This window comes from Ramlibacter lithotrophicus, assembly GCF_012184415.1.
Lineage (GTDB): Bacteria > Pseudomonadota > Gammaproteobacteria > Burkholderiales > Burkholderiaceae_C > Ramlibacter > Ramlibacter lithotrophicus.
This window is the reverse complement of the sequence record NZ_VTOX01000013.1, coordinates 1-55,267: the sequence shown is the minus strand read 5'-3', so window position 1 is coordinate 55,267 and position 55,267 is coordinate 1. Positions and strand designations below refer to the sequence as shown.

56 protein-coding genes, 6 pseudogenes and 1 other annotated feature (1 of these 63 cut by a window edge) are annotated in these 55,267 nt (G+C 62.0%); of the genes and pseudogenes, 28 read left to right on the top strand and 34 right to left on the bottom strand.

Annotated elements, in window-relative coordinates; genetic code table 11:
* The 10 genes in view from RAMLITH_RS24165 to RAMLITH_RS24120 are tightly spaced (at most 57 nt apart) and all read left to right on the top strand, a layout consistent with a single transcriptional unit that may run on beyond the window.
* Positions 1-318 carry the 3' portion of an acyl-CoA dehydrogenase family protein gene (locus tag RAMLITH_RS24165; protein ID WP_238344376.1) on the top strand. 828 nt of this gene lie to the left of the window's left edge, so the window shows 318 of its 1,146 coding nt (coding positions 829-1,146); the start codon falls outside the window, past its left edge; the stop codon is at positions 316-318.
* 39 nt (positions 319-357) lie between these two features.
* Positions 358-831 (top strand): MaoC/PaaZ C-terminal domain-containing protein, encoded by a 474-nt coding sequence (locus tag RAMLITH_RS24160; protein ID WP_168110028.1) that lies wholly within the window; start codon positions 358-360, stop codon positions 829-831.
* Between the two features lie 14 nt (positions 832-845).
* Positions 846-2,024 carry an acyl-CoA dehydrogenase family protein gene (locus RAMLITH_RS24155; RefSeq protein ID WP_168110027.1) on the top strand — a complete coding sequence of 393 codons (1,179 nt, stop codon included), beginning with the start codon at positions 846-848 and terminating at the stop codon, positions 2,022-2,024.
* A gap of 4 nt (positions 2,025-2,028) precedes the next feature.
* Complete coding sequence (locus RAMLITH_RS24150; RefSeq protein ID WP_168110026.1) at positions 2,029-3,102, top strand: acyl-CoA dehydrogenase family protein; 1,074 nt, start codon at positions 2,029-2,031, stop codon at positions 3,100-3,102.
* 30 nt (positions 3,103-3,132) lie between these two features.
* Complete coding sequence (locus RAMLITH_RS24145) at positions 3,133-4,407, top strand: ABC transporter substrate-binding protein (protein WP_168110025.1); 1,275 nt, start codon at positions 3,133-3,135, stop codon at positions 4,405-4,407.
* A gap of 57 nt (positions 4,408-4,464) precedes the next feature.
* Positions 4,465-5,187 carry an ATP-binding cassette domain-containing protein gene (locus RAMLITH_RS26245; protein WP_168110106.1) on the top strand — a complete coding sequence of 241 codons (723 nt, stop codon included), beginning with the start codon at positions 4,465-4,467 and terminating at the stop codon, positions 5,185-5,187.
* The gene (locus RAMLITH_RS24135; protein WP_168110024.1) at positions 5,180-5,884 is read left to right on the top strand and encodes an ABC transporter ATP-binding protein; all 705 of its coding nucleotides are present in this window, start codon (positions 5,180-5,182) and stop codon (positions 5,882-5,884) included. Before RAMLITH_RS26245 ends, RAMLITH_RS24135 begins: the two co-directional genes overlap by 8 nt.
* A 7-nt stretch (positions 5,885-5,891) precedes the next feature.
* Complete coding sequence (locus RAMLITH_RS24130) at positions 5,892-6,758, top strand: branched-chain amino acid ABC transporter permease (RefSeq protein WP_168110023.1); 867 nt, start codon at positions 5,892-5,894, stop codon at positions 6,756-6,758.
* Complete coding sequence (locus tag RAMLITH_RS24125; RefSeq protein WP_168110022.1) at positions 6,755-7,741, top strand: branched-chain amino acid ABC transporter permease; 987 nt, start codon at positions 6,755-6,757, stop codon at positions 7,739-7,741. Before RAMLITH_RS24130 ends, RAMLITH_RS24125 begins: the two co-directional genes overlap by 4 nt.
* A 38-nt stretch (positions 7,742-7,779) precedes the next feature.
* On the top strand, positions 7,780-8,484 hold the full coding sequence (locus RAMLITH_RS24120) for a TetR/AcrR family transcriptional regulator (protein ID WP_168110021.1): 705 nt from the start codon (positions 7,780-7,782) through the stop codon (positions 8,482-8,484).
* A gap of 9 nt (positions 8,485-8,493) precedes the next feature.
* Here RAMLITH_RS24120 and RAMLITH_RS24115 read toward each other — a convergent pair whose 3' ends face one another.
* Positions 8,494-9,171 (bottom strand): TetR/AcrR family transcriptional regulator, encoded by a 678-nt coding sequence (locus RAMLITH_RS24115; protein ID WP_168110020.1) that lies wholly within the window; start codon positions 9,169-9,171, stop codon positions 8,494-8,496.
* A gap of 162 nt (positions 9,172-9,333) precedes the next feature.
* Between RAMLITH_RS24115 and RAMLITH_RS24110 the strand changes: the two genes are divergently transcribed.
* The 3 genes from RAMLITH_RS24110 (at position 9,334) to RAMLITH_RS24100 (ending at position 11,525) form a co-directional block, all read left to right on the top strand.
* The gene (locus tag RAMLITH_RS24110) at positions 9,334-10,134 is read left to right on the top strand and encodes an enoyl-CoA hydratase/isomerase family protein (RefSeq protein ID WP_168110019.1); all 801 of its coding nucleotides are present in this window, start codon (positions 9,334-9,336) and stop codon (positions 10,132-10,134) included.
* 63 nt (positions 10,135-10,197) lie between these two features.
* The gene (locus RAMLITH_RS24105) at positions 10,198-10,926 is read left to right on the top strand and encodes a transposase family protein (protein ID WP_272954219.1); all 729 of its coding nucleotides are present in this window, start codon (positions 10,198-10,200) and stop codon (positions 10,924-10,926) included.
* Positions 10,866-11,525, top strand: coding sequence for a transposase (locus tag RAMLITH_RS24100; RefSeq protein WP_168110018.1), 660 nt, complete (start codon positions 10,866-10,868; stop codon positions 11,523-11,525). Before RAMLITH_RS24105 ends, RAMLITH_RS24100 begins: the two co-directional genes overlap by 61 nt.
* Positions 11,526-11,846: 321 nt before the next feature.
* On the opposite strand, the gene RAMLITH_RS24095 is transcribed toward RAMLITH_RS24100, so the two are convergent.
* The 13 genes and pseudogenes from RAMLITH_RS24095 to RAMLITH_RS24035 form a co-directional block, all read right to left on the bottom strand.
* The gene (locus RAMLITH_RS24095; RefSeq protein ID WP_181017815.1) at positions 11,847-12,041 is read right to left on the bottom strand and encodes a hypothetical protein; all 195 of its coding nucleotides are present in this window, start codon (positions 12,039-12,041) and stop codon (positions 11,847-11,849) included.
* 202 nt (positions 12,042-12,243) lie between these two features.
* A pseudogene (locus RAMLITH_RS24090) lies at positions 12,244-13,439 on the bottom strand (IS3 family transposase); the annotation flags it as partial.
* Positions 13,045-13,161: a sequence feature (AL1L pseudoknot), on the bottom strand. Its footprint overlaps the pseudogene before it by 117 nt.
* Positions 13,440-13,588: 149 nt before the next feature.
* A pseudogene (locus tag RAMLITH_RS24085) lies at positions 13,589-13,812 on the bottom strand (IS3 family transposase); the annotation flags it as partial.
* A gap of 30 nt (positions 13,813-13,842) precedes the next feature.
* Positions 13,843-14,346: a hypothetical protein gene (locus tag RAMLITH_RS24080; RefSeq protein WP_168110017.1), complete on the bottom strand. Its 504-nt coding sequence runs from the start codon at positions 14,344-14,346 to the stop codon at positions 13,843-13,845.
* 23 nt (positions 14,347-14,369) lie between these two features.
* Positions 14,370-15,650 (bottom strand): annotated as a pseudogene (gene tnpC / locus RAMLITH_RS24075) (IS66 family transposase); the annotation flags it as partial.
* Positions 15,651-16,002: 352 nt separating this feature from the next.
* Positions 16,003-16,350, bottom strand: coding sequence for an IS66 family insertion sequence element accessory protein TnpB (tnpB, locus tag RAMLITH_RS24070; protein ID WP_168110015.1), 348 nt, complete (start codon positions 16,348-16,350; stop codon positions 16,003-16,005).
* On the bottom strand, positions 16,347-16,739 hold the full coding sequence (gene tnpA / locus RAMLITH_RS24065; protein ID WP_168110014.1) for an IS66-like element accessory protein TnpA: 393 nt from the start codon (positions 16,737-16,739) through the stop codon (positions 16,347-16,349). Before tnpA ends, tnpB (RAMLITH_RS24070) begins: the two co-directional genes overlap by 4 nt.
* Positions 16,740-16,848: 109 nt before the next feature.
* Positions 16,849-17,085 (bottom strand): annotated as a pseudogene (locus tag RAMLITH_RS24060) (transposase); the annotation flags it as partial.
* A 133-nt stretch (positions 17,086-17,218) separates the two neighbouring features.
* Complete coding sequence (locus RAMLITH_RS24055; protein WP_168110012.1) at positions 17,219-18,358, bottom strand: CaiB/BaiF CoA transferase family protein; 1,140 nt, start codon at positions 18,356-18,358, stop codon at positions 17,219-17,221.
* Positions 18,359-18,367: 9 nt separating this feature from the next.
* A complete protein-coding gene (locus tag RAMLITH_RS24050) occupies positions 18,368-18,793 on the bottom strand; it encodes a Zn-ribbon domain-containing OB-fold protein (protein ID WP_168110011.1) in 426 nt (141 codons plus the stop codon).
* The gene (locus tag RAMLITH_RS24045) at positions 18,790-19,983 is read right to left on the bottom strand and encodes a thiolase family protein (protein WP_168110010.1); all 1,194 of its coding nucleotides are present in this window, start codon (positions 19,981-19,983) and stop codon (positions 18,790-18,792) included. The genes RAMLITH_RS24050 and RAMLITH_RS24045 overlap by 4 nt, the downstream gene beginning before the upstream one ends.
* A gap of 16 nt (positions 19,984-19,999) precedes the next feature.
* The gene (locus RAMLITH_RS24040; RefSeq protein WP_337786203.1) at positions 20,000-20,704 is read right to left on the bottom strand and encodes a nitroreductase; all 705 of its coding nucleotides are present in this window, start codon (positions 20,702-20,704) and stop codon (positions 20,000-20,002) included.
* Positions 20,701-21,957 carry a CaiB/BaiF CoA transferase family protein gene (locus RAMLITH_RS24035; protein ID WP_168110009.1) on the bottom strand — a complete coding sequence of 419 codons (1,257 nt, stop codon included), beginning with the start codon at positions 21,955-21,957 and terminating at the stop codon, positions 20,701-20,703. Before RAMLITH_RS24035 ends, RAMLITH_RS24040 begins: the two co-directional genes overlap by 4 nt.
* Positions 21,958-22,086: 129 nt before the next feature.
* Between RAMLITH_RS24035 and RAMLITH_RS24030 the strand changes: the two genes are divergently transcribed.
* The 8 genes and pseudogenes from RAMLITH_RS24030 to tnpC (RAMLITH_RS25945) form a co-directional block, all read left to right on the top strand.
* Positions 22,087-23,088 carry a Bug family tripartite tricarboxylate transporter substrate binding protein gene (locus tag RAMLITH_RS24030; RefSeq protein ID WP_168110008.1) on the top strand — a complete coding sequence of 334 codons (1,002 nt, stop codon included), beginning with the start codon at positions 22,087-22,089 and terminating at the stop codon, positions 23,086-23,088.
* 43 nt (positions 23,089-23,131) lie between these two features.
* The gene (locus RAMLITH_RS24025) at positions 23,132-23,899 is read left to right on the top strand and encodes an enoyl-CoA hydratase-related protein (protein ID WP_168110007.1); all 768 of its coding nucleotides are present in this window, start codon (positions 23,132-23,134) and stop codon (positions 23,897-23,899) included.
* 62 nt (positions 23,900-23,961) lie between these two features.
* Positions 23,962-24,711, top strand: a complete 750-nt coding sequence (locus RAMLITH_RS24020; RefSeq protein WP_168110006.1) for an electron transfer flavoprotein subunit beta/FixA family protein — start codon at positions 23,962-23,964, stop codon at positions 24,709-24,711.
* A gap of 1 nt (position 24,712) precedes the next feature.
* Positions 24,713-25,645: an electron transfer flavoprotein subunit alpha/FixB family protein gene (locus RAMLITH_RS24015; RefSeq protein WP_168110005.1), complete on the top strand. Its 933-nt coding sequence runs from the start codon at positions 24,713-24,715 to the stop codon at positions 25,643-25,645.
* Between the two features lie 7 nt (positions 25,646-25,652).
* A complete protein-coding gene (locus RAMLITH_RS24010) occupies positions 25,653-25,856 on the top strand; it encodes a hypothetical protein (RefSeq protein ID WP_168110004.1) in 204 nt (67 codons plus the stop codon).
* A 261-nt stretch (positions 25,857-26,117) separates the two neighbouring features.
* Positions 26,118-26,477, top strand: coding sequence for a transposase (locus tag RAMLITH_RS24005; protein ID WP_168110003.1), 360 nt, complete (start codon positions 26,118-26,120; stop codon positions 26,475-26,477).
* A 17-nt stretch (positions 26,478-26,494) separates the two neighbouring features.
* Positions 26,495-26,827 (top strand): IS66 family insertion sequence element accessory protein TnpB, encoded by a 333-nt coding sequence (gene tnpB / locus RAMLITH_RS24000; protein WP_168110002.1) that lies wholly within the window; start codon positions 26,495-26,497, stop codon positions 26,825-26,827.
* Between the two features lie 64 nt (positions 26,828-26,891).
* Positions 26,892-27,940, top strand: a pseudogene (gene tnpC / locus RAMLITH_RS25945) (IS66 family transposase); the annotation flags it as partial.
* 47 nt (positions 27,941-27,987) lie between these two features.
* On the opposite strand, the gene RAMLITH_RS23990 reads toward tnpC (RAMLITH_RS25945), so the two are convergent.
* The 3 genes from RAMLITH_RS23990 to RAMLITH_RS23980 all read right to left on the bottom strand — a co-directional run bounded on the left by RAMLITH_RS23990 (position 27,988) and on the right by RAMLITH_RS23980 (position 30,508).
* Positions 27,988-28,983 carry a tyrosine-type recombinase/integrase gene (locus RAMLITH_RS23990; RefSeq protein WP_168110000.1) on the bottom strand — a complete coding sequence of 332 codons (996 nt, stop codon included), beginning with the start codon at positions 28,981-28,983 and terminating at the stop codon, positions 27,988-27,990.
* Positions 28,976-29,533 (bottom strand): tyrosine-type recombinase/integrase, encoded by a 558-nt coding sequence (locus RAMLITH_RS25580; protein WP_202883328.1) that lies wholly within the window; start codon positions 29,531-29,533, stop codon positions 28,976-28,978. The genes RAMLITH_RS23990 and RAMLITH_RS25580 overlap by 8 nt, the downstream gene beginning before the upstream one ends.
* Positions 29,534-29,932: 399 nt before the next feature.
* A complete protein-coding gene (locus RAMLITH_RS23980; protein WP_168109999.1) occupies positions 29,933-30,508 on the bottom strand; it encodes a tyrosine-type recombinase/integrase in 576 nt (191 codons plus the stop codon).
* Between the two features lie 143 nt (positions 30,509-30,651).
* On the opposite strand from RAMLITH_RS23980, the gene RAMLITH_RS23975 reads away from it, so the two are divergent.
* Positions 30,652-31,793 (top strand): IS3 family transposase gene (locus tag RAMLITH_RS23975; RefSeq protein WP_475493631.1). Its coding sequence is split into 2 segments (ribosomal slippage): positions 30,652-30,922 and positions 30,922-31,793, totalling 1,143 coding nucleotides; the frame shifts between segments, so codons are not numbered across the junction.
* 168 nt (positions 31,794-31,961) lie between these two features.
* Here RAMLITH_RS23975 and RAMLITH_RS25940 read toward each other — a convergent pair.
* From RAMLITH_RS25940 to fabG, 15 genes and pseudogenes are all read right to left on the bottom strand, one after another.
* Positions 31,962-32,137 (bottom strand): annotated as a pseudogene (locus RAMLITH_RS25940) (IS110 family transposase); the annotation flags it as partial.
* 27 nt (positions 32,138-32,164) lie between these two features.
* Complete coding sequence (locus tag RAMLITH_RS23970; protein WP_168109997.1) at positions 32,165-32,602, bottom strand: Zn-ribbon domain-containing OB-fold protein; 438 nt, start codon at positions 32,600-32,602, stop codon at positions 32,165-32,167.
* On the bottom strand, positions 32,599-33,792 hold the full coding sequence (locus RAMLITH_RS23965) for a thiolase family protein (RefSeq protein WP_168109996.1): 1,194 nt from the start codon (positions 33,790-33,792) through the stop codon (positions 32,599-32,601). Before RAMLITH_RS23965 ends, RAMLITH_RS23970 begins: the two co-directional genes overlap by 4 nt.
* Before the next feature lie 37 nt (positions 33,793-33,829).
* Positions 33,830-34,984: an acyl-CoA dehydrogenase family protein gene (locus RAMLITH_RS23960; protein WP_238344375.1), complete on the bottom strand. Its 1,155-nt coding sequence runs from the start codon at positions 34,982-34,984 to the stop codon at positions 33,830-33,832.
* A 56-nt stretch (positions 34,985-35,040) separates the two neighbouring features.
* On the bottom strand, positions 35,041-35,439 hold the full coding sequence (locus tag RAMLITH_RS26300) for a Bug family tripartite tricarboxylate transporter substrate binding protein (RefSeq protein ID WP_168109995.1): 399 nt from the start codon (positions 35,437-35,439) through the stop codon (positions 35,041-35,043).
* Positions 35,440-35,444: 5 nt separating this feature from the next.
* Complete coding sequence (locus RAMLITH_RS26295; RefSeq protein ID WP_168109994.1) at positions 35,445-36,089, bottom strand: Bug family tripartite tricarboxylate transporter substrate binding protein; 645 nt, start codon at positions 36,087-36,089, stop codon at positions 35,445-35,447.
* Positions 36,086-37,234 (bottom strand): acyl-CoA dehydrogenase family protein, encoded by a 1,149-nt coding sequence (locus RAMLITH_RS23945; RefSeq protein ID WP_168110102.1) that lies wholly within the window; start codon positions 37,232-37,234, stop codon positions 36,086-36,088. The genes RAMLITH_RS26295 and RAMLITH_RS23945 overlap by 4 nt, the downstream gene beginning before the upstream one ends.
* Positions 37,235-37,269: 35 nt before the next feature.
* Entirely contained in the window at positions 37,270-38,094 is an 825-nt protein-coding gene (locus tag RAMLITH_RS23940) for an enoyl-CoA hydratase/isomerase family protein (protein WP_168109993.1), read from the bottom strand.
* On the bottom strand, positions 38,087-38,536 hold the full coding sequence (locus RAMLITH_RS23935) for a MaoC/PaaZ C-terminal domain-containing protein (protein ID WP_168109992.1): 450 nt from the start codon (positions 38,534-38,536) through the stop codon (positions 38,087-38,089). The genes RAMLITH_RS23940 and RAMLITH_RS23935 overlap by 8 nt, the downstream gene beginning before the upstream one ends.
* Positions 38,537-38,543: 7 nt before the next feature.
* Positions 38,544-40,679 (bottom strand): acetate--CoA ligase family protein, encoded by a 2,136-nt coding sequence (locus tag RAMLITH_RS23930; RefSeq protein ID WP_168109991.1) that lies wholly within the window; start codon positions 40,677-40,679, stop codon positions 38,544-38,546.
* 65 nt (positions 40,680-40,744) lie between these two features.
* Entirely contained in the window at positions 40,745-41,701 is a 957-nt protein-coding gene (locus RAMLITH_RS23925; RefSeq protein WP_168109990.1) for a Bug family tripartite tricarboxylate transporter substrate binding protein, read from the bottom strand.
* 203 nt (positions 41,702-41,904) lie between these two features.
* On the bottom strand, positions 41,905-43,089 hold the full coding sequence (locus RAMLITH_RS23920; RefSeq protein ID WP_168109989.1) for an acetyl-CoA C-acyltransferase: 1,185 nt from the start codon (positions 43,087-43,089) through the stop codon (positions 41,905-41,907).
* A 46-nt stretch (positions 43,090-43,135) separates the two neighbouring features.
* Positions 43,136-44,488 (bottom strand): 3-hydroxyacyl-CoA dehydrogenase, encoded by a 1,353-nt coding sequence (locus tag RAMLITH_RS23915; RefSeq protein WP_168109988.1) that lies wholly within the window; start codon positions 44,486-44,488, stop codon positions 43,136-43,138.
* A gap of 51 nt (positions 44,489-44,539) precedes the next feature.
* Positions 44,540-46,396 carry an acyl-CoA dehydrogenase family protein gene (locus tag RAMLITH_RS23910; RefSeq protein WP_168109987.1) on the bottom strand — a complete coding sequence of 619 codons (1,857 nt, stop codon included), beginning with the start codon at positions 46,394-46,396 and terminating at the stop codon, positions 44,540-44,542.
* A 4-nt stretch (positions 46,397-46,400) separates the two neighbouring features.
* On the bottom strand, positions 46,401-47,144 hold the full coding sequence (fabG, locus tag RAMLITH_RS23905) for a 3-oxoacyl-ACP reductase FabG (protein ID WP_168109986.1): 744 nt from the start codon (positions 47,142-47,144) through the stop codon (positions 46,401-46,403).
* A gap of 149 nt (positions 47,145-47,293) precedes the next feature.
* Here fabG and RAMLITH_RS23900 point away from each other — a divergent pair, with 149 nt between their 5' ends.
* Genes RAMLITH_RS23900 through RAMLITH_RS23880 form a run of 5 tightly spaced genes read left to right on the top strand, consistent with a single transcriptional unit; the run spans position 47,294 to position 51,452 of the window.
* The gene (locus RAMLITH_RS23900) at positions 47,294-48,094 is read left to right on the top strand and encodes an ABC transporter ATP-binding protein (RefSeq protein ID WP_168109985.1); all 801 of its coding nucleotides are present in this window, start codon (positions 47,294-47,296) and stop codon (positions 48,092-48,094) included.
* The gene (locus RAMLITH_RS23895) at positions 48,091-48,804 is read left to right on the top strand and encodes an ABC transporter ATP-binding protein (protein WP_168109984.1); all 714 of its coding nucleotides are present in this window, start codon (positions 48,091-48,093) and stop codon (positions 48,802-48,804) included. Before RAMLITH_RS23900 ends, RAMLITH_RS23895 begins: the two co-directional genes overlap by 4 nt.
* A gap of 3 nt (positions 48,805-48,807) precedes the next feature.
* A complete protein-coding gene (locus RAMLITH_RS23890; protein ID WP_168109983.1) occupies positions 48,808-49,698 on the top strand; it encodes a branched-chain amino acid ABC transporter permease in 891 nt (296 codons plus the stop codon).
* On the top strand, positions 49,695-50,651 hold the full coding sequence (locus RAMLITH_RS23885) for a branched-chain amino acid ABC transporter permease (protein WP_168109982.1): 957 nt from the start codon (positions 49,695-49,697) through the stop codon (positions 50,649-50,651). Before RAMLITH_RS23890 ends, RAMLITH_RS23885 begins: the two co-directional genes overlap by 4 nt.
* 45 nt (positions 50,652-50,696) lie before the next feature.
* Positions 50,697-51,452, top strand: coding sequence for a TetR/AcrR family transcriptional regulator (locus RAMLITH_RS23880; RefSeq protein WP_168109981.1), 756 nt, complete (start codon positions 50,697-50,699; stop codon positions 51,450-51,452).
* Here the strand turns inward: RAMLITH_RS23880 and RAMLITH_RS23875 are convergent.
* Together RAMLITH_RS23875 and RAMLITH_RS23870 are read right to left on the bottom strand one after the other, a co-directional pair.
* Positions 51,419-52,951: a long-chain-fatty-acid--CoA ligase gene (locus tag RAMLITH_RS23875; RefSeq protein WP_168109980.1), complete on the bottom strand. Its 1,533-nt coding sequence runs from the start codon at positions 52,949-52,951 to the stop codon at positions 51,419-51,421. The genes RAMLITH_RS23880 and RAMLITH_RS23875 overlap by 34 nt on opposite strands.
* Positions 52,952-52,989: 38 nt before the next feature.
* Positions 52,990-54,135: an acyl-CoA dehydrogenase family protein gene (locus tag RAMLITH_RS23870; RefSeq protein WP_168109979.1), complete on the bottom strand. Its 1,146-nt coding sequence runs from the start codon at positions 54,133-54,135 to the stop codon at positions 52,990-52,992.
* A gap of 202 nt (positions 54,136-54,337) precedes the next feature.
* On the opposite strand from RAMLITH_RS23870, the gene RAMLITH_RS23865 reads away from it, so the two are divergent.
* Positions 54,338-55,114, top strand: coding sequence for an enoyl-CoA hydratase/isomerase family protein (locus tag RAMLITH_RS23865; RefSeq protein WP_168109978.1), 777 nt, complete (start codon positions 54,338-54,340; stop codon positions 55,112-55,114).
* Positions 55,115-55,267: the final 153 nt, after the last annotated feature.

Sequence of the window (55,267 nt, the reverse complement as noted above, 5' to 3'; positions counted from 1 at the left end):
ACCATCACTGAGTACCAGGCGATTGCGCACAAGTTTGCCGAGATGCAGATGATGACCGAAACGGCGAGGCTGCACACATACCAGGCTGCCCAGATGCTTGACGAGGGCATAGATGCGGTGCTCGAGGCATCGATGGCGAAGGTCATCGCCACCGAGAACAACTTCAAGGTCGCCGATCTCGGAGTGCAGATCATGGGGGGCGCGGGTTACATGGAAGGCCCGATGAGCCGCCTCTTTCGTGACGCCCGTGTAGGACCCATCGGAGGCGGCTCCAGCGAAATCATGCGCAACGTCATCGCGCGACTGATGGGGTTGTGACCCCCGTCCCCCATTCGACCAACCAGCCAAGGAGACTCCATGAGCATCGAAACTGAAGCGCCCGCGCGCGGCCTCTACTACGAAGACTTTGAGATCGGCAAGCGCTACGCTACGCCACGTCGCACGATCACCCACACCGACATCGTCAACTACTGTGGCGTCTCGGGCGACTTCAATGCCCCGCACGTCGATTTCGAGTTCTGCAAAAAGCAGCCGTACGGCGAGCCACTCGCGCACGGACCGCTGGTCTTCGCGATCGCTACTGGTCTGCAGTGCCAGAGCGGAATCAACGACGGCACCATCGTTGCCTTCTTGGGCATGGATGCATGGCGAATCCACAAGCCGGTAAAGCATGGCGACACTATCCACATGGTCGTTACGCCGCGCGAAAAGCGCCTGACCAGCAAGGGCGATAAGGGCATCGTCACTTTTGACCGGGAGATCATTAATCAGCGCGGCGACGTCGTCCAGACGATGCAGACCAGCTCGATGTACCTCTGCCGTCCGCGTTGACCGCAGACTCCGCCATGCGATTGAGCGACCATCCCCATGAAGCAGCATTGCGTGCGTCGGTTCGGGACTGGCTGGCCTCACGGCTCGACGACGCTCGGCGGCAGTCGATCGAAGCCGCGATCATGCGCGGCGAGTCGGGACCGGCCCGCGCGTGGCAGCGCGAGCTCTTCGCCGCTGGATATGCGGTGCGTTCCTGGCCACGCGTCTACGGCGGGGGAGACGGTGCGCTAGCCGAAGACCTCATTCTTTTCGAGGAGCTCGCTCGGGCCGAGGCGCCCGACGACATCTTTCGCGTTGGCATCCGCAACGTGGGTCCCGTATTGATGAGGCTTGGAAGCGCTTTCCAAAAGGAGCAGTTGCTGCGCGGGACCGCCGACGGGACCATCTTGTGGTCGCAGGGTTTTTCGGAGCCGGGAGCCGGCAGCGACCTTGCCTCACTCCAGAGCCGGGCCAGGTTGGTAGGCGGGCGCTGGGTTCTCCGCGGCCAGAAGGTGTGGAACACGTTCGGGCATATGGCCGACTGGTGCCTGTTCCTGATGCGCACCGGGGTGGCCATTAGTCGTCACCGCGGGCTTTCCGCGTTCGTCGTGCCCATGAACACGCCGGGTATCAGTGTGCGGCCTATACCTCAGATGAGCGGTCGCACTGATTTTAACGAAGTGTTTCTCGATGACGTGGAGGTTGACAGCTCGTCGCTGGTGGGTGAGGAAGGGGACGGCTGGAAAGTCGCGGTGGCCATGTTGGATTTCGAGCGGCGCGGATTGGCCGCGATCGGTTTCGATTGCCTTCGCACATATCGGCGTTTGGTGCGGCTGGCGACGACATTGCGGACGGCCGGAGGTGGTTCGCTGTCAAAGGATCCGCAGCTGCGCCGCCGGCTTGCCGAACTGGGCGTGCAAGTGCGCATCGCCGTACTGAACAATCATCGTTTCGCGGCCATGGTGCCTCCGGGCCAGCCGCCTGGCCCGGAGGCTTCAGTCCAGAAGCTGCACGCGACCGAGCTGAACAAGAGCCTGCACGGTTTCGCGATGGAACTGCTGATGGAGAACACGCCTCACCAGCCTGAGCATCGCGCGAATCTACCGAAAGTTAGTGAGGCTTGGTTGGGTTCTTTCGGTTTCACGATCGGTGGCGGCACGGCCCAAGTGCAGCGCAACATTATTGCCGAGCGAGTGCTCGATCTACCTCGCTGAGACTATGGACTTTGCGTTCAACGAAGAACAGCGCCTGTTGCGGCAGGCCGTGGAGGATCTCCTGGCGCCTATGCGCCCGCAACCTGGGGACGAGGATTCTGGGCCAAACTTCGAGCAGATCTGGCGTGCCCTGACTTCGGCCGGATTGACCGGGGTGCTCGTCCCGTCAAACGCCGGGGGCGTTGGCCTTGGCTTGGTGGAAGCTGGCTGCATTTTAGAGGGGCTCGGCGCCTCCCTTGCCGGGGGCAGTTTTATCTCCACCGCCGTACTTGGCGCGGTGCTCCTGGGCCAAGCGACGTCACGGGGAGTGCGAGAGGAGTGGCTCGCCCGTATTGCGGATGGCACCCTGCGCCTTTGTGTTCTACCGCAAGAAGTGGCGACACGGAGTGTCGCGGTAATAGCTTCGGCGGCAGCATGGACTTGGCCCGTCATAGGCTTCCCCGAGGCCCATTCATTCTTGTTTCTCAGGGAGAGCCCGGACGGCGACGGCCTGCTGCTCGGCGCTTGCGAGCGGGCGAGCTCCGGATGGACGGCCGAGCTACTACCGTGGCCGGACCGCAGCCGGCAGGTGCACGCACTGCAGGTGCCGTCTGAGTTCGAGTTGCAGGCGTCTTGGCCCGTCCCACATGCGGCAGCGTCGACGTTGGGACACACGGCGGCAGCTGCCTTGTCCGCCGAAATGCTCGGCGGGGCCACGAGGGCGCTTTCCTTAGCTTGCGACTATGCGCGCGAGCGACAGCAGTTCGGACAGCCCATCGGCGCCTTCCAGTCCATTAAACACCTGCTCGCCGATGATCGCGTCCTGCTAGACGGGTTGAGGTCGTTGACCTACGCGGCGCTCTGGCAATTGCAGGTCGGTGATCCTGCTGGACCGGCCACGGCACACGCCGCCAAGGCTTGGGCGGGCGAGGTTTATCCGCGCATCGCGGCCGACGCGATCCAGGTATTTGGCGCCATGGGCGTTGCTGCGGAATCTCTGCCGCACCGCTATTTGAAGCGGGCACAGAGCGATCGAGTGGTTTTCGGCACGCCAGCGTGGCACCTGCACGCTCTGCAAGTGTACGAGGCTGCGCTTTAAGCAGCGATATTCAAGAAATGGAGACAAATCATGCGCAACTCTTCTAGCATCAATCGCCGGGCAATCATGCGGGCCTCAGCCGCCCTCGGCGCCGGCCTGCTCATCGGCCCCACCTTGGCGCAGGCGTCCCGGGGTGCTCCGCTCAAGCTGGGCATGGTTGTACCTGTGACAGGGCGCTTCGCGTCGTACGGCGGTTCCGCAGTTCCCGGCGCGCGGCTCGCAACGCGCTTGATCAATGAGAAGGGCGGGGTCGCCGCGCTCGGTAACGCCCCTCTGGAGCTTGTGCTCGCTGATTCGAAAGGCGAAGCCAAAGTAACGGTCGCTGAGATCGAGCGCTTGATCAACGATCAAAAGGTTGCCGGCATCATCGGGCCGTTTTCCAGCCTCGATGCGCTGGCGGCCAATCCGCTGTCGGATCAATATAAGGTGCCTTTCGTGTCGCCCTTCTGGTCCAGCGAGAAGGCATTCACTCTGAATTCGCGGTACTCACGTACTTTGAACCTCACCAGCGGCTCTTACGCCGCTGCGGCAGTGAACTTGCTGAAGGTGCTCCGCAACAAGCACGGTGTCGCCGCCAGTAAGGTAGCGGTCGTGTATGACAACAGCGAATATGGCCGAGCGGCCGCGGATGCTGTTAAGCGCCTCCTGGTTCAGGGCGGCACCCCTGCAGCCCTGGATCTACCGGTAACGCCGGGGTCCAGCGACTACGGCCCCACCATCCTACGTGTCCGCGACAGTGGTGCCGACGTGGTGCTTGCCGGGTTCTACTTCCAGGAAACGGTGTTGCTGCTGCGCGCGGCGGATGCGCTGAATTTCAGGGTGCCAATTATCGGTTTCGGATCAGGGTTCGCGGACGCTCGCCTGCCCGGCGCCCTCGGTCCCGAGGTCGCTGCTCGCGCGCTGAAGGCACCTGTTTTCGGCACCACGACCGGCATGCGCGAGAGCACAAAGTATGGGCCGTTGCAGGCCCTTCTCAAAGCGGCCGAGAAGGAACCGGTGCGTCCTGGCATTACCCCCGGGGTCGAACTCGAGTGGTATGGTCTGGGCGCGCAGGCGGTATATGTATTCAAAGTGGCCTTTGAGCAGGCAGCAACCACTGCCGGACCCAAGGTGAACGATGCCATTCTGGCCATGAACATGCCTCGTGGCGCCGATAGCTTGGTCGTGCCGTTCTACGATCCGTCGTTGTCCTGGGAACGTAACGGGCAGCCACGCAATCAGGCGCCGTCCGTCGCGCAGTGGCAGGACGGCAAGTCTGTCATTGTCTTTCCGGAAGATGCCGCCGCCGCGGCACCCCGTCTCTGACCAGTCGCACCCACCAGCGCCGGCCGCGGTCGTTACCCGACGCATGGAGTCGAATCCGTGATACCTATACTTCGTCTCCAGCACGTCACGCAGCGCTTCGGCGGTGTCGTCGCCCTCGACGACGTCTCTTTTGACGTGCTGCCAGGACAAATCACCGGCCTGATCGGTCCAAACGGCTCGGGGAAGACGACCGCGTTCGCGGTTGTGAGCGGCTTCCTTCGCCCCACCGAGGGCCGCGTTTTCTTTGAAGGTCGCGACATCACGGGCGTCCAGCCGCACGAGATGACGCGTCTGGGGATTGCCCGTACTTTTCAGACGCCTCAGCTGTTCACATCACTCACCGTTCGCGAGACGCTCGAGGTGGCGGCCAGCGCAGCTGGAAACGAAAAGGGGTTCGAGGGGGCACTACGCACGGCCTCGGATATCGGCCTTGGTTCAAAGCTCGAGCACCTGCCGGGCGAGTTGACAACTGCCGACACGCGCTTACTGGAAATTGTCAAGGTCTTTGCGACGGGCGCCCGACTAGTGCTGCTAGACGAGGTATTCGCCGGATTGAGTTCCACCGAGATCGATCGAACAGCGCAGGTCATCCGCCGGTATGCATCAGAAAAGTCTTTTGTGGTCATCGAGCACCGCATGCGGGCCGTAATGGCCCTGTGCGAGTACATCCACGTGTTGGTCTATGGCCGCTTGGCCGCCTCAGGGGAGCCGCAGGAGATTACCTCGAATCCTGAGGTGATCGCTGCCTACCTCGGCGCGGAGGAACTGGCGCATGCTTGATGTCAAAAATGTGAGTGCTGGCTATGGCGGCGTCGAGATCATCCGGGACGTATCACTCTCGGTCGCCGGCGGCCAGATCGTCTCCCTGCTCGGCGCGAACGGTGCCGGCAAGTCGACACTGCTGCGCGTAGTGAGCGGACTGATGCGGCCCAACGCGGGTTCGGTGCGCTTTGAAGGGGAGGACATCACGGGACTGCGTCCCGATCAAGTGGCCGCGCGCGGACTCGTCCAGGTGCCACAGGGCCGGCACCTATTCACCCGGCTTCCCGTGCAGGACAACCTGCTCCTGGGGAACACGCCACGGCACGCCCGGCCACACCGTCAAGCCTTGCTGGACAAGATATTCGCCATGTTTCCTATCCTCGCGGAGCGCAAGGGACAGCTTGCCGGAACCCTTTCGGGGGGGCAGCAGCAGATGGTGGCGATAGGACGGGCGCTGATGGGCGCCCCCCGCTTGCTGGTACTGGACGAGCCATCGATCGGCCTGTCGCCCAGCGTGACGCTGGAGGTCCTCGGCCACATCAAGGCACTGAACGAGGGCGGCATGACTGTTCTGCTGGTAGAGCAGAACGTGGCCCAAGCGCTATCAGTCTCGCAGCACGGCTACATCCTGGAGAACGGCGCCATTGCGTTGGGCGGAGAGTCACAGACCCTGCGGCACGATCCAGGCGTGCGCATGGCCTATCTCGGACTGTGAAAGAACGATGGATACAGCACTCCAGATTTTCACCCAGGGCGCCGTCCTCGGCGGTGTTTACGCCCTGATAGCGCTTGCGCTCGCTATCGTCTACTCGGTGACGCACCAGCTAAATTTTGCGCACGGTGACCTTATGGCCATTGCGATGTACTTGGCCCTCCTCGGGTCCGCGTCACTCGGTGTGGACCCCTATGTGGCTGTCCTGGCGATCGCACCAATCATGTTTATCAGCGGGTTCGCGCTTTTCCGGCTGGTCTTCGCTCCGATGCTCTCTGCCCCGCACCTTGTCGTCATCCAGGTGACCCTGGCGTTGTCGTTTGTCGTACAGAGCGCGTTGCTCCTCACATTTTCTAGCAACTTTCATACGGTGCAGTCGGTGCTGAGCGGTAAGATCTTGCGGCTAGGCTCGGTTTCACTTTCCGCCGCGCCCGTGCTCGCGTTCGCTGTCTCAATCGTGCTGGCGCTGCTCGCGTTCTATGTGATTCGGCGCACCGACTTTGGGCGAAAGGTCCTCGCTGTTGCGGAAGACAGCGAGGCAGCGTCCTTGTCGGGTGTAAACGTGGGTCTGGTCCAGGCGACGGTCTTCGCCACTGCGCTTGCCGTACTGGGCATAGCCGGGCCACTGGTCGCGCCTATCCTGGTGTTGCAGCCGACGGTCGGCCTGCACCTTACGCTGATCTCTTTCATCGTGTTCATTCTCGGTGGGATGAACAACTACATCGGCACGCTCGTAGCCGGCCTCATCATCGGATTGGCCGAAGCCCTGTCTTCGCTCTACATGCGGCCTGCGGAACTCGCGCCAGCCGTGCCTTACTTGATCTTCGTCCTATTTCTGCTCGTTCGCCCTGAAGGCGTCCTGGAGCGGTCAGCATGAACTTCCCGGTACGACAATTGGTTTTGGTGGCTATCGTGCTTGCTGCCGGCATCGCTTCTGCTGAGGTGTTCTCGGGCAGCGTGATCGACGTCCTGATCGTTGCCCTGTGGTTCGCATTCCTATGTCAGACGTGGAACATCACGGGAGGCATGGCGGGTCAGTTCAGCTTCGCGCACCCGGTGTACGTCGCTTGTGGCGGCTATACGTCCACCATCCTGTTCCTGCACCTGCAGGTGAGCCCCTGGATCGGCATGTTCGCGGGCGCGGTGCTCGCCATGGGCTTCGCTGCATTACTGTGCTGGATCAATTTCCGCCAGCAATTGCCGATGCTCACCTACGCGCTGATCACCCTGGCGGTGACCTTCGTCACCGTTATCGCGCTGCAATCATTCAATTTCCTGGGCGGCCACGAAGGGTTGGTAATCCCGCGCGGCAACTCCCCCGCGACCTTCCGGTTCACCGACAAGAATGCCTACTTGTATATCGTCCTCGTCGCGGTCTGCCTCATGCTGCTGCTGTCTCTCGTGCTTCGCAACTCTAGGTTCGGGGTGCGACTGGTAGCCATTCGCGACAATCAGGACGCGGCCCGCATGTTGGGAGTTGATGTCCTAAAGGTCACGATGATCAGCAGCACGCTGTCGGCGGGCCTTGGTGCGTTGGGAGGAACCTTTTACGCGCACTACCTCAGCGTCATCGATCCGAGCATCTCGCAGGTCGACTTGGCCGTGCAGATCGTGCTGATGACCGCCGTCGGCGGCATTGGTACCGTTTGGGGGCCCTTTCTCGGACCACTGCTTCTGGTGCCTGTCGAGCGTGCGCTGAGCCGCGAGTTCGTGCAGCTGGCCGGCCTCGGCAATCTGTTCTATGGCTTGGTGATTATCGTCGTGCTGCTGGGCCTGCGAGATGGCTTGGTGACGTGGGTTTCGAAGCGATTGCGTTCGCGTAGAATGCGGCGACATACGCTGCCGGGCCAAGTTAGGTAATCGACCTGGTCCAGGCACTCCCCGGCCGTGGCAACTTCATGCGCAGAGCCAACCAAAATATCAGTGGGAACGTCGCCGACTCCGGCTTTGTCAAGAGTCAGACCGAGGATGCAGAACTGATCCGTCTGCGGCGCGGGCAGATTGTGCAGGCCGCCGTTAAGCTGTTCTCAGAGCGAGGGTTCTATAGGACAACAGTGCAGCAGGTCGCTGAGAAGGCTCACATCAGCGCGGGTCTCATCTACCACTACGCGCGGACCAAAGAGGACATCCTGCTGTTGGCGCTCGTGAGCGTGCTTGAAGGGTACAAGAATGAGCTACCCAACGCCATGGGGCAGTTCGAGGACCCTCTAGAGCGGCTCCACGCCGGCGTTCGCGCTTATTGCGGGGTGGTGGATCATCGTCGCGAGGCGACCGTGTTGGCTTACCGCTCGACGAAGTCACTACCTGGCCGGCAGCGGGAGGCCATAAAACAGTTGGAGGTGGAAACGAATCGTCTGATCGAGGCATGTTTGGAAGAGTGCATAGCGGTCGGCTACTTCCGCGACGTGAACGTCCAGTTGACTGCATATCACTTTGTGACCTTCGCCCACACCTGGGCGCTCAAGTATTGGCGCTTGGCCTCCATCACCACCCTGGACGATTATTTCCGGGAAGGTTTCGATTTCTTCGTACGGGGGCTGGTCACCCCGAAAGGGTGGCGGCGCTACCTGAAGTTGGCGGACGCGGCCAGCGCGGCGGCTTGAAACGCGCGATCAGGTTCGCTGCTTGCGTGAACGTGTGGGCGGTTTTCGCTCGAGGTTTTGGGAGCGCTCTTTTGTCCAAATACCGCTGAACGCGAGGATCGACGTTCGGATCAGCGGTTCGATAGGTCCCTTGCCGCGATCGAACCACACGACTGTACGGTTCAGCCCGCCCAAGATTAGGGCACGCAGCATTGATACGTCCAAGTCGGGGTGGAGCCAACCGTGGCGTCGGGCGCTGTCCAGCAAGGTGCGCCAGTAATCCGAGTAGTTTTCGCGTAGGGGTCGCAGGCGCTTCCCCACGTCGGGCGGCATCTGTCCATGGAAGCGCAAATTCGTTGAGGTGTACGTCAGGTTCTCGTGGATGCCGCGCAAATGACCGGCGATGGCCGCTTCCACGCGGTCGCGCGGATTCGCCTCAGGCGGCAGCACCTCCACCGCCCCGCGCGTGCATTGCAGCGTCTGCGTGAGACCAGTCCGGAGGATTTCCTCCAGGATTCGTTCCTTTGATTCGAAGTGGTGGTAAACGCTCGCTGGCCGGATGCCCACCTCGTCGGCAATCTGGCGCAGGCCGGTGCCCGCGTAGCCAAAGGTTGAGAACAGCCCCGCTGCGGCGTCCAGTATCAGAGCGCGCGAGTCCGTTGCCGGCTGTTCCCGCGAGGTGGCTTCGTGTTTTCGGGTTCTGGCCATCGGGTGTCTCTCCAGTGGTGACAAAGTGTATTCGCTCATTTGGCACGCCGAACACATCTGCTTGACGGTAATGCGCCCACATACCTTATCATCTCACGAACGTTCGACAGGGCAGCGCGGAGGGTCCGCGCTTCACTGATCAACGGCCCCGAGGAGACCGACTTGTCCGAGCAACACCTGACCTTGGAGACCAGAGGCGGCATCGCTACGCTGGCGCTCAACCGACCGGAGGCGCTGAACGCCCTCAGCCCTGCGATGACCGACGCGCTGATCGACGCAACCCAGGAGTGCGAGCGGAACCCGGAGATTCGTTGCGTGGTTCTGCGCGGCGCCGGCCGCGCCTTCATGGCAGGCGGCGACGTGAAAGGGCTCCATGCATCGCTTTCCGCCGATGCCGAGGCGCACGTTCGCCGTATGGAGATGCGCGTCATCCGGGCGCATCAGTTGATCTCGCAGTTGCGGCGTATGCCCAAGCCGGTGATCGCGGCCGTGCACGGTGCTGTGGCGGGTTTCGGTGTCGGCCTGTCGATGGCGGCCGACGTGGTTGTGGCACGCGAAGACGCCTTCTTTCTGGTCGCCTACCGGCACATCGGCCTGACGGCAGACGCTGGCGTGACGCACTTCCTTCCGCGAATCGTGGGCGAGCGCAAGGCGCTTGAGATGTCACTGTTTGGCGAGCGGTGCCCTGCCGAAGAGGCCCTTCGCCTGGGCATGGTCAATTGGGTCGTCCCCACGGCGGGCTTCGACGCCTTCGTGCGGGACAAGGCGGCCGCGCTCGCCGCGGGGCCGTCCGTGGCCCTGGGCCATGTGAAGGCCCTCATCCGCGGATCGCTGGATCGCAGCTGGGACGAGCAATCGCACCGCGAAGCTGAGGGAATCGCCGCCGCCAGCCGCAGCCACGACCATCTCGAAGGGGTCACCGCGTTCGTCGAGAAGCGGGCGGCGGTTTTCGTAGGCCGTTGAATCTGGGAACCCGTTCGACCAAGAAAACTGGGTCTTCTGGGAAGAGTGTGGGTGAAATTGGACATGAAATCGCCGCAAAGCCTTACTGGGAGCGGGTTTCAAGGGTTTGATGGCCTCGTGGAAACTGGCACGATTTTGCGATGGCTTATCCACGCAAACGAAGACGTCTTCTCGACGCGTACCGGTTTTCCGGTTTTCGACCCTTGGAGCAGATCGGCGGAGTGTTCGGCGACCCGTTCGCGCGCGTCGTCACACTCGTTCGGCGCTCAAAAAACCGTCTGCAAGGAGTGCGGTCGCACGCACATGGGCTGGTACGACCGCACGACGCGACGTGCGCGCGATCTGTCCAGCGGCAACACGCGCGTCTACCTGGAGTTCGAGGTCCGTCGGGTCCAGTGCCCCCACTGCGCCAAAGTGATGCGCGAGCAGCTGGACTTTCTTGCCGACAACCCGTTCTACACCAAACGCTTCGCGTGCTTCGTCGGGCGCCGCTGCCGCATCAGCACCATCAAAGATGTTGCCGAAGAACTGAACCTGCACTGGGAGGCGGTCAAGACCCTGGAGATGCAGTACATGCGCGCGCAGCTGGCCAAGGCCGGCACGCCCGGGCCCAAGGCCATCGGCGTCGACGAGATCTCCATCAGGAAGGGCCACACCTATCGCATCGTCGTCAGCGACCTGGTGCGCCACCGGCCGATTGGTTCGGCGGCCAGGACCGCTCCGAGGCGAGCATGGCGCAGTTCTACGAGTGGCTGGGCCACAGGAAGACGCGGGGCATTCGCCTGGCGGTGATGGACATGTGGAAGCCGTTTCGCAACGCCACTCAGAACCACGCGCCGCAGGCGGCCATCTTGTTCGACAAGTTCCACATCATGAGGCACCTGGGCGAGGCGCTGGACAAGGTGCGCAAGGCGGAGTACGCGCGCCTGTCGGGCAAGGACCGACGATTCATCAAGGGGAAGAAGTACACCCTGCTGTCCAACAGGGACAACCTCACCTTGGAAGGCCGGAAGTCGCTCAGGCTGCTGCTGGCGGCCAACAAGCGGTTGAACACGGCGTACCTGCTGAAGGAGTCGTTCGGCCAACTGTGGGACTACAGCAGCGAGGCCTGGACACGGCGGTTCTTCGAGAACTGGCGCGCCAGCCTGAAGTGGCAGCGGTTGAAGCCGTACGAGAAGTTCGCCGAGATGATCGATCGCCATTGGGATGGAATCGCCGCCTACTGCAAGCCACAGAACAAGGTGTCGCTCGGATTCGTGGAGGGTCTGAACAACAAGATCCGCGTCATGCAGCGACGGGCATACGGCTGCGCGATGAAGAGTACGCGTCGGGCACGACCTGCGCAAGGCGTTCCATCAAATCCTTGGCGGTCGCCGTCGGCTCATCGTTAAGCCAGCCCTCGACGACGGGCCAGGCGTGCGCGAAGGGGTCCGCCCGTGTTCTCCATCACCGCTCGGCAGCCGGTTGCTTTCGGTGCGTCGGGCGCACCTCGCCGTCCCTCCACGCTGTCGCCAGGCTTTCGAGGAACTTCGACACGTCCGTAGCCATAGAAACCGGCGAACGATCCTGCGGTGCGCGTGCTGCCATGTCACTCAGCACTTGCTGAGCCGCCCGGATGTCGCGCAGCAGTAGCACCTGGGTCGAGGCGATGGAATTGCTCCCTGAGCTTCGACTTGACCATTTCGCTCACGCACGGTGACGCCAGCAGGCGATCACACGGCGTTGCCGGTGCGTGGTGCCGCCCGTGATCGCGCCTGCTCGGCCTCAGCTCTAAGAACCCGGATCGCATGCTTGCGGTGGTAGCCGCTGATTGCAACGAATTCGTCCAGGATCTTGGTCCTCTCGTTCAATGCCGCCCCGCGGTACCGCGCCCCGACCCCTTCGATCAACTCCTTGCGTGTTGTCATGCTGATTCGCCTCGTCACGTTGTTTTGCTCCCGCCGGCCCCTCTGAACCACCCCGGGTTTCGTGGAGGCGGGTTGGTGTGAGTCAGACCTGCATGGTCTGCTGAATTCGGCTGTTGGATTCTCCTTTCTTCAAGCCCCCCGCAGGGGCCGCCTGAGGCCCCCCGGTTGGACCCATGTACTCATGGTTCAACCCGCGCTGCGAGCGCCAGTAGTTCGCCTCGGCTTCGGCTGGCGGGATGTAGCCGATCGGCTCAAGCAGGCGATGGTGGTTGAACCACGACACCCATTCGAGCGTGGCCAACTCGACCGCCTCGCGCGTCTTCCACGGCGCCCGGCGATGGATCAATTCGGCCTCGTACAGGCCGTTGATCGTCTCGGCCAGTGCGTTGTCGTAGCTGTCGCCCTTGCTGCCCACAGAAGGCTCGATGCCGGCCTCGGCCAGTCGCTCGGTGTAGCGGATGGACACGTATTGCGATCCTCTGTCGGAATGGTGGACCAGATCGCCCTCGCGCTCATTGCGCCGTGCGTACAGCGCCTGCTCCAGCGCATCGAGCACGAAGTCGGTCTGCATAGAGGAGCTGACCCGCCAGCCGACGATGCAGCGCGCGAACACGTCGATGACGAAGGCCACGTAGACGAAGCCCTGCCAGGTCGACACGTAGGTGAAGTCGCTCACCCACAGCTGGTTTGGCCGCTCGGCGCGGAACTCTCGATTGACGCGGTCCAGCGGGCACGCAGTCTTGGCATCGGGCACCGTCGTTCGCACGCGCTTGCCTCGCACCGCCCCGCGCAGGCCCAGCCTGCGCATCAGGCGCTCCACCGTGCAGCGCGCCACCTCGATGCGCTCGCGATTGAGCTGCTTCCAGACCTTGTCGGCGCCGTACACGCGCAGGTTGGCGTTCCACACGCGCTCGATCTCGGGCAGCAGTCGCGCGTCGCGCTGCTGCCTGGGCGGGCACAGCGCCGGCTCGCGTCGGCGGCGCGCCTCCCGCCAGTACGCCGAAGGGGCAATCTGCAACGCCTTGCAGATCGGCTCGACCCCGAAACGAGCACGATGCTCGTCAACAAGCGGCATCACGACTTCAAGCGGCGGTCGAGCTCCGCCTGGGCGAAATACGCGCCGGCCAGCCTCAGGATCTCGTTGGCGCGGCGCAGCTCGCGCACCTCGCGCTCGAGTTCCTTCACCCGCTGCTGCTCGCTCGTCGTCGGCCCTTCTCGCAGGCCGCCGTCACGCTCGCCTTGGCGCACCCAACGCCGCAGCGTCTCGGACGTGCAACCGATCTTGGCCGCGATGGATTCGATCGCCGCCCACTGCGATGGGTACTGGTCCTTGGCGTCGAAAACCATGCGCACCGCACGCTCGACCACCTCGGGGGAAAACTTCGGGGACTTCCTCATATCGGCTCAATCTTCTCAAATGAAGGAGCCTCCTCAAAATCCGGGGCGGTTCACCTCCGGCGGGTAGCAGCCTACGTGAGGCAAGGGGTCAGCGCGAGTAGCAAAACAGCTGAGTCAATGCGAGCGCTCAAAATAGTTGACGCCGGGCACTCGTCGATCCTGCGCATCAGCGCCAAGTCGGCCTCGCTCACCCGGCGCGCCAAGTAGTACACCGAGCCCCTGCTGATCGCCAGCAGCTCGGCTTGCCGCGTGATCGGGAGGTCATGATCACGGTCGATCACCGCTTTGCGCTCAGCAATCCCGCTTTGGTGAGCGCGCCGGCTAAAAAATCATTCTCCAGAGCCAGCTGTCCGATCTTGGCGGTAAGTGTCCGACCGAGGCCGTCCTTGACGGCTAGGCAGCGTCAAGCGTTCACCACATGACGCAGTAGCGGGAAGGACACGCGCCAGTTGCGGCCGTCGCACGAGACGGTGGCGGTCTGCTGGTTGATGCGAACGATCACCCCGAGGCGGTGTTGCAGGTCGGCGTCCGTGAAGCTCACGCGCTGGCCGACGCGGAAGTCTTCTCGCCGGCCGACCTCGGGTGGTGGGGCGAGGCTTTCGTCTCTTGCCGCTGGCGTCTCGGCTGCAGGTTCGAGCACGATGCCGGCGTACGACAGGCTGATGTGACGTTTGGTCTCCAGGTCGAGCACGTTGACCCGGCTGTCTTTCATCGAGACCACCTGACCCGCACGCAGCTTGCCGTCCGGCCAGTTGAAGAACTGCACCAGCTGGCCGAGGTGCATCTGGCTGCGCGCTTGCACGATGCGCCGGGGGTCAGCCAGCAACTTTTCGATGATCCAGCTGAGCTGGTACAGCTCCGAGCTGGTAGCCATCGGCAGGTCTTCGATCTTCAAGTTCAGACGCATGGGCAGCATTCTGCCCGGCGCTCTCAGGCGGCCAGGCGTTGGTCCGCGCCGGTGTCCAGGGCCGCAGCGACCGCCCACGGCAGCAACTCGTCGACCCGGTTGATGGGATGGTCGGCAACGCGCTCGAGAACGTGGCGCAGGTAGCGAAGCGGCTCCACGCCATTGAGTTTGGCCGAGCCAATGAGCGTGTAGATCACGGCGGCGCTGGCGCCGCCGCCTTCGGACCCGAGGTGCAGATAGTTCTTGCGCCCGATTGCAACGGCTCTGAGCGCACGCTCCGCGGCGTTGTTATGTGCCTCGATCCGCCCGTCGTCGACGAACCGGGTGAGCGCGCTCCAGTTGGCCATCGTGTACCCGATCGCGCCGGCCATCGGCGACTTGGCCGATACCTGAGCGAGCGTGAACTCCATCCACTGCCGCAGTTCCTGCAGCAGTGGCCGCGTTCGCAACTGGCGCTGGCGGCGCCGTTCGTCCGGCGGCTTGCCGCGGATCTCGGCCTCGATCGCGAACAACCTGCCCATTCTCACCAACGCCTGGTGGGCCAGCGTGCCCGGCAACCGGTGTTGGCGCTCATGGATGTCCCAGGCCTTACGGCGAGCGTGGCTCCAGCAAGCTGCTTCGACGACGCGGCCGCTGTCATACAGCTGGTGGAACCCGGCGAAGGCGTCGGCCTGCAATATGCCGTTGAAGTCCTTCAGGTGCCGGGTCGGGTGTTCACCGCGGCGGTTGGGCGAGAACTGGAACCACACTGCCGGCGGCGCGACGTCCGCACTGGGGCGATCGTCGCGCACGTACACCCACAGGCGCCCCGTCTTGGCGCTGCTGCCGGCACCTCCCAGGACGCGCACGGGCGTGTCGTCAGCGTGGATCTTGTCGGCAGCGCGCACATAGCGGCCGATCGCGTCGGCCACAGGCGTGAGAAGGCGCGCAGCCTGGCCGACCCAGTCGGCCAGCGTCGAGCGCGGCAGGTCCACACCCTCGCGCGCGAAGATCTGGCTTTGCCGGTACAGCGGCGTGTGATCCGAATACTTGCTCACCAGCACGTGGGCCAGCAGCCCGGCGCCCGGCAGGCCTCGCTCGATCGGCCGGCTTGGAGCCGCAGCCTGGAAGATCTTGTCGCAGCCGCCGCAGGCGAGCTTCGGGCGCACGTGGCGCACGACGTGGAAGCTGCCGGGCTCGTAATCGAGCACTTCCGAGACGTCCTGGCAGATCTCGCGCATGCCGCCGCCGCACTGCTCGCAGCTGCAGCCTGCCTCAGGCTGGTGAACCACAGTGCGCCGCGGCAAATGGTCGGGGAGCTCTCGGTAGCCGGCGCGCTTGCCGCCGGCGGCGCGCTTCTTGCGCCGTTGCTCGTCCAGGTCTGCAACGTTCGAGGCCGGCTGCTGCTCCGGTTCAGCCGTGGCGGCACGGTGCCATCGAGCAGCACTTGCTCGTGACCGAGCTGCTCGCTGGTGCTGCCGAACTTCATCCGCCGCAGGTACGCCAGCTCCGTCTTGAGCTTGTCGATCGTCAGGTGCGCGATCTTGAGCTTCTCGCGCGCGCGCAGCACCTCCCCGTTGAGGGCGGCATTGCTTGCGAGCAGCTCGGTGTATTCCACGGGGGCCGACTATGCCGCCGCGGGCGCATCGCAGCAAGAGGAGTTGCACTGTCAACCGCTCACGCAGCCATCTGCGGCTGCCACGTGCGCTCGGGCCGTCTCCAGTCGATGCCTTCCAGGAGCATCGACAGCTGCGCGTTGCTCAGCGACACGCTGCCGCCCTCGGCCTGCGGCCACACGAAGCGGCCCCGCTCGAGCCGCTTGGCCAGCAGGCACATGCCGTCGCCGTCGCTCCACAGGACCTTGACCAGGTCGCCGCGGCGGCCGCGGAAGACGAAGACGTGGCCGGAGTACGGGTCGGCGGCCAGCGCGGTCTGCACCTTGGCCGCCAGCGTGTCAAAGCCGCAGCGCATGTCGGTCACGCCCGCAGCCAGCCAGATGCGCGTTCCCGCCGGCAGGCCGATCATGCCGCCTCGCGCAGCGCGCGCAGCACCGCGCGCAGGCTGTCTTCCTGGACCGTGCCGCGCAGGCGTAGCTTGGCGCCAGCGATCTCAAGCTCGATCAGGCCGTAGCCCGTCGGAACCGCCGGCTTGGGCGTGTTCACGATCGCCGCAATCGGCTCGTGTGGTTCGACTCGGACCTGCAGCAGCCTCGTCTCTGTCGCGGCTTGGCTGGCCGCCGCAGACTCCCGCAGCCACGCCCGTCGCCACGTGAACAGCATGTTGGCGTTGATCCCGTGCTCAAGGGCGATCGCCGACACCGATGCTCTCGGCTCGAGGCACTGCTGCACCAGCTTGGCCTTGAACGCACGGTCATGATGCCGCCGCCCGCCCGAATGCCCCGACTCACTCTTCATAGTTCCCACGATCTCCTACAGGTGCACACCTGTAAGCGTGGGCACCTCAACCGAGATGCTGCGTCAGCACGCCGGCGCTGGGAAGAACGGCCTTCGTCGGACTCTTACTCTTGGCGTGCAAGGGAGCGAGGTCCACCGGCTCGAGCGACTGGGCACCGCCGCCGAAGGCCTCGGCGGCGTACTCCAGCAACTGCCGCTTCCTTTCCACGATCTGCGTCGGGTGCAGTTCAAAATGCTTGGCCAACTCCGACAGCGTCTTGTCTTCACGTAAGGCAGCCAGGGCCACATTGGCCCTGAACGCCGGCGTGTGGGTGCGGCGAGTACGCCGCGCGGATTTCTTCACCATCGAAAACCCCTGTCGCCGGCTGCCAAGAGCCGGCATCATGCCCGGAGTTTCCACTTATCGCGCTGTTCAGATTTGCGGAGCCACTTCTTGTCAATGAGTCCTGCGCGTGCAGAGGGGCCTGGTCGAGGCCGCTTCAGCCGACTGCCTTGGAGGCGTGCAGAGCTTCAATTTCCGCCGCACTAAAGCCGGCCTGCTCGAGCACCTCTAACGTGTGCGCACCCGGGAGTGCTGGCGAGGAGCGCAATTCCGAGCGCGTGCGGCCGAAACGCGGTGCCGGAGCAGGCTGAACGATTCCGGCAAACTCGACGACCGAGCCGCGCGCGCGCAGATGCGGATGCTCCCGCGCCTCGACGGGGCTGAGCACTGGAGCAAAGCAGACATCGCTGCCTTCCATGAGTGCACACCATTCGTCACGTGTTTTCGTGCGGAACACGGCCGCCAGCCGTTCGCGCAGTGCGGGCCAATTACGCTGCTCGTGCTGCGCCCCTACTGTGGCGGGATCTATTCCCGTTCGTTCGAGCAGCTCTTTGAAGAAACGGGCTTCGATGGAGCCAACGGCCACGTGCTTACCGTCTGAGGTTTCATACACGCAGTAGAAGGGCGCGGCGCCGTCCAGCATATTCTGCTCGCGACCGTCGCGCCAAGCGCCGCGGGCCAGCGTCGCGTAAAGGGAAGTCATTAGAACGGAGACGCCATCGACCATCGCGGCATCCACTACTTGCCCGCGGCCAGATGTGCGGCTCTCCAGCACTGCGGCGACAATTCCGAGTGCAAGAAACACCGCCCCTCCCCCATAGTCGCCCACCAGGTTGAGCGGCACTGTTGGTCTATCCTTGGTGCCTATTGCTCCTAGTGCGCCCGCCAGCGCGATGTAATTGATATCGTGTCCGGCTGCCTGCGCGAGTGGCCCGTCCTGACCCCACCCAGTCATGCGCCCGTATACAAGACGAGGGTTGACCGTCTCGCAGTCCTTCGGGCCAAGTCCAAGGCGCTCCGTTACGCCTGGTCGGAAGCCTTCGACCAGGACATCTGCGTTCGCCAGCAGGCGTCGCACTGCCGCGATGCCCTCTGGCGACTTCAGGTCTATCGCGGCCGAGCGTTTGTTACGGTTCAGCAAATTAAAGCGTGGGTCGGCCGGTGACCCGAGGTCGGCCGGCACCATGCGATCTATGCGGATCACGTCCGCTCCCATGTCCGCAAGCAGCATGCAGCAGAACGGCCCCGGGCCGATCGCGCCGAGCTCGATCACCTTGACGCCTTGCAGAGGTCCCATTGCGACGCCTCAGCGAACGGGTCGTGCTGCGAACAGCGGCCCGTCTTCGTAATTCAACACGACGAGTTCGACGCGGTCGCCGACTCGAGCTTCTGCATCGCCTGAGGTCAGACGGGTGGCAAGGCGCAGCCCGACATCCAGATCCACGATGCACAAGTCGTAAGGCGCCTCGTGAGCGAAGATTGCCGGGGCGATGTGCACGGTGGTCTTCGTGTAGACCGTGCCACTTGTGGGCACGTCGGACCAGGTGACATCCTTGCTCCAACAATGGGGACAGAAGGACTTCGGAGGAAAGGTCAGCTTCTGGCAATGGTCGCAGCGGGTCGTGGTGAAGCGGCCTTCGGCCAAGGCGTCCCAGAAGCGGCCGGTAAGTTCTGAGCGGCGTGGCGGATAGGCGCGCTTGCCGTCGCGCTTGAGAATGTCGAGCTTACTCATGCTACCGCCTCCATCACGTGCATCAGGGCTGCGTTGTAGTTGCCGAGTTCGCAGATGGTGAGTCCCAGCGCTGCGTCGCGCACTTGCCGCTCGCCGGCGCGATGACGAAGCTGTTCCAGTGCTTCGATGACGCTGTAGAGTGGGGTGACGTACGGTGGATGTCCTCGCGACTGCAGGCCGCCCGAAGTGCAAATGGGGATGCGCCCGCCGAGGGTCGTCTCGCCTGCGGCCGCAGCGGCGGCACCCTGTCCCCGCGCGACCAGACTGATCGCCTCGGAGACGCAGACCTCCACGATCGTGCAGGGCGCGTAGATCTCCGCGAAGTCCATGTCGGAGGCTTTCACCCCCGCTTGGGCGTACGCCCGCTGCGCTGCGATGGTCGCCGGCGTGAATGCGGTCATGTCGCTGGGCACCTCGCTGATCTGGTGTGCACCTTCGTGATGAAAGCCACGCCCGCGAACGCGTGCGTACGGACGGCCGGTTTGCCGGGCGACCTCTTCGCTTGCGACGACGACGCAAACCGCACCATCTGAACGGGGTGGCACTTCCAAAAGACCGAGCGGTTCCACGATCATGCGTTGATTCAGCACTTCTTCGAGCGTGATGGGTTTGCGATACTGCGCAAGCGGGTTGTGGACAGCGTGGGAGCGGTTCTTGACCGCGACCATAGCGATCTGTTCGCGCGTGGCGCCGAACTCGTGCATGTAGCGCACCGCGTCCATCGCATACCAAGCGATCGGAGTGAAGCCACAGGAGCTCTGGAAATCCACGTCGCCGGTCGCGCGCATCGTGTTGTTGAGGTGTGCCGCTGTGTCGGCGCCCAGCTCGAAGCTCGTGCCAAGCGCGAGAGCCACGTCTGCCCGGCCACTCGCCACTTGGTCGATCGCCTGATCGAACGCGAGGCCGCCGGTCATGCCGTTGCCGAGAACCTCCATCACGATGCCGTCGGCAGGCAAGCGAAGGTAGTGCGCCATGAACGTGGCGAAATAGAGCTGACGCGTGTACACGCGCGGGTGAGAGAACACGAGCGAGCCAATGCGCGTCTTTTCGATTCCGGCGTCCTCCACGGCATCGAGCACGCAGCGGGCAAGCACTTCATGCTCAAGCACCTGCACCGGCACGTCCGGTTTTTCCATCAGCTTGCCGCAAGGAACGGCAGCACCGCCGATTACGGCGACGGGTCGGGTCATGAAAAATACCTCCAGTTCAATGAGTTACCCACTCCACCGCATCGGCGATGTCGGCGCGTGGCAGGCGAAAACTGTTCGCGGGGTGCTCGCGGTCCGCATATCCGAAGGAGATTCCGCAGACGATCGTACGTTCGGGTGGAATGCCGAAGTGGTTGCGAACGAGCGGAGCGTGGTGCGCGATGGCGGCTTGAGCACATGTGCTCACGCCGTGGGCGTGCGCAGCCGATAGGAAGTTAGCTACGTAGCCACCGCAATCGAGGTAGGCGTAAGGCCCCAGCGCCTCGTCGGTCGTCACGACGAGCATGTGCGGAGCCCCGAAAAAGCGGTAGTTCTCTAGCAACTGCCGTGAGCGGCCTGCGGTGTCGTCACGTGCGATGCCGAGCGCGCGGTACAGCGTAAACCCCGCTTCGCGGCGGCGCTGCAAATAGACTCCCCTATATTCCCGCGGCCACGGGATATCGGGTTGGCTGGACGACGCAGATTGCGCCTGCGCATAGAGGGACTGACGCAGACGATTGGTGCCTTCGGCTTCGGTGATGTACACGTGCCAGGGTTGCGTGTTGCACCACGTCGCTGTTCGCTGGGCGAGGCGCAGTATGGCCTGAATGTCCGACCTGGGAACGGATTTGGTCAGGAAAGCGCGGCAGCTGAAGCGCTCCCGCAACACCTCCTCTAAAGTGCTCTCTTTGAGAAGCCGGCTATTTTCAAGCCGCGCGTTCACGAGCGGTCTCCGAACACGCCTGCTGCTTTTAGGCCAGCAAGGCGGTCCTTGGACGCTTGCAGAAGTTCCGTCAGGATCCTATCTGTGTGCTCGCCGAGTAGCGGTGCGGCTACCGGGTTGACGATGGGTGTTTCCGAGAAGTGAAACGGCGGCGCGATGTTGGGGACCTCGCCAGCCGTGGGGTGAGGAATCTTGGAAAGCAGGCGGCGTTCCCGCATCTCGTCGGAGTCGAACGCCTCGCGAATCGTGCGAACCAAGCCCATTGGAACACCGCATTCGTGGCCACGTTTCAACCATTCCTCGCGTCCCCGCTCACGGAAATGACCGCGCAGGACTTCGTGCAGTTCCTTGCGGTGCATCATGCGGCCGGCGTTCGTGCGGAAGCGCTCATCCTGCGCCAGTTCCGGACGCTCGAGCACCTCGAGGACGAGCTTTTGGAAATTGCGATCGTTCGCGCATGTCAGATAAAGGGGGCCGTTCGTGGTTGGGAACAGCCCTACGGGTTCGGCGGTGTTCGATCCATTGCCTGGCCGCTGCTGGTCCTCGCCCGTCATGAGGTAGTTCATGCCGTACTGGCCCGTTAGCGCGATCGCATCGTCAAACATCGTGACTTCGACATATTGGCCGATCCCATGGCGTTCGCGCGCCATGAGGGCTGCCAGAATCGCGTTACTGGTCATCATCCCTGTCGAGATGTCGATGACCGAAGGCCCAGCGCGAACCGGGTCTTGGTCCGGGAACCCATTCATTGAAAGGAAGCCGGTCTCCGCCTGCACCACGGGGTCGTAGCCGGGACGATGGGCGAAGGCACCCTGCCTGCCGAATGCCGACACCGAGCAATAGATCAAGCGGGGATTGCACGCTCTCAGCGTGTCGTAAGAGAGGTTGAGCTTCTCCATGACTCCTGTCGAGAAGTTCTCCACGACAACGTCAGCATGGGCCGCGAGTTCCTGGGCAAGCTCCTGTCCCTGGGGAAGCCGCAGATCGATTGCGATGCTGCGCTTGTTCCGGTTGGTCCAGATGTACAGCGAACTCTCGCCGCCGAGCGAAGGCGGCTTCAGGCCGCGCGCGTCATCGCCGGTAAGAGGATTTTCAACCTTGATGACGTCGGCGCCCAGGTCCGCCAGCAGCATGGTGCCGTACGGTCCGGCGATCAGGCGGGTGAAGTCGAGGACGCGAATGCCCGCGAGTGCGGCAGGCGAGCCGGACTCGCGGGGAGTATGGGCAGAAAGGACCGGAGCGGCGGTGGGCAAATGAGGTCTCCTGGTGGTATGAAAGGCTTGCCAGTGGCGCCAATCAGTGAGATACTGCAGCAACCTAACGATCGTTCGACAGCATAATAATCTCGCACGCTAGCGTCGTCAACATCTAAGGGCATATATATGAGAAACACCTTTGATCCTGGCTACTATTCGCGGCGCCGGTTCCTGTGCCGCATTGCAGCCGGCGCGGCAGCAGCCGTACCTGCGATGGCGATGGCGCAGTCCTGGCCCGCACGCCCGGTACGCGTGCTCGTGGGCTCCAATGCAGGCAGTCCGATCGATGTGCCTACGCGCTCTGTAATGCAACGCCTCTCGGCTCGGTTCGGCCAACAGTTCGTCATCGAAAACAAGGCCGGCGCGGGAGGCGTGCTCGCGGCGAATGCCGTCGCCAAGGCAGCTCCGGACGGGTACACGCTGCTGTCTTCCGGACCTGCGGAGATCATCAACAACTACTTCATCTGGCAAAACTCAGGCCAGCCATTTCCGTTTGACCCTGCGCGTGACCTCGCTCCCGTGGCGCTGCTGCAGCGCGGCCCCGGTGTGCTGGTGGTAAGCCCCAAGCTGAATATCGCTACATGGCAGGAGCTCGTCCAATTCCTGCGGACACAGCCAGACAAGGGCAGCATCGGCGTAACGCAGCTGGGAGCTACAACTCACTTAGCATCGGAACTCCTGAAGCGCGAATCAGGTCTGAACCTCACCATCGTTCCGTACCGCGGATCTGTGGACATGCATGCGGATTTGCGTGAAGCGCGGCTAACGATGGCTCTGACAACGCCATTTGAAACGATCGAGTTCGTGCGCCGAGGCGAACTGCGGCCCCTGGCCGTGAGCCACACCCGCCGAATCGAGGGCTTCGAGCAGACCCCGACCTTCGGCGAACTCGGGTTACCGCGCGTCGTCAACCTGCCTGCCCTCGTGCTTTCCGCACCCGCGGCCACGCCGGCCGACATCGTTCAGCAGCTGAACCGCGGCGTCACCGAGATCATCGCCGCCAATCCGGGACTCGTGCCGTTCGGCCGTGAAGCGCCTCCGATGACGCCCGCGCAACTCTCGGCGTATCTCGCCGAAGAGCGAGAACGCTGGGGCCGGGTGATCCGCGAAGTGAACATTCGGATCTGATCCGCACGTCTGACAGACCGAACAGACTGACAGAGGACCACCCGTGCTGAATCTTGAAATTGAAGGCGCTCTGGCGGTGCTTACGCTAAAGCGTGCGCCCGCCAATGCGATCAACCTCGAGTGGCTCGACGCCTTCGAAGCGTGCCTCAAACGGCTGGAGGGAGAGGAAGCGGTCGCCGTGCTCCACCTGCGAAGCAGCGAGCGCGTATTCTGTGCTGGCGCGGACCTGCACCTGCTTTCGGCGTCGCTCGCCTCCGACGCCGGTGTCGAAGCGATGATGCGCGTCGTGGGGAGAATGCAGCAAGCGTACGCGCGACTCGCTCGCCTGTCTCAGGTCACCGTCGCTGAGATTGGGGGCGCGGCACTAGGCGGCGGGCTCGAACTCTGCCTCGCGTGCGACCTGCGCATCATGGCGGACGAGGCGACAGTGGGCCTGCCAGAGTCGCGCCTGGGGCTGCTTCCGGGTGCCGGGGGCACCCAGCGCCTGACGTTGATCGCCGGTTCGGCGGTGGCCTCGCGCCTGATTCTAGGCGCCGAAACGGTGAAAGGGCAAGAGGCGCGCAACCTCGGCCTGGTGCAATGGTCCGTTTCCGCGCACGATCTGCCACAACGCGCGGCAGACCTCGCGGCCTCCCTGGCCCGGCTGCCCGCGGCCGCGCTCGCCGCGTGCAAGCGGTGCATCGCGGCTGCGGCGCCCGCAAACCAAGAAGGCTTCCGCACTGAAGTTGCCGAGACACGCGATCTATATCGAAACGAGAGCACGCGCGCATTGATCGCGGAGTTCCTCCGCGCCCGTTCTTCCAAGAACTGAATCCAACCGTCCGCCGCGTCACGCGGCCGGGCCGCATCCATTCGCATCAACAGGAAACAAGCATGAAGGTCCTGGTACCGGTCAAACGTGTGGTCGACTACAACGTGAAAGTCCGAGTCAAGTCGGACAACACTGGCGTCGACATCGCCAACGTGAAAATGAGCATGAACCCGTTCGACGAGATCGCCGTCGAAGAGGCCGTGCGCCTGAAGGAAAAGGGCGTAGCCACCGAAGTCATCGCCGTCTCCTGCGGCGTCGCTCAATGCCAGGAGATCCTGCGCACCGCGCTGGCCATCGGCGCCGACCGCGCCATCCTGGTCGAAACGACGGAAGAACTGCAGCCGCTGTCGGTGGCCAAGCTGCTCAAGGCCCTGGTGGACAAGGAGCAACCTGGCCTGGTGATCCTGGGCAAGCAGGCCATCGACGACGACGCCAACCAGACCGGCCAGATGCTCGCCGGCCTGTGCGACCTGCCGCAGGCCACCTTCGCCTCTAAGGTGGAGATTGCTGCCGGCGAGGCCCGTGTCACGCGTGAAGTGGACGGCGGGCTGGAAACCGTGTCGGTCAGCCTGCCGGCCATCATCACGGCCGACCTGCGCCTGAACGAGCCGCGCTACGTGACGCTGCCCAACATCATGAAGGCCAAGAAGAAGCAGCTGGACACCGTCAAGCCCGCCGACCTGGGCGTGGAGATCAAGCCGCACCTGAAGACCCTCAAAGTGACCGAGCCGCCCAAGCGCTCGGCCGGCATCAAGGTGCCGGATGTCGCAACCCTCGTTGCCAAACTCAAGAACGAAGCCAAGGTGATCTGACATGACCGCACTTGTTGTTGCCGAACACGACAACGCCTCCATCAAGGGCGCGACCCTCAACACCGTCACTGCCGCCGTCCAATGCGGCGTCGACGTCCACGTGCTTGTGGCCGGCCACAATGCCGGGGACGCAGCCAAGGCCGCGTCGCAGATCACCGGCGTGAGCAAGGTCATCCACGCCGACTGCGAGCACTTCGCCCACGGCTTGGCCGAGAACATGGCCGCGCAGGTGCTGACCATCGCGGGCGCCTACAGCCACATCCTCTTCCCGGCCACCGCCAGTGGCAAGAACATCGCCCCGCGAGTGGCATCCAAACTCGACGTCGGGCAGATCAGCGACGTGACGAAGGTCGACAGCCCCGATACCTTCGAGCGTCCAATCTACGCCGGCAACGCGATCGCCACTGTCCAGAGCCTGGACGAAAAGAAGGTGATCACCGTGCGCACCACCGGCTTCGACCCAGCCGCGGCTGTCGGCGGCGGCGCGTCGGTCCAGACCGCAGCCGCCGTGGCCGACAGCGGCAAGAGCAAATTCGAGGGCAATGAGCTCGCGAAGAGCGACCGCCCCGAACTGACGGCCGCCAAGGTCATCGTCGCGGGCGGCCGCGCGGTAGGTTCGGCAGAGAAATTCAATGAAGTGATGACACCGCTGGCGGACAAGCTGGGCGCCGCGCTCGGGGCGTCCCGCGCCGCGGTGGACGCAGGCTACGCGCCCAATGACTGGCAGGTGGGCCAAACCGGCAAAATCGTGGCGCCCCAGCTGTACATTGCCGCCGGCATTTCGGGCGCCATCCAGCATTTGGCCGGCATGAAGGATTCCAAGGTTATTGTGGCGATCAACAAGGACCCGGAAGCACCGATTTTCAGTGTGGCGGATTACGGGCTTGAAGCGGATTTGTTCACGGCTGTGCCGGAACTGGTCGCAAAGATCTAGCACAACCATGGCACTCTTGCGCAGTTGCCTCAAAGTGCAACGGATGAGCAATGGAGCCGAGGCGGAGGTCGTCGACTTCCCACCTGCGGGCGAAGTGATCGAGATGTTCGCGGCATCAATGTGCACCCCATCGCAAGATTCACCAGTGTTGGCTGACGACCTTTCGTTGGCGATCAACGCGGCGTCCGATGGCCGGCGACAATTATCTTGACCGGTCGTGTTGCCTCACGAAGGAATGTTACCCGGAGTGATGTTGTCGTTTCTTCGGGTACTTGATTTTTCATAGTAGAAGGCTGTGGGCATGTGGACGATGCGCCGCAGGTGCATCGTCCACATGCCCATGGCCTATCGGGCGCGCAGCGCCCGATCCCAGAAGTGGCTCCGCTTGTTTGAACGTAAGCGACTAGGGAACACATGTTGACCGCGCGGCCGCTGCGTAGGAGCCTCGTGTCCGCTTAACTCACGCGGACACATGAACACTTACGGGGTCGATTTGATGGGGCGGCGCCGCCGCCGGCGGCACAGCGTCGAATTCAAGGCTGCGGTCATCCGGGAGTGCAGGAAGCCTGGCGTGTCCATGGCCGCCGTCGCCCTGGCGCACGGACTGAACGCCACCATGGTACGCAAATGGGTGGTCGAGGCCGAGCGCAAGACGCCGCCGAGTCTTCCGGTAGTCGAAGCAGCAGTGTCACGTCCCGTCAACGAAGGGTTTATGCCGCTGGCGTTGCCGGCGCTGGCGGAGCAGACGGATATCCAGATCGAGCTGCAGCGCGCCGGAACGACGGTGAAGATCGTCTGGCCGGCTGCCGCAGCCTCGCAGTGCGGGGCCTAGCTGGCGGAGTGGCTGCGTTGATCCGCATCGACGCGATCTGGCTGAGCACGACCCCTCTGGACATGCGCGCGGGCAGCGAGACGGCGCTGGCGCGCGTCGTTCAGGTGTTCGGCGCCGCGCGCCCGCACCATGCCTACTGCTTTGCCAACCAGCGCGCCACGCGCATGAAGGTGCTCGTGCACGACGGCGTCGGGATCTGGCTGGCGGCGCGCCGGCTGCATCAGGGCCGCTTCGCCTGGCCCAAGGACGAGGGCGGGCGCCTGACGCTCACGCGCGAGCAGCTCGATGCGCTGGTGCTCGGCCTGCCCTGGCAGCGCATCGGCGAGGCCGGCGTGATCCGTGTCTTGTGATCTGACGCGCAATCCGTGCATCTGCGGATGCATCCCCGGTGGTCGCGCGCGATACTGCACGCCGATGATCGACGTGACGACCATTGACCGCGAATACCTCGACCAGCTGAGCGTTGAGCAACTGCGCGATCTGGCACGCCAGTTGACCGAGCAAAGCCAGCGCGCCTCGCGTGAGATCCAGTGGCACGATGCCAAGATCGACAAGCTCACCTTCGAGCTCGCGCAGCTCAAACGCGTCCAGTTCGGCGTCAAAAGCGAGCGCCTGAACGCCGAGCAGCGCGCCCTCTTCGATGAGGCGGTGGCCGCCGACATCGCCACGCTGGAAGAGCAACTCGAGCAGCTGACCAAAAAGCCGGCCGAAGCAGACAACGGCGAGAAGAAAAAGCCCAAGCGCGCCCCGCTGCCGCCCGAGTTGCCGCGCGTGGACCGCAGCCACGAGCCCGAGAACACCAACTGCAACTGCGGCCGCCAGATGAAGCGCATCGGCGAGGACGTCAGCGAGAAGCTCGATTACACCCCGGGCGTGTTCACCGTGGAGGTCACATCCGCGGCAAGTGGGCGTGCGGCGATTGCCGCACGCTGGTACAAGCGCCCGGTCCAGCGGCCGTGATCGACAAGGGCATCCCGACTGCGGGCCTGCTCGCGCACGTGCTGGTGGCAAAGCATGCGGATCACCTGCCGCTGTATCGCCAGGAAGCGATCTTCGCGCGCGCCGGCCTGGCGATCCCGCGATCGACGCTGGGCGCGTGGATCGGCCAATGCGGGGTGCGCCTGCAGCCAGTCGTGGAGGCCCTGAAGGAACACCTGCTGCGTTGCCAGGTGCTGCACGCCGATGAGACGCCGGTGGCGATGCTCGATCCGGGCAGCGGCAAGACGCACCGTGCCTGCCTGTGGGCGTACGCCGCTGCCCAAAGCGAGCAACTCAAGGCGGTGGTCTACGACTTCACCCGAACGCGGGCCGGCGAGAATGCTCGCGTGTTCCTCGGCCACTCTGGGCCAGATCAGCCGCAGCCGCGAAGACCGTGGACAGGCAGCCTGGTTTGCGACGACTACTCGGGTGATGTTGCGGCCGAAGATATGTGTTCTGCCGCATGCCTCGTTCGTAGCCATCGCCTTGGGATGCGCCATCCCAGCGAACATAAGTTTCGGCAGACGACGACCTACAACTGCCGTAGGAAGTCCATCAGCGCGGGAGTCTGGCGTCGCCGCGGCGGGGTCGGCAGGCCGGTGATGTCGACGCAGGCCAGCGCCTTGGCCTTCATCTCGAGGTCGACCTCAGCGTAGATGTGGGTGGTATCGAGCGACACGTGTCCAAGCCATGCACGGATCGTGTTGATGTCGACGCCGGCACGCAGCAGATGGACGGCCGTAGTATGTCGCAATGTGTGGGGACTGATCCGCCTGTCGGCCATTGATGCGACGCTGATCGCAGCACTTGCAGCGCAGCTTGTCACTATCCGATGAATGCCGAAGCGTGTCATGGGCTCGCCCGTGCGGCCCCGGAACACGGTTTCTTCGGGACCGCGACGGCTGACCATTGGGCGCAACACGGTGACGGTCTGGGGCCATAGCGGGCACACCCTCCATTTACTGCCTTTGCCCAGGATGCGCACTGCGGGCGACGTGCCGAGCAGCAGGTTGGCTACCCTCAAGGTGGCGGCTTCATCTGCTCGCGCACCGCTGTTATAGAGGAAGAGCAGTAACGCATAGTCTCGTGCTCCGAGAGGCGAGCGTCGGTCTGGTACTCGAAGCAGCGCGTCAAGCTCGTGTTTGTCCAGATAGCCGATCATCGTCTTAGTGGCCTTCTTGAACGGGATCGATCGAACCTGCGCGCACCACGCCGCATGTGCCGGCGAGCGCGTTCCGATGAAGCGCGCCAGCGAGTGCACCGCGGCAAGGCGCTGGTTGCGCGTCAGCACGCTGCAGGCGCGATCATGCTCAATGTGCTCGAGGAAGGCTCGCACTCGGTCGGCCGAGACGTCTTCGACCTGCAGGCAATCGACGTTCCTGTGCACCGCGCTGGCGACGAACGGCAGCAGCTGCGCCAAGGTGTCCCGATAGCTGGCCTGCGTGTTGCGCGCGAGATTGCGCTCGGTGACCAGGTGTTCCAGGAGGAACCGGCGCACCCATGGCGCCAACAGTGTGTGGTCACGCATCGCTGTCCTCCTCGCACGGATCCAGATCGGCGTAGTTAGCGAAGCGCATGCTGGCCTGTTGCATCAGCTCGGGCGTCATCTGCAGATATCGCTGGGTCGACGCGATGCTCACGTGTCCGAGGTACGTCGCAAGGCGCGGCAGCAACAGCTGTACGTCCTTGCCCTCTTGGTACCAGCTGACCACCCGGTGCACAACCGCCGTATGGCGTAGATCGTGCAGCCGAGGTGGTCGACGCTCACCAGGCGGGCAGCCGATCCCAGCTTGCGCGCGGACCTTCTGGAACAGCGTAACCACCCGCTGGTAGTTCAGCCGATGCCCTGAACGCGATGCAAACAGTGCCGAGGACGTTCCCTGCGGCATCGGCAGCTCCCGGCAACGGCGGTCCACGTACCGGAACAGTACTTGGGCGGCGGCATCGCCGACCGGCACAAGCCTCGTTTTGTAGAACTTCGTCTCGCGAACGATAAGAATCTGTTGTGCTCGGTCCAGGTCCGCCAACCGAAGGCGCAAGACCTCGCCCACTCGAAGTCCGGTGGCATACAGCAGCAATAGCAATGTCCTGTGTGTGGGTGCCTGCAGCCCGACTCCACGGCGAGATCAACGAGTCGGTGGAATCCAGCAATCTTTGCAGTTCGTCGCGCGAGTACACGTAGGGGGTGATCTGTGGCGGAAGCTTGGGATGCTGAGCTGGCAGAGGGGATGCCTGGACATAGCCGCGCGCGATCGCGAAGCGGTACAGGCCTGTCAGGAGGCCGTAGCGCGTTTTCCAGGCCGCGCTGAGCTGGCCATGCCCGCGCAGGAACACCGAGACCGCCTGCGGCGTCACGCCCGCCAAGGGTAGATCCCCTGTCTCCCTGGCGAACTGGTACAGGAGGCGCTGACCGCTCTTGAAGCTCGTGCCCGTCGCGCGTCGAGCAGCGAGGTAATACCCTATGAGTTCGCTGGTGTTCATTGCAGCCCCTCCAGATCGAACTCGCCGATCTCACGAAGTGCGGTCAGGTCCACCTTGGTGTAGATCGCCGTTGATTCGGCGCTGCGGTGGCCCAGGTGGTCTCCGATCTGTTGGAGGGTCATCCCGTCGGCCAGCAGTTTCGACGCACATGCGTGGCGCAGAGCATGCGGGCCTCGATGGGCAAGTTCAATGCCCAGCGGCCGAAGGCGCCTAGCGACGATCTCGTAGATGCCCGAGAGTGGGACGCGAGGTGCCCGCGCGCCGATGAAGACCTCAGGGAAGCCCACCGACGGTCGGGCCTGCTCGATGTACACGCGCAGGATTTCGGCGACCGATGGAATGAGGGGATATACCTGTGGCTGTCGCCGCTTGAGCCGCCAGATCCGAAGCTGCTGTCCGCCGAAGTCGATATCCTCTAGCCGCAGCCCGGTGACCTCTCTGTGTCGCAGGCCGTAAACGGCAAGCAGCATCAGGATCGCGCGATCGCGTAGATCGATCTCCGAGTCGCTGGCTGCGGTGGCGATCAGCCGGCGCACATCATCCCATCCGAGAGCGAATGGAAGCGTGTCCAACCGATACCGGCGTGGCCCCCGGATCGAGTCAGCCAGTCGCGATTGGCAGGTGCCTAGAAGTGGCCCCGCAAATCTGAACAGCGCGATAAGTGGAAACTCCGGGCATGATGCCGGCTCCTGGTGGCCGGCGAGAGGAGTTTTCGATGGTCAAGAAATCCGCGCGGCGCACCCGCCGCACGCACACGCCGGCGTTCAAGGCCCAAGTGGCCGTGGCCGCACTGCGCGAGGATCGGACGCTGGCGGAACTCGCCAAGCACTTCGAGCTGCATCCGACGCAGATCGTCGAATGGAAGCGGCAATTGCTGGAGCACGCCGCCGAGGCTTTTGGCGGCGGTGCCCAGGCGGCCGATCCGGTAGACCTCGCGCCGCTGCACGCCAAGATCGGGCAGCAGGCACTGGAGCTGGATTTTTTAGCCGGCGCGCTCACCAAGGCGGGATTGCTGAGCGCAAAGCGATGATTGACCGGGATCACGCCCTGACCGTTACGCGCCAAGCCGAACTGCTGGCGATCAGCAGGGGGTCGGTGTACTACCTGCCCCGCGCTGTCAGCGCGCCCGACCTGGCGCTGATGCGCCGCCTTGATGAACTCCACCTGGAGCACCCCTTCATGGAGGCACGCATGCTGCGCAATCAGCTGTGGCGAGACGGTGTTCGGGTGGGCCGGCGGCATGTCACGACGCTCATGCTGCGCATGGGGATCGAGGCGCTGGCGCCGCAGCCCGGCACGAGCAAGCGCGCACCCGGCCACAAGATCTACCCGTACCTGTTGCGCAAGCTGTCGATCACGCAATCCAACCAGGTGTGGGCATTGGATACGACGTACATCCCGATGGCCAGAGGGTTCGTCTACCTCACCGCAGTGGTGGACGTAGCCAGCCGCCGCGTGCTGGCCCATCGGGTGGCGATTACGCTAGAGGCGGTTCACGCGAAGGAAGTGATCGCGCAGGCACTGGCGCAGTACGGCATGCCCGAGATCGTCAACACGGACCAGGGAAGCCAATTCACCGCCGAGGAGTTTACCGACGTGGTGCTGGGCGCCGGCTGCAAACTCTCGATGGACGGTCGCGGCGCCTGGCGGGACAACGTGTTCGTCGAGCGCCTGTGGCGCAGCGTGAAGTACGAGCGGGTGTATCTGAAGGCCTATGACTGCGTCAGCGCCGCGCGCGCCGATATCGCCGAGTACCTGACCTGGTACAACTCGCAGCGTGTTCACTCCAGCCTCCAGCGGCTCACGCCACACGAGGCCTACTTCGCTGGACTGCCGGCATTGAAGCTGGCCGCGTAACATGCAGATCCCTGGTGCGCCCCGAGTTCCCCACCGCGGCGCGCGTTCGTCGCAAGCGACGCCCGCCGCCGTGGAGAACTCTGCACCGTTGCCAACCCGCCCGCAGTCCACTTAAAAGTCGGGGAAAGCTGTTCAAACAAGCGGAGCCACTTCTGTCCGGTACACGCTGGCGATATACGCAATGCCCTGCGGCACGATCAACCCATACTCACCGAGCCGACCACGGATCTGGTTGGCCTGCGCGGTTCCGCCTTGACGAAGCCCTGGAGCACGCGGTGCAGGGAACGCACCGACTGCTGCTCGATATTCTCGATTGGCACGAAGCGCATCGAAGGTCGGGCTAAAGTGCCTCGGCGTCAGCCGCATCGCTATTAGCGGGGCTTACTTCCATCAGTCAAAAAAGCAAAATATGGACCATCATCATATTTCAGAGTAACAACGGCGCCGCGCGCACCAACTGCCAAGCGTTCAGGGGCGCCTATTAGGCGAAGTGCGACACGCAGACCTTCGTCAAGGTCGACAATGCCGACGGCGTAAGGAGCCTCTGCCGCGAAGACGGATGGGGGGGCATGTACGACCGTATAAGAGTAGATGACGCCTAGCGGCGATATTCTTCTCCAGGACGGGTTCAGCGCCCAGCAGCGAGGGCAGATGGGTTTTGGCGGAAAAGTCGCCTCGCCGCACGTATTGCAGCAGGTCGTCGTGAACTTGCCTTCTTCCAGCGATTGCCAGAATGACGCATTGAAACAGGTCATACGCGGCGGATAGGCCCGGGCGCCGGGCATGGTGATCACGGACATGAGATTCATGACATACGCTCCAAGATATGCACAAGGGCTGCGTTGTAATTGCCGAGTTCACAAGTCATCAGTCCAAGTTCGGCGTTTTTAACTTGCCGATCGCCAGCACGGTCCGTCAACTGCTCGAACAATTCAAGTGCGTTATAGAGAGGGGTCAGGCGCGCGGGATGCCCTCTGGATTGACAGCCCCCGGATGTATTGACGGGAATACGGCCACCCAGGGCCGTTTCTCCGGCCACCGCCGCACGAGCGCCGCCACCACGCGGTGCCAGTCCCAAAGCCTCTGTCACCAGAATTTCGACGATAGTGCATGGGGCATAGATCTCGCTGACGTTCACGTCTGCGGCGGAAATCTTGCCGTCGGCATAGGCACTTTGACTTGCGGTCGCTGCAGCATTGAATGCGATCATGTCGTTAGGACGGTCGCTGACCTGGTGCACCCCTTCATGGTACGAGCCACGGGCGCGCATCCGGACATAAGGTCGCCCTAGCTCTCTGGCTACTTCCTCGCAAGCCAACACGATGCACACGGCACCATCCGAGCGCGGTGGCACGTCCAATAGCGTGAGGGGATCCACGATCGGGCGCGAAGCCAATACGTCCTCGATGTTCAACGGGCCACGGAACTGCGCCAAGGGGTTCATTGCTGCATGGCGTCGATTCTTGACCGCCACGGCCGCAAACTCGGCCCGCGTGGCGCCATATTCGTGCATGTACCGCGTGGCATCCATTGCGTACCAGGAAATCGGCGTAAAACCGGCCGGGCTGTGGAAATCAACGTCGCCGGTTGCCCGCAGCGTGATGTTCATATGCACGGTGGCAGGCGTTGCCGTTTCCATGTTGACGCCAAGCGCCAACGCGACCCGAGCACGACCAAGTCTGATCTCGTCCGCCGCCCGGTCAATAGCGAGACCGCCCGTCATCCCATTTCCAAGAACCTCCATCACGGCCCCATGGCAGCTCAGGCCAAGATAAGACGTCATGAAGGTAGAGAAGTACTTCTGCCGGGTATAGACATGGGGCTCGGAGAACACGAGCGCGTCGATCATCTCCTTGCCGACCCCCGACTCACCGACTGCACTGGCTACCAGTTGCGCAAGAATTTCGTGCTCTACGATTTGAAATGGGGCATCCGGCGGCGACTGAATCTTGCCCACCGGCATCCCTCTCGCCCCGATGATAGCCACGCTTTTTGTCATTCACTACTCCAATTCCGACGCTGCCAGTTGTAGCTCGTCAAAGACCCATCTGCCCGGCAATTACATTCCGCTGAATCTCATTACTTCCCGCGCCAATCGGTCCGATCCGGCAGTCGCGGTAGTGCATCTGCATTTCAAATTCCATCATGTAGCTGGCACCTCCCATCACCTGCATGCCCATGTCCACTATCCGAACGTTGTTCTCGGTAGCTATGACCTTCGCCATGGCTGTCTCCATGACCGGGGCCAAGCCCTGGTCCATCATGTCGGCCACCTTGTATGTAATCGAGCGTGCGGATTCGGTGAGCATCTGCATGTCCGCGAACTTGTGGGCAATCGCTTGAAACTTCGTTATAGGCTGATTGAACTGAACTCGATTCAATGCATGGTTCTTGGCGTAGTCGAGAACTCGCTGGCAATTGCCCACGTGAGAGGCAGCTACGATGGTTCGTTCGAGATTCAGCCCACGCATCAGGTTCTTCCATCCCTCGTTGAGCCCCCCCAACATGTTCTCTTCGGGAACATGGACGTCATCGAAGAAAAGCTGGTTGGTGTGCAAAGCTCGCCGTCCGAGACCCTTGAGCGGCTTGATTGTCAGCCCTGGAGACTTCGTGTCGACAATGAACATTGTCATCCCACGGTGCCTTGCAGCCGGATCCGTCTTGGTCGCAACGACAATGTAATCTGCCACGTGAGCGCCGGTTGTGTATATCTTGGCACCATTGATCACCCAATGGTCCCCCTGGCGTACGGCGCGAGTCTGGATCGCGGCGGCGTCAGAACCCGCCTGCGGCTCGGTCATCGCAAAAGCGAGCTTGATATCGCCGTTGATTATTTTGGGGATGAAGCGAGCTTTCTGGGCCTCATTACCATAAAGTCTGATGTGCCCACCGCCCAGGACGACGGTTGTCAGGTAGGAAGAGCTGATGCCGTTCCAGTAATAGGCCAGCGTTTCGATCAGGATTGTGAGATCCTTGAATCCCAAGCCCATTCCGCCAAACTCTTCAGGGAACGGTAAGCCCATCCATCCGGCATCCACGAGCGCTCTGTATGCTTCAGCAGGGAATTGCTCAGCCTCGTCCAGCTTCATTATCTGCGCGCGTGGCAGCACCTTTTCTAGCAGATCGAGCACGCTCTCGCGAATTCGCCGCTGATCTTCCGTGAGCCCCCACTCGGGCATTCCGTGTTCCATTTGGCTATTTCCCCTAGTTAACGACGCGACCGGTTACTTGTCCGGCCACAGCGCAGTCATTGCGGCACGATACCGGCTCGTTTTGCGAGTTGCCTCATTTTCCGAATTTCATTCTGCAGCTGGACGATGAAATCCTGAGGGGAGCCGCCGACGACCTCGTACCCTAAATTCTGTTCGATTTTTTGTCTGATCTCCGACAATCGTAAAGCCATATTGAATTCAGAGTTGAGCTTGTTAACGATGCTAGCTGGCACTCCTGCTGGTCCGGTAACGCCAAACCAGATAGTCCCGCCATCGTACCCGGGAATACCGCTCTCTGCGATCGTCGGTATTGTTGGCGCTAGTGAGAAGCGCTTCGCGCTACTAATAGCCAGAGGCCGTAATTGACCTTTTTCCAGGAATGGCTGAATAGTTCGAACTGAATTAAAAATTCCTTGTACTTCGTTATTAACCAATGCGGCTATAACGGAGATGACCCGCCGTACCGGATTCCCTGAATTTTAATGTCCGCCATGGTAAGAAAATAGGCAAACTCGAAGTCATCTGCACCAACTATTCCCCAATTCAAATCCTTGGGCCGCTCCTTGGCAATGGCAACTAACTGATCAATTGTTTTAATCGATGATTTGCCATTGACTACCAAGACCCACGGTGATTCGACCAACTTGACGATGTGAGAAAAATCATTCATGGTGTCGCGGGTGACGTTTTTCGTCACGAATGGCGCCACCACGAAATTTGAACTAGTTACCAGTAGTGTGTGGCCGTCGGGAGCACTTGCGCGGACGTAGTTGACCGCTATTTCACCTCCGGCACCAGGTTTGTTTACCACAATGACCGGTGTCCCTAGGCTTGCCGTCAACTGGTTTGCCATAAGTCGCGCCATGACATCGGTGCCCCCGCCGGCCGCAAATGGCACAACAAGCGTCACAGGTCGATCTGGAAACGTACTCGCGAGCGCATAGTGGTTAAGTACAGCGAGTAATGCAACAATGCAAAGGTTAAAGCGCAGCATTTTATGAAAAACCATGATATGTCTCCAATTTGACAAGCGGCCAAGAATTGACTTGAAACGGATGACGCAGCGTAAGACTGCGTATTTCATGTGCGCATCTTCAATTGCTTCGATATAATGCTCAGCATAACTTCTGTGGCACCACCTCCGATCGCTACCAAACGCAGGTCGCGGGTAAGTCTGGAAATTTCTGCCTCATGCATGAACCCCTGGCCCCCGAAAAATTGCAGACATTGGTCGGGTACCGTTCGTGCCAGTTTCCCCGCTTTTAGTTTTGCCATTGAGGCCAGCAACAAGATGTCATCTCCGGCATTGTAGGCGGCGACAATTTTCTCACAAAGCGCGCGTAGCAGAGCCACCTCAGTTGCGAGTTCCGACAAGACAAAATGAACCCACTGGTTGCTTAAAATACTGCGGCCGAATGCTTGCCGCTGCTTTGTGTATTCGACCGTAATTTCAATCGCTCTTTCGAGTTGGGAAGTGGTGCGAATTGCAGAAAATAGTCGCTCTTCCTGGAATTGCTCCATTTGATAAATGAATCCCCGGTTCTCTTCGCCGATGCAAAATCTTTGTGGAACGTGTACCTCGTCAAAAAAAATCTGAGCAGTGCCCGATGCTCGTAAGCCATGCTTGCTTAAAGGCTTTGAACGAGTGACGCCTTTGATGGTTAATGGAACCACAATTAGCGACTTGTTGTAGTGAGGAGAGCGTTCGCGCTGGGTGTTGACCAAGATACAGCCCCAATCAGCTATGTCGCCATTGGTTATCCACATCTTTCCACCGTTAATTACGTAGTCACCGCCTTTTCTTGTGCACGTGGTTTTTATGCTTGCCACGTCCGATCCAGCGCCAGACTCACTGACCCCAATACATCCGATGAGTTCGCCTGTTATGCTCGGGACTAGGAACTCCTTCTGCAGTTCGGAACTTCCATATTTGGCCAGCGCAGGGGTGCACATGTCGGTTTGAACACCGACAGCTGTGGCGACGCTGCTACTGCGGCATCGTCCAAATTCCTCTATGTAGATTGAATTAAATGAATAATCAAGACCCAACCCGCCAACCGTAGGGTCCCTCATAATCCCCAAGATACCAGCGGTCCCGGCCTTCTTGAAGAGCTCGCGCTGGGGAAATTTTTCGCAGCGCTCCCATTCTTCGACGAATGGAATCACTTCAGTATTCACGAATTTTTGAATTGCACTTCGGAATAGATTGTGGTCTTCAGAGCTATTCAACAATTGCATATGAAATTGAGTATGTAACGAATGTTTTACTCGGCGTGAAATCGTGCTGGTCGCTTCGATATAAATGCATCAGCTGCTTCTAAGCGATCCTTGGTGTTGAACAAGATGGCCAGTAAGTCTTTTTCCAATCGGAGCCCGGCTTTTAAATCCAGGTTCGCGCTTTCACGGGCGGCCTCCTTTACGTATGCGACCGCAGCGGCAGGCTTGTCCGCGATGCTGTTGGCGAGTCTTTCTGACTCGGCAGCAAGACTTGATCCTTCTTCGATCAGTCGCGAGATAAGACCGAGGTTGTACGCGACCTGGGCCTGGATTTTTTCCCCGGTGATGAGAAGGTCAAGTGCTCGGCCAAGACCAATCAATCGTGGAAGGCGTTGCGTTCCTCCTGCTGCAGGAATGAGCCCAAGATTGACCTCAGGAAGTCCGAAAATCGAATTCGAAGAGGCGATGCGTATATCACAGGCGAGAGCCAACTCCAGGCCACCGCCTAGGCAATACCCGTTGATAGCTGCTATTGTCGGCTTGGAAAAATCGTCTAACGCTTCGATCCAGCCATTGTGCCGAAAGCTCTTTCGCAAATCAGTAATGGACCCCGTCGCGCGTAACTCCTTTATATCTGCCCCAACGCAAAAGGCCCGGGAACCAGAACCCGTGATCACGATCGCCCTTACGTCCCGCGCTCGATCCAATTGAGCCAGAACTTTTGGGAATGTATCGCGAATTTCATTGTTTATCGCATTTAGAGAATTCTCTCGGTTCAATGTGATGTATGCAACGCATTGCTTTTTTTCGACCATCAACGCCGGTTCATCAGCTTGATTGGTCAGCGGTCGCTGATGATGCAGTTCATTCATTGAAAGATTTCCGCTTCACCATGACGGTGATCACTCCTTTCTGAACTACCACGCCGTCCTGATTGACGAGGTTGAAATCTCTTACAACGAGTCCTCGATCCGGGCGGCTTGCCTCACGCTTTGATTTCACCTTCATTTCGACGTGAAGAGTATCTCCGGGGAAGATCGCGGCGGTAAAGCTCCATTCCACGCCCAGCAGCGCCAGCGTCGTTCCATCGAATAGCCCGGTGCTATAGCTCAGGCCCGTTGCGATAGCGAAGCCAAGCGGACCATGCGCTATGCGCGTTTTGAAAGGTGTGGTTTTGGCGTAATTTTCGTCGACGTGTAGTTTGTTGTGATCGCCGGACAGTTCGGCGAAGGAACTTATGTCGGCATCCGATATAGTCCGCGTTTTAGTAACAAACGTTTGTCCGACTTCGAACTCTTCGTAGTAACGTCCCATACTCCAACTACCCCTTGGTCTTTGAGGTTGCTTCCAACCCCGATGGAACGATTAACGCATCAACGACCATGGCGTTGAATCCAGTTACGACGATCGGGTTTATATCCATCTCTGAAAAATTGTCGCCAAGATCGACGATGAATTTAGAAATTCGACTAATTAAGCTTCCAAGAGCACTGACGTCGATTGAAGGCGAACCGCGAAAGCCATCCAATAGACGGCGCCCACGCAGGTTGCGTAGCAGCGTGACCGCGTCTTCGGTCGAAACTGGGGGCAGTACTACGCTCACATCGTTAAGTAACTCTACCCAGATACCTCCCAGGCCGATGACCATTACTGACCCAAACTGCTTGTCGTAGCGCGCGCCCACGACAATTTCCAATCCGCTGGGAGACATCTCCTGTACCAGCAGTCCATTGATCCGTGGAGGGGGCTGAATGAATTGCGCCGTTTGCAGCACCTCCTGACACGCCTGCCGTAGGGCAGCCTCTTCTACCAGACCCAGTCGCACAACCCCTGCATCCGTCTTGTGCTCGATGTCAGGTGATTCAATCTTCAAAGCTACCGGATAGCCGATGTCGCGTGCGGCCGCGACGGCCGCCTCGGTATCGGCACAGAGACGCTCGCGCGTCACCGGGATGTCGTAAGCAGCAAGAAGACGCTTGCATTCGCGCTCTGTTAGGCTGCGCAGTTCCGACCTCGCCGTGCCCAGCAATGCCTCGACCTGAGACCGTGCTTCGGCAAACTTCGGATCGAATTCATGCTGCCGTGATCGTTGCCGCACGCCTTCGCGCCATTGCCAATCGCGGACGGCCTCGAAACAGCGCCGCATCGATCTGAAGAAGGCGACTTTCGGATCTTGTTCGTAGATGCGAGTGGCTTCGCCGTCCAGGATCTCGCTTGTCCATGCGATGCAGATGGGCACATCCAGGTCGGCTGCCAGCTCGCAAATGAACTTCGCACGGTCCAGCGCTGCTTGCGGCTGGGCATATGGAATGGGTATAGTCAAGGCGCAGAAAGCAGAATCTGCCGCCATGGCTGCAACGCATTCTTTGAAAAGGCCCAAGTCGCGCAACACCGACGCAGTCGTGTCGAGTGGGTTGCTGATAGTCGCAAATGAAGGAAGCACCTTGGCGAGACGCTCTCGTGTCCCGGATGCAGGGTGCGGCAGGGGTAGCCCCAGATCTCCGCCGAGATCGGCCGCCATGACGGCCAAACTGCCAGACGTGGTGACTACTCCGACACCGCTGCTTCGCGGTCGCCCGACCTTCGCGAAGAAGGTCGCAGTTTCAAGTACATCGTCCAGGTAATTTCGCGAAATGATGCCGACTTTTCGGAATGCCGCTTCATAGGCCTCGGCCGAACCCACCATTGTCCCTGTGTGAGACCGCGCGATTTGCGCTCCCGCTGCGGAACGCCCGGTCTTGCAAACAATGATGGTCTTATCGGCCGTCAACGCCCTTTGACCCACTTTCAAAAGTCGCTTCCCGTCGGACAGACCTTCCATAAAAGCGACGATAACGCGGGTGCGGTCATCGCCAATCAGGAAATCAATGTAATCACATACGTCTACGTCACTAGCATTGCCACAAGCCAGAAAGTACCCGAAAGGAATGCCTCTGTCCATCGCCTGTAGCAGCCCATAGCCAATGCCGCCGCCCTGAGAGACCACTGCAACCGGGCCAGGCCGCAACGGTTTACCCGCATAACCATCCAGGAAATGCATGGTCGCGCCGGAATGCATGTTCAGCAAGCCGCTGCAATTCGGTCCGGCCAGGCGAACACCGCCAGCCCGGGCAATCGCGATAATTCTCGCTTGCGCGTCGAGCGCCTCGGAGGAGCCGAGTTCGGCAAAACCGGACGCATAAACTATGACACCGCCCACACCTAGCGCCGCGCATTCAGCAACCGTTTGCTCTACCGCCTCCTTGGGCGTAGCGATGATCACGCAATCGGGCACTTCGGGAAGGGCACGCAAGTTCGGATAGCAACGCCGGTCACAAATCTGTTCGTAGCCGGGGTTGACAGGGTAGACAACGCCCTGGAATGCGTATAGGTTAGCCAATGTCCTTTCCCCGAAGGAGCCTTGACGTGGCGATGCGCCGACGACGGCGATCGATCGAGGCTCAATCAGTCGGCGCATGTTCTCTGTTGGATGGATTTCTCGTCGGGTTGGCAAACGGGCCATAGTCGCTGGTCTCGAAGTTTTCAGTCCGCGGTAGGAAGCTTGGCGTCCCTGAATAGCGTGGCCCACTTCTTGACTTCGGCTTTTACTATTTCGCCAAATTCCTCCGGTGTGCTGGTCTCAACTTCCAAACCACTATTGCGCAAAGTCTGCTGCACGTCAGGCGATCGCAGAGCCCGAACAATTTCATTATTGAGCTTTGTAACTATTTCCTTTGACACTCCCGCTGGCGCAAAAAAGCCCACCCAAGCACCACCAGCAAACCCGGGATAGCCTGATTCTGAGATGGTCGGCACGTTCGGCAAGGCCGAGGACCTTTTGGCCGCCGGCACCGCTAGCGCCTTGATTCGCCCGTCCCGTACAAACGGCAGGGCGCTCGTCATGGTTGAGAACATGATGTCGATCCGGCCAGTCATGAGGTCGGCAAACTCCGTACTGCCGACCTTATATCCCACCGAAGTGACGTTGATTCCCGCAGCGAGCTTAAACATCTCGCTGAGTAAGTTGGCAGTGCTGTGAGAGTAGCCTAGGGTGAGTCCTCCTGCTTTCGACTTGGACAGGGCAACCAATTCACTCAAATCCTTGGCGGGCAACGTGTTGGTCGCCACTAATACATACTCTAGATTTCCAACGAACGTGATGGGCGAAAAATCTTTAACCGGATCGTACGGGAGCTTCTTGTACAAGCTGGCATTAATACCGTGGGTGCCGCTCGAGCCCAGCATGATCGTGTACCCGTCAGACGCCGCCGCGGCCGTTGCTTGGGCCGCGATACCTCCGCCCGCCCCGGGGCGGTTTTCAACGAAAACAGGCTGGCCCAGATTCTCACTCAGCTTTTTCCCGATAACGCGCGCCCAGAGATCAGAGGTGCCGCCCGCGCCTACCGAAATGATGCGGATTGGCTTGGTAGGAAACTGCACTTGTGCGGCAGATGCAGTCACAAGAAAGAGCCCAATCAGTGCAAGGAAGAACCGTGACATACACACTCCATATAAGGAAAGAAAGGGGCGGCAAACAAACGGCCGTACGTATATTATCCGTGCACGGGTAAGGATGCAAGAGTGACTGCCGGGGATCTTGGTCCCGTGCTCTGGCCGGGCACCAGCACATGAACTTCGCCGCCGCACTGGGTGCCCGCAGTCAGTCCCACGACGCTCGATCCGGGCATCTCATCTCAGCGCTCTCAGGCGACCTCGAACAGCGCTGCGGCGCCCATGCCACCGCCAACGCACATAGTGACTACCACGCGCTTTGCGCCGCGGCGCTTGCCTTCGATCAGAGCATGGCCTACCAGACGGGCGCCTGTCATACCGTAGGGATGCCCGATAGAGATGCCGCCACCATTCACGTTGTAACGATCGGGCTCGATGCCCAGCTTGTCGCGGCAGTACAGCGCCTGCACGGCGAAGGCTTCGTTCAGTTCCCACAGCCCAATGTCTTGCACGCTCAGGCCATGCTGCTTGAGCAGCTTGGGAATGGCCAGCACCGGGCCGATGCCCATTTCCTCGGGAGCGTTGCCGGCCACCGCCGTGCCGCGGTAAATGCCGAGTGGCGCGAGGTTAAGGCGTTCGGCGACTTTGGCGTTCATCAGCACGCAGGCACTGGCACCGTCGGAGAGCTGGCTGGCGTTACCGGCGGTGATCACGCCGCCGTCGATCACCGGCTTGAGTCCGGCCAGCGATTCGGCGGTGGTGTCGGGTCGGTTGCCTTCGTCGCGCGCCAGTACCACGTCTCGGTAGATGACCGCGCCGGTCTGCTTGTCCGTCACAGCCATCCTAGTGCGGATGGGGACGATCTCAGCGTCCAGCCGCCCTGCTGACTGCGCGGCCGCGGTGCGCAGCTGCGACGACAAGGCATAGGCATCCTGCGCCTCGCGCGAGATGCCGTATTTTCGGGCAACATTCTCGGCCGTCTGCAGCATGGGCATGTAGGCGTGCTCGGCGTGTGCGATTACGTTCGGGTCCTGTTCCTCGGCCACCCAACCAAAATAGCGGTTCTGCACGGCCGAGATGTTCTCCTGGCCCCCTGCCAGCACCACCTCCATGCCATCAACCATGATCTGCTTGGCCGCGGTGGCGATAGCCATCAGGCCCGATGCGCACTGGCGGTCCATGGTCTGCGCGGGCACGCTCAGGGGCAGGCCGGCGGCCAGCACCGACAGGCGGGCTACATTGGAGCCGGCGGTGCCCGCTGTCAACACGGTCCCGATGACGGCATCCTCGATGCGGTCGCCCTCGATGCCGGCGCGCTGCACTGCATGACGGATCGCATGGGCCATCAGCGTGGGCGACTTGATGTTGTTGAGTGCGCCCCGGAATGCCTTGCCGATCGGGGTGCGTGCGGTGGAAACGATGACGGCTTCAATCATGACTTGTGCCTTTCACGGTGGATGGTTGTGTCAGAAATGGATGGGCTCAGGCGATCAGCGCGGTGCCTTGGTTAGCGCGGTCGCGCAACCAGGGGCTCACGTCCCAATGGCCATAGGGATTGCCCAGCGTTGTGGCCCAGTGCTCCAAACGCGCGACGACTTGCTTGGCACCGATGCGCTCGCCCCAGTACATCGGCCCACCCAGTGCGGCAGGGAAGCCATAGCCATGAACCCAGACGAGGTCCACGTCGCCGACGCGCGCGGCAATGCCTTCTTCGGCAATGCACGCACCTTCGTTGACCAATGGCAGCAGGGCGCGTTCGATGATTTCCTGTACCGGGATGGCGCTGCGACGCTTCAACCCGTTCTCGGCGGCAAGTCGCTCGCACAGGGCCACGAGATCGGGGTCGGCCACTGGCGTGCGGCCTTCGTAACGATAGTAGCCCCGGCCGGACTTCTGGCCATTGTGGCCAAGCGCGAATAGTTCGCGGACTACGCCGCGGTAGGCAGGATCCTTGCATCCCTGGCCGGACTTCTGGCGCGCCAGCACGACTTTGGCGGCAACATCGACACCGGCCAGGTCGATCATGCGACACGGGCCCATCGCGAGACCCACGGATTCGATGGCATTGTCGATGGCCTCGGGCGTGGCGCCTTCCAGCAACATCGCCTCGGTTTCGCGCAGATAGCCTTCCAACATGCGGTTGCCGATGAAGCCGTAGCACACGCCCGAGACCACGGCCACCTTCCCGATGCGTTCGGCAATGCCCATGACAGTGTTCAGTACAGCCGGCGCCGTGGCGGAACCGCGCACCACTTCCAGCAGCCGCATCGCGTGCGCGGGGCTGAAAAAGTGCATGCCGAGGAAGTCCGCAGGGCGGCCGCTGGCCTGGGCCAGCACGTTGACGTCCAGCGTCGATGTGTTGGTGGCGATAATCGCGCCAGGCTTACACAACTGGCCCAGGCGCCCGGCCAAGTGCTGCTTGATTGCGAGGTCTTCGAAGGCGGCTTCGATGACCAGATCGCAGGTGGCGAGGTCGTCGAGCGCGGTGGAACCAGTGATGCGGGCGAGGACGGCGGCTGCTTTTGCCTCGTCCAGACGCCCGCGCTTGACGAGGCTCTGCGCGGTACGCGCCAGGTTATCCTGACCACGTTTGAGCGCATCTGCGTTGGCGTCCATCATCGTGACGCCATAGCCGCCCAATGCGAAGCACAGTGCGATGCCCGAACCCATGGTTCCGGCACCGACGATTCCGACGGCCGCCACGATGCGCTCTGGCTCGGAGTTGGGGTCGCGCCGTGCGGAAAGGCGCTCGGCCGCAGTGAGGTATTGCTTGGCGGCGCTCGTCAGCGCATCGGTGTTCTCGCTGGCGCGGGGAATAGTGGAGGTTGGGATCATGGTATCCGTGTCGTGAACCGGAAGAAGCTAAAGGATCTGGAAGCGCGGAGGTCAAAACCAAGCGTCCTGCATCTCGGCACAGGTGTTGTCCAGCGCGCTTACGGGCGCCAGCCAGGCATCCACCTTGGGCAACTCGTGGTAGAAGAAGTAGCGCGCTGTCTGGCGTAAGCCCCGGCGAAGCTGTTCGTCCTCGACACCTTTGACTGGCCGGGCGCCCGCGCACAGGCTCAGGTCCAGCCAGATCCAACCGAGCACGAGGTGGCCGAAGGCTTCGAGGAACGGGCCAGCATTGGCGAGCACGCGCGCGGTGTCTTGCTCCTCCTGCAGGCGTCGCACCGTGACCCGCAGCATCGCGAGCCGGTCCGCTAGCGCGTCGGCCGCTTCCGCCAGCTCTGCCGTAGCGTGCGCCCGGTCAATTGTTGCTTCCACGCATGCCGCCCAGCGTTGCAGCGCAACGCCGCCGTCGCCAAGAATCTTTCGTCCCAGCAAATCAAGCGCCTGGATGCCGTGGGTGCCCTCATGGATCATGTTCAGGCGGTTGTCGCGCCAGAACTGTTCGACAGGGAAGTCGCGGGTGTAGCCGTAGCCGCCGTGGATCTGGATCGCCAGCGAGTTGGCTTCGAGGCACCATTGACTGGGCCAGCTCTTGGCCACAGGCGTCAGCAGTTCAAGCAAAGTGGCGGCTTCGGCAGCGGAATCGGATTCACCGGTGTGCTTTTCGTCCACCAGTCGGGCGCCATACAGACACAGCGCCAAGCCGCCGACGGCGTACGCACGCTGCGCCAGCAACATGCGCCGCACGTCCGTGTGGGCCACGAGTGGTACCTGGGGGCCTTCGCTGCGCTTTCCACCTGGGCCAGTCGCGCGTCCCTGCGTGCGATCGCGCGCGTAGCGCAATGAGGCTTCGTAGCCCGCCATGCCCAGCATGGCCGCGCCCATGCCCACGTTGAGCCGCGCCTCGTTCATCATATGGAACATCAGCGCCAGGCCTTGGCCGTGTTCGCCGATGCGGTAGCCGATAGCGCCCGCGCCCCGGTTGTTCAGGCCGCCGGGCGCACGCACCGGGAACTCGCCGGCCCCGAAGGCCAGAAGGGTGTTGACGGTGCCTCGATAGCCGAGCTTGTGGTTTAGTCCGATGAGTTTCACGTCATTGCGCTCGCCCGTGCGCTCGCCGTTGGCATCGACCAGCCAGCGCGGCACAGCGAACAGCGACAACCCCTTCACGCCGGGGCGCACGGCGCCTCGCTCGTCTTCACTCCGCGCCAACACCAAGTGCAAGATGTTCTCGCCCAGCTCGTGCTCGCCGCCGGAAATCCACATCTTGCTGCCGCGGAGGCGGTAACGCGGGCCGAGGGGGTCTTGCGCGTGGCCGGCGCCATCGGGCGTGGCGCGGGTGGCGATGTCGCCGAGACTGGAGCCCGCCTGCGGCTCGCTCAAGCACATGGTGCCGAAGCATCGCCCCGTGGTCATCGGATGCGCGAAGGCCTGCTTCTGCGCCCGGGTGCCGTGGGCCATCACCAAGTTCGCGTTGGCGTAGGTCAGCATTGCGTATGCGCTCAGACTGATGCTTGCGCGAGAGAAGTACGCATTTGCGGCCAAGTCGATCAGGTACGGCATTTGCAGGCCCCCGGCGTTCTGGTCGTGCCCGGCTGAAAGCAGGCCCAACTGGGCATACGCTTCCAATGCATGGCGCACGCCCTGAGGCTGTACCACCTTGCCATCGATGAGCCTGGGCTCTTCAAGGTCCAGCGTGCGGTTCAGCGGCGCGAAGACTTCGCGGGCCAGGCGCTCGGCGGCATCCAAAGCCGCATCAAAGGTCTCGCGTGAGTGGTCCTTGTGGCGGGGCCTTTGGCAGAGTGCCTCTGCGTTGAGCCAGTCGTACAGCAGCAGATCGAGCAGTGCTTGCATGGCGTCACAGAGAGATGCCGCCGCTGACTTCGAGGCAGGTGCCATTGACAAAGCTGGCATCGTCGCTGGCGAGGAAGGCGTAAACAGCGGCGACTTCCTCTGGCTTGCCCAGGCGGCGTTGCCAGGATGAGTCTTCCAGCTTTTCCAATACCTTGTCGGGGATCGTACGCAGGATGTCCGTGGCGATGAAGCCGGGGCACACGGCGTTGACGCGCACGCCTTTGGGCCCGAATTCGCGAGCCCAGGTCTTCGTCAGCCCAATGACTCCGAACTTGGTGGCCGCATAGTTCGACTGACCGAAATTGCCGTATAGGCCAACCACGCTGGAAGCGTTCAGGATCACACCCCTCTTGTTCTCCACCATCGACGGCGCTACGGCCTTCCCGAAAAGAAACACGCCCCTGAGGTTGACACCGATCACGTCTTCCCACTGCGCCTCACTCATGCGCAACAGTTGCGCGTCCCGCGTGATCCCAGCGTTGTTGACGAGGATGTCCACCCGACCCCAGCGCCCCAGCGCCTCCGCCACGCAGGCGTCCACCTGTTGGCTCTGCGTGACATCTACGCACAGGGCTACGCATCTTTCAGGCTCGAACCCTAATTCCTGCACGGTCGCACGCACACGCGCTTCGTCGATGTCGCACATCAGAACGCGCGCGCCTTCGTGCAGCAAGCGCTGCGCAGTGGCCAAGCCAATGCCATTGGCTGCGCCGGTGACGATTGCAGTGCGGTTTTCAAACCTTTTCATGAATTCCTTTCCTGTCGAGCGTCAGAGAAATGCGAGGTACTGCAGGGGTTAGTCCCTATTCATCCATCGCAGACCAGCTATTGTTAACAAACAAACGTACGTATATTATTAGAAGCGTAGACACTCGTCAATCTCGTTGCGATCCCACTATGAATGGCTCTTACATCCTCGAAACGGAAGGCTTAACAAAGGAGTTCCGCGGCTTTGTTGCTGTGCGCGACGTGAACCTGCGCGTGCGCCGTGGCGAGATCCACGGACTGATTGGCCCGAATGGCGCCGGAAAGACCACCTGCTTCAACCTGCTGACGAAGTTCCTCGAACCCAGCCAAGGCACCATCCGCCTCAACGGACGCGACATCACGGCCGAGCAGCCGCAGCGTATTGCGCGCATGGGCATGGTGCGTTCGTTCCAGATCAGCGCGGTGTTCCCACACCTGACGGTGCTGGAAAACCTGCGCGTGGCATTGCTGCGCGGCCAAGGCATCAGCTACCACTTCTGGAAGTCGGGCCGCCTGCTATCACGTCTGGATGGGCGCGCCATGCAGCTGCTCGAAGACGTGGGGCTGGCCTCGCACGCGCATGTCGTGGCTGCCGAGATGCCGTACGGCCGTAAGCGCGCCCTCGAGATCGCGACCACGCTGGCCCTGGAGCCTGAGTTGATGTTGCTGGACGAGCCGACCCAAGGCATGGGCCACGAGGACGTAGACCGAGTGATGGCACTGATCAAGCGCGCGGCGGCTCAGCGCACGGTTTTGATGGTGGAGCACAACATGAAGGTCGTCTCCGGCATCTGCAACACCATCACAGTGCTGGCGCGGGGATCGGTGCTGGCCGAGGGAGCCTATGCCGCGGTGGCCGCGAACTCCGCGGTCATCGAGGCTTACCTCGGCACCGAGGCTGCGCCGGCCACGGCAGCGACCCCCGCCACGCCTGTGGGAGCTGCTGCATGAGTGTCGCCTCCACCGAATACCTGCGCGTGGCAGGGCTCCACGCCTTCTACGGGGAATCCCACGTCCTGCACGGGATCGACTTCGACGTGCGCCCGGGCGAATGCGTGAGCCTGCTGGGGCGCAACGGGGCCGGTCGCAGCACTACCTTGCGCGCGATCATGGGACTGACCGGTCGTCGCACAGGGTCGGTCATGGTCAATGGGCGCGAGACCATCGGCATGCCGCCGCACCGCATCGCGCGCCTGGGCGTAGGCTACTGCCCCGAGGAGCGCGGCATCTACGCCAGCCTGAATTGCGAGGAGAACCTTCTGCTGCCGCCGCGCGTGGGCAGCGCGGGCCTGTCGTTGGACGAGATCTACGAGATGTTTCCCAACTTGGCCGAACGCCGATTCAGTCAGGGCACGCGCCTGTCGGGCGGCGAGCAGCAGATGCTGGCCATGGCGCGCATCCTGCGTTCGGGTGCGCAGCTGTTGCTGCTCGACGAAATCTCCGAGGGTTTGGCGCCGGTGATTGTGCAGCGTCTGGCCGAGGTGATAAAGCGGCTCAAAGGCATGGAGTACACGATCGTGCTGGTCGAGCAGAACCTCCGTTTTGCGGCGCCGCTGTCAGATCGCATGTTCATCATTGAGAACGGGCAGGTCGTCACGCAGCTGGCTCAGCATCAGCTGTCGCAGCGCCGATCACTGCTTCAGGAGTACTTGGGAGTCTGATTCATGCCTAATCCTTCGGATATTCCGCTGGCGGCCCTCCTAGGGCAGCTGATGTTGGGTCTGGTCAACGGCTCGTTCTACGCAATGCTCAGCCTCGGGCTGGCGGTGATCTTCGGCATGCTCAACATCATCAACTTCGCGCATGGCGCGCAATACATGATCGGGGCCATGCTCGCTTGGATGTGTCTCGAGTATCTGGGTTTGAGCTACGGATGGGCGCTCGTGCTGGCGCCGATCTCCGTGGGCATCTTCGGCGTGGTGCTCGAACGCGCGCTTCTGCGTCGCCTGCAGAAACTGGATCATGTGTATGGGCTGCTGCTGACCTTCGGCCTGGCACTAATGATCGAAGGCCTGTTCAGCCACATCTATGGCCTGGGTGGACAGCCTTACGGGATTCCCGAAGCGATGCGCGGCGCCTTCAATCTCGGGTTCATGATGCTTCCCAAGTACCGCGCCTGGGTCATCGTGGCATCGCTGGCGGTCTGCCTGTCGACGTGGCTCGTAATTGAGAAGACGCGGCTCGGCGCCTACCTGCGCGCGTCGACCGAGAACCCGCCGCTGACCCAGGCCTTGGGCATCAACGTGCCGGTGCTGGTGACGCTGACCTATGGCCTTGGCGTCGCCCTGGCCGGATTGGCCGGTGTGCTCTCGGCTCCGGCCATGCAGGTCAGCCCGCTAATGGGCTCGAATCTGATCATCGTCGTGTTCGCGGTTGTCGTGATCGGGGGCATGGGCTCGATCCTGGGTTCCGTGGTGACGGGCCTGGGGATCGGTGTGGTCGAAGGGCTCACCAAGGTGGTCTACCCCGAGGCCAGTTCGACCATCATCTTTCTCATCATGGCAATCGTGCTCGTCGTCCGGCCGGCAGGCCTGTTCGGGAAGGAGTCGAAATGAAACGCCTGAGCAATCCCACGATCGTGCTCTATGCGGCCGGTCTGATCTTCCTCCTGGTGGCGCCGGCGTTCCTGTACCCCGTGCTGGTGATGAAGATCCTGTGCTTTGCGATGTTCGCCTGTGCGTTCAATCTGCTGCTAGGCTACACTGGCTTGCTGTCTTTCGGTCACGCGGCGTTTTTCGGCACAGCCGTCTATCTCACGGCGCACGCCCTCAAGGTCTGGGCTTGGCCGACGCTGCTCGGGATCGCATTCGGCACGGCCGCAGCTGCGCTGCTCGGTCTCGTGATCGGCTTTCTCGCCATACGGCGGCAGGGCATCTATTTTTCGATGATCACGCTGGCTATGGCGCAACTGGTGTACTTCTTCTTCTTGCAGTCTCCCTTCACGGGCGGCGAGAACGGGCTGCACGGTATACCGCGCGGCGACGTGTTGGGCATCGGCCTGGGCGGCGAACGGAGCATTTACTACTTCGTCGTCGTCGTCTTCGCACTGAGCTTCTGGCTGATCCACCGCACCATCCAGTCCCCGTTCGGTCAGGTGCTGCGCGCGATCCGAGAGAACGAATCGAGGGCTGTGTCCCTGGGCTACGACGTGGGGCGCTACAAGCTGCTGGTCTTTGTGCTCTCGGCCGCACTCGCGGGTCTGGCGGGGGCCACCAAGGCAGTGGCATTCAATCTGGCGTCACTGTCAGACGTGCACTGGCACACCTCCGGCGACGTAGTGCTGATGAGCCTTCTGGGCGGGATGGGAACCGTGCTGGGACCGGTGGTCGGTTCCGCAGTGGTGGTCACGCTGCAAACGCAGTTCGCCGACAAGCTTGGTTCGCTGATCACGGTCAGCATGGGCGGCATCTTCGCGGTTTGTGTGCTGGCGTTCCGGCGCGGCATCGTTGGGGAAGTGGGTGACTGGTTGTCGCGACAGAGCATGCTGAGTGGAACGGCCAAGCGCTGAGGGGGGCACAATATGGCGTTCAGTTCGACAACAAGGAAGAAAGGCATGGGACGTCCGTTCAACGCAGATGCTAAGGCAACGTGGCGCACGATCCATTCAAAGGGCATCATGCTGTTGTTCAAGCACGGGTTCGAGGCGATGAACCTGCGGCAGTTGGCGGCTGACGCGGGGTTGACTCCGGGCTCGCTCTACAACTATTTCGACAGCAAGAGCCAGTTCCTCTCCATGATCCTGTGCGGCATCATGGAGAACATTCTCGCGGACTTGGAAAAGAGCGTGGCGCCGGTGCAAGAGGCGCGTGAGCGCCTGCGCAAGTTCATTGAATTCCATATCGAATGGCACACGGCACGCAGAGTCGAGACCTTTATCGGCTCCAAGGAAATGCGAAGCCTCTCCAAGCACGACTACAAGAAGTACACCGAACTGAGAAAGCGCTACGAAAACTTTGTTAAGAGCATTCTGGAACAAGGGGTGGCCGAAAACAAGTTTGTGGTCGCAGATGTGTCCGTCACTACCTTCGCGGTTTTGGACATGCTGACAGGGACCCACGCCTGGTACAAGGCGGGCGGGCGTCTCACGCAGGGTCAGATCTCCGAAATTTATGTGGACTTGGTGTTTAGGATGATCGACGTCGAACACCAGGCGCCGCGGGCAGGCCAGCCGGAGCGGGTCTGCCTCACACCCGCGACGATCAGCCCAGCCACTTCGGCCGCTGGGCCGTCTGATCCCAGGGCGTCTTTGCATGCATCACCCGCCAGACCCCCGTCTCACGTTGCCTGCCTGTCTCCAGAGTCGCACTGAACACGCAGTTCGCGCTTGAGGATTTTGCCGGTGGCATTTTTCGGCAGCGCGTTCATGATCCACAGCTTCTTAGGCACCTTGTATCCGCCGAGATGGCCGCGCAGATACGCGATCAGTGCGGCTTCGTCGGGCGCGTGCCCCGCGCGAAGCACCACGGCAGCGGCCACGGCCTCTCCCCAAAGCTCGTCGGGTACGCCGAAGACGGCGCACTCGGCCACGGCCGGATGCCGCATCAGCGCATCCTCGATGTCCGACGGGTAGATGTTCGCGCCACCGCTGATGATCATGTCCTTCTTACGGTCGATCACGTAGATGAAGCCCTGCGCGTCGCGGCGGCCCAGGTCACCCGTATGCAGCCACCCGTCGCGCAGCGTTTCAAGGGTCACAACAGGCTGGCGCCAGTAGCCGGAGAACACGTTCGGGCCGCTCACGATGAGTTCGCCGATTTCGTCGGTGGCGACCTCCCGACCTTCGTCGTCGACAACGCGCAGCTCAACGCCCGGCAGCGTCTGTCCCACCGAGCCGGCGTGAGTCTCGTGGCCGGCGCCCAGCAGGATGGAGACGTGCGAGGTGCCCTCGGTCATGCCATAGGAGTGCTGCAGCCTCTGGCCGAACACGCGCATCGCTTGGTGCAGTCGGCTGCCGGTGATTGGAGCCGCGCCGTACTGCACGCGCTGCAGTGAGGTGATGTCGCGCAAGGGCAGGTCCGGCTGGTCCAGCAACTGATACAGCACCGTGGGCACGGTGAACATGAAGGTCACACGCTCCCTCTCAATGGCGTCGAGGATGGCCGCAGGCTCCACCTTTTCGAGGAAGACCGTACGGGCGCCGCGCAGTAGGTGCACCAGGCAGAAGATGCCGGCGGCGTGGAACATCGGGCTGAGCTGAAGGTTCACGCCCCCTTCGGGCAATCCGACGGCAGCCAGGTATTGGCGCAGGTTAGCCAGATAATTGGCGTGAGTAAGCACGGCGCCCTTGGGTGCGGACGTGGTGCCGCTCGTATAGAGCATGACGGCACCACTGTCGCGGTCGACCGCCGGCAGGCGGACATCGTTGTGCGGAGCTGTGAAAAGCGTGTCATAGGCGATGGTGCCGGGCTCCTGACCTTGGCCGACCATCACCACGGTGTGCAGCCCCGGCAGCGCGTCGCGAAAGCCCGCAATGCGGTCGACATAGCGCGCATGCACGAACAGCACCGTGGCCTGGGCGTCCCTCAGGATGCGTTGCTGTTCCTCCGGCAGCTGGCGCAGGTTCAGTGGCACGCATAGGTGTCCGGCCAGGGCGCAGCCCAGTTGCGTCTCCACGAAGGCGCAGCCATTGGGGAGCAGCAGCGCTACCCGGTCGCCGGGCTGGCTGCCTGGTGTGCCGAGGAAACGCGCCACGGCGTGAATGCGCTGCGCGAGTTGCGCGTACGTTCGTTGGCCGTCGGAGTCCGTGAGCGCGATCGCTTCGGGGCGCGCTGCTGGGTTGGCCAGCACAACGTCGGCCAGGTTCTTCACGGCGGTGTCATGTGTTCATACATAGTAAGGCCGGCCGATCAACGTCCGGCCAGTAGTTCACGACCTACCAGCATGCGGCGAATTTCCGAGGTGCCTGCACCGATCTCGTAGAGCTTCGCATCGCGCACCAAGCGCGCGGCCGGGTATTCGTTGCTATAGCCGTTGCCGCCCAGGCATTGCATGGCCTGCAGCGCCGCCTCAGTGGCGCGCTCCGCCACGAATAGGATCAGCGCCGCTGCGTCCTTGCGTGTAACCCTGCCGCGGTCGGCCGCAGCCGCCACGGCATAGACTTGGGCACGGCAGGCGCCGAGGGCGGCATATATGTCGGCCAGCTTGCCTTGCATCAGCTGGAAGTTACCGATTGGCTGGCCGAATTGGCGGCGCTCGTTCAGATAGGGCAAGGACAGGTCTAGGGCGGCCTGCATGATGCCCAGGGGGCTCGCCGAGACGACGATACGCTCGAAGTCCAGGCCACTCATCATCACCTGCACACCGGCGTTCTCGCCACCGACCAGATTTTCAACCGGCACCTCGCAGTCCTCGAACGTCAGCTCGGCCGTGCCCGAGCCGCGCATGCCGAACGTGTCCAGTTTTTGGCCCACGCAAAAACCGGGGAAGTCGCGCTGCACTACCATGGCCGAGATACCGTTCTTGCCGGCCTCGGGCGCCGTCTTCGCATAGACCAGATACACGTCTGCGGCGATGCCATTTGTGATCCACAGCTTGGTGCCGTTCAGGATGTAGCGGTCGCCTTTGCGCTCGGCGCGCAGCCTCATGCCCACAACATCGGAGCCAGCGCCAGGCTCGCTCATGGCCAGCGAAGCCACATGCTCGCCCGATAGCAATTTGGGCAGGTAGCGGCGCTTGAGTTCCGAGTTCGCGTTCTTGCGCAATTGGTTCAGGACCAGATTTGAGTGGGCTCCGTAGGACATGCCGATGGAGGCCGAGGCTCGCGTGATCTCCTCCAGGGCTACCACATGCTGCAGATAGCCCAGGCCGGTGCCGCCGTCCACCTCAGCAACAGTGATGCCCAGCAGGCCGAGTTCGCCAAAAGCAGGCCACAACTCGCGCGGAAAGCGGTTCTCGGCGTCGACTTCCGCCGCGATCGGGGCCACGCGTTCGTTCGCGAAGCGTCGCACCGCCTCGCGCAGGCGTTCGGTGTCTTCGTCCAGTTCGATGTGCATAATTCCGTTCCTGCAAACAAACGGCTGTTTGTATTGTTATCGGCATCGTGATGCGCGTCAAGAGGAGAAGTGTCGGACCTCATGAGCCAAATGCCGTCAAGCCGTTACCTCCTATTGACACCGACTCTCGGCTCCAATAATAATACGTACGACCGTTTGTTTCAACGGCCCAAGAACCAGAATCATTCAACCTGAGGTGCGCATGTCGTTCGCCAAAATTCACCTGGAAACGCGAGGATCGGCGGCAATCATCACGCTGGACAACCCTCCGGTGAATGCGCTGCATCCGAGCGTAGCCGAGGAAGTTCTCCTGGCCTTGAGCCAGATTGCGGCGCAACCGGCGGTGCGCGGGGTTGTGATTGTCGGGCGTGGTCGCTTCTTCATCGCGGGTGGTGACATCGGCTTCTTTCCTTCGCTCGATGCGCGCACGGCGGAAGCGTATGCACTGGGCATCCAGCGCATGCAGGCGGCATTCCAGACGCTAGATCGTCCGGTAATTGCCGCGATCAATGGCCATGCGCTGGGCGGCGGCTGTGAACTGGCGATGGCTTGCGACATCCGCATCGCGGAGGAGCAAGCCAACTTCGGTCAGCCGGAAGTCCGTTTAGGCCTGATGCCGGGCGCTGGCGGCACGCAGCAATTGCCGCGTCTAATCCCTGTGGGCCAGGCCAAACGTTTGCTGTTCACCGGACGTCACCTCGGTGCCGCGCAGGCACTGTCGCTGGGCCTCGTGGACGAGGTCGTGCCCTCTGGGCATGCTCTGAATACGGCATTAGCGCTGGTCGATGAGATCGCCGCTAATGCGCCGTTGGCTGTAGCTCAGATTAAGCGAGCAGTGGATCTCGGCCTCACCCAATCGCTCACCGACGGTCTGAAACTCGAGGCCGCGCTGTTCGGCGAGCTGTTCCGAACCGAAGATGTTCGCGAGGGTGTTTCTGCCTTCCTCGCCAAGCGCGCACCAGAATTCAAAGGCCGCTAGTGCCTGTGTGTCTCCCTGTCATCACCGTAAGCGACCAGGGAACACATGTTGACCGCGCGGCCGCTGCGTAGGAGCCTCGAGTCCGCTTAACTTACGCGGACACATGAACACTTACGGGGTCGATTTGATGGGGCGGCGCCGCCGCCGGCGGCA

Coding starts and splice junctions, on each gene's coding strand:
- RAMLITH_RS24160 (WP_168110028.1), top strand. CDS start 358: ATGAGCATCGAAACTGAAGCGCCCGCGCGCGGCCTCTACTACGAAGAC.
- RAMLITH_RS24155 (WP_168110027.1), top strand. CDS start 846: ATGCGATTGAGCGACCATCCCCATGAAGCAGCATTGCGTGCGTCGGTT.
- RAMLITH_RS24150 (WP_168110026.1), top strand. CDS start 2,029: ATGGACTTTGCGTTCAACGAAGAACAGCGCCTGTTGCGGCAGGCCGTG.
- RAMLITH_RS24145 (WP_168110025.1), top strand. CDS start 3,133: ATGCGCAACTCTTCTAGCATCAATCGCCGGGCAATCATGCGGGCCTCA.
- RAMLITH_RS24135 (WP_168110024.1), top strand. CDS start 5,180: ATGCTTGATGTCAAAAATGTGAGTGCTGGCTATGGCGGCGTCGAGATC.
- RAMLITH_RS24130 (WP_168110023.1), top strand. CDS start 5,892: ATGGATACAGCACTCCAGATTTTCACCCAGGGCGCCGTCCTCGGCGGT.
- RAMLITH_RS24125 (WP_168110022.1), top strand. CDS start 6,755: ATGAACTTCCCGGTACGACAATTGGTTTTGGTGGCTATCGTGCTTGCT.
- RAMLITH_RS24120 (WP_168110021.1), top strand. CDS start 7,780: ATGCGCAGAGCCAACCAAAATATCAGTGGGAACGTCGCCGACTCCGGC.
- RAMLITH_RS24115 (WP_168110020.1), bottom strand. CDS start 9,171: ATGGCCAGAACCCGAAAACACGAAGCCACCTCGCGGGAACAGCCGGCA.
- RAMLITH_RS24105 (WP_272954219.1), top strand. CDS start 10,198: ATGAAATCGCCGCAAAGCCTTACTGGGAGCGGGTTTCAAGGGTTTGAT.
- RAMLITH_RS24100 (WP_168110018.1), top strand. CDS start 10,866: ATGGCGCAGTTCTACGAGTGGCTGGGCCACAGGAAGACGCGGGGCATT.
- RAMLITH_RS24095 (WP_181017815.1), bottom strand. CDS start 12,041: ATGACAACACGCAAGGAGTTGATCGAAGGGGTCGGGGCGCGGTACCGC.
- RAMLITH_RS24080 (WP_168110017.1), bottom strand. CDS start 14,346: ATGCGTCTGAACTTGAAGATCGAAGACCTGCCGATGGCTACCAGCTCG.
- tnpB (WP_168110015.1), bottom strand. CDS start 16,350: ATGATCGGCCTGCCGGCGGGAACGCGCATCTGGCTGGCTGCGGGCGTG.
- tnpA (WP_168110014.1), bottom strand. CDS start 16,739: ATGAAGAGTGAGTCGGGGCATTCGGGCGGGCGGCGGCATCATGACCGT.
- RAMLITH_RS24055 (WP_168110012.1), bottom strand. CDS start 18,358: ATGGGACCTCTGCAAGGCGTCAAGGTGATCGAGCTCGGCGCGATCGGC.
- RAMLITH_RS24050 (WP_168110011.1), bottom strand. CDS start 18,793: ATGAGTAAGCTCGACATTCTCAAGCGCGACGGCAAGCGCGCCTATCCG.
- RAMLITH_RS24045 (WP_168110010.1), bottom strand. CDS start 19,983: ATGACCCGACCCGTCGCCGTAATCGGCGGTGCTGCCGTTCCTTGCGGC.
- RAMLITH_RS24030 (WP_168110008.1), top strand. CDS start 22,087: ATGAGAAACACCTTTGATCCTGGCTACTATTCGCGGCGCCGGTTCCTG.
- RAMLITH_RS24020 (WP_168110006.1), top strand. CDS start 23,962: ATGAAGGTCCTGGTACCGGTCAAACGTGTGGTCGACTACAACGTGAAA.
- RAMLITH_RS24015 (WP_168110005.1), top strand. CDS start 24,713: ATGACCGCACTTGTTGTTGCCGAACACGACAACGCCTCCATCAAGGGC.
- RAMLITH_RS24010 (WP_168110004.1), top strand. CDS start 25,653: ATGGCACTCTTGCGCAGTTGCCTCAAAGTGCAACGGATGAGCAATGGA.
- RAMLITH_RS24005 (WP_168110003.1), top strand. CDS start 26,118: ATGAACACTTACGGGGTCGATTTGATGGGGCGGCGCCGCCGCCGGCGG.
- RAMLITH_RS23990 (WP_168110000.1), bottom strand. CDS start 28,983: ATGCGTGACCACACACTGTTGGCGCCATGGGTGCGCCGGTTCCTCCTG.
- RAMLITH_RS23970 (WP_168109997.1), bottom strand. CDS start 32,602: ATGAATCTCATGTCCGTGATCACCATGCCCGGCGCCCGGGCCTATCCG.
- RAMLITH_RS23965 (WP_168109996.1), bottom strand. CDS start 33,792: ATGACAAAAAGCGTGGCTATCATCGGGGCGAGAGGGATGCCGGTGGGC.
- RAMLITH_RS23960 (WP_238344375.1), bottom strand. CDS start 34,984: ATGGAACACGGAATGCCCGAGTGGGGGCTCACGGAAGATCAGCGGCGA.
- RAMLITH_RS26295 (WP_168109994.1), bottom strand. CDS start 36,089: ATGAAATACGCAGTCTTACGCTGCGTCATCCGTTTCAAGTCAATTCTT.
- RAMLITH_RS23940 (WP_168109993.1), bottom strand. CDS start 38,094: ATGAATGAACTGCATCATCAGCGACCGCTGACCAATCAAGCTGATGAA.
- RAMLITH_RS23935 (WP_168109992.1), bottom strand. CDS start 38,536: ATGGGACGTTACTACGAAGAGTTCGAAGTCGGACAAACGTTTGTTACT.
- RAMLITH_RS23930 (WP_168109991.1), bottom strand. CDS start 40,679: ATGCGCCGACTGATTGAGCCTCGATCGATCGCCGTCGTCGGCGCATCG.
- RAMLITH_RS23925 (WP_168109990.1), bottom strand. CDS start 41,701: ATGTCACGGTTCTTCCTTGCACTGATTGGGCTCTTTCTTGTGACTGCA.
- RAMLITH_RS23920 (WP_168109989.1), bottom strand. CDS start 43,089: ATGATTGAAGCCGTCATCGTTTCCACCGCACGCACCCCGATCGGCAAG.
- RAMLITH_RS23915 (WP_168109988.1), bottom strand. CDS start 44,488: ATGATCCCAACCTCCACTATTCCCCGCGCCAGCGAGAACACCGATGCG.
- RAMLITH_RS23910 (WP_168109987.1), bottom strand. CDS start 46,396: ATGCAAGCACTGCTCGATCTGCTGCTGTACGACTGGCTCAACGCAGAG.
- fabG (WP_168109986.1), bottom strand. CDS start 47,144: ATGAAAAGGTTTGAAAACCGCACTGCAATCGTCACCGGCGCAGCCAAT.
- RAMLITH_RS23900 (WP_168109985.1), top strand. CDS start 47,294: ATGAATGGCTCTTACATCCTCGAAACGGAAGGCTTAACAAAGGAGTTC.
- RAMLITH_RS23895 (WP_168109984.1), top strand. CDS start 48,091: ATGAGTGTCGCCTCCACCGAATACCTGCGCGTGGCAGGGCTCCACGCC.
- RAMLITH_RS23890 (WP_168109983.1), top strand. CDS start 48,808: ATGCCTAATCCTTCGGATATTCCGCTGGCGGCCCTCCTAGGGCAGCTG.
- RAMLITH_RS23885 (WP_168109982.1), top strand. CDS start 49,695: ATGAAACGCCTGAGCAATCCCACGATCGTGCTCTATGCGGCCGGTCTG.
- RAMLITH_RS23880 (WP_168109981.1), top strand. CDS start 50,697: ATGGGACGTCCGTTCAACGCAGATGCTAAGGCAACGTGGCGCACGATC.
- RAMLITH_RS23870 (WP_168109979.1), bottom strand. CDS start 54,135: ATGCACATCGAACTGGACGAAGACACCGAACGCCTGCGCGAGGCGGTG.
- RAMLITH_RS23865 (WP_168109978.1), top strand. CDS start 54,338: ATGTCGTTCGCCAAAATTCACCTGGAAACGCGAGGATCGGCGGCAATC.